We start from the raw sequence: 57,671 nt of genomic DNA on the forward strand, positions 1-57,671 counted from the left end.
AGAACGATTTGTATTTTTTCATCAGCTGTAAATTTAGCCATAGAAAAACTGCACCTCCAATTGTTAGACTGTGTCTAACAATTGGGGTGCAGTTCAGGAAGGAGGGCTCTTTTTTCTACTATATAAAATTACTAAACTTGAACAGAAATACTCTCTTCTTGTTCTTCAGGTTTAACTAGTGCGTAACGTTCCCAAGCTCTACTTTTCCAGCGGAAGAACATAATAATGGCACGTGTCCATTCGTCGATGGCAATCGCTAGCCAAATACCCACGAGCCCCATATCTAAATGAAAGGCGAAAAAGTAACCTAGTGGTAAACTCATTAACACCATAGAAAATGCACCGATTAAAACAGGATATTTTGCATCACCAGCTGCACGAAGCGAATTAATGATGACGATGTTCATCGTACGTCCCGTTTCAAGTAGTACACTTAGTAAAAGAACACTTGCGCCTAACCCGATAATGTGCGGATTATCTGTAAACAGTCCCATTAATTGTGTACGGAATGTAATAACGAGAGCGACCATACATAAAGTTACACCAATCGCCCATTTTACACTTTTCCACAAACGTTCGTATGCTTCATCCTTTTCGCCACCACCAACAAGGCGGCCAATAATAATGGCTGTTCCCATACCAATCGCAATTGCAAATAAATAAGTGAACATGGAAATGTTAGTAGCGTATTGTCTAGCAGCTAATGATTCCGTTCCTAAGTACGTTGCGTAATAAAGGAAGACGATTTGACAAGCTTGATACATCACTTGTTCAAATGCAGATGGAATGCCGATTTTTAAAATTTTTCCAATGTATTCTTTGGATAAAGTGAAGTAATATTGTAATTTCACACGATATTCCATAACGCGATATAGTAACCAGAAGAAAACAATAAGTGCGATCAATCGACTGATAGCGGAAGAAATTGCAGCCCCTTGTACACCGAGCTCAGGGAAACCAAATTTCCCGAAAATGAGTACGTAGTTTCCAGCGATATGAATAATATTCATTCCGAGTGAAATAAACATCGCTTGCTTTGTAAAACCGTGTACACGGATAATTGCGGCTAATGAGTTAATGATAGCTTGCAGGAAGATTGCCCCTCCGACGATAGATAAGTAGTTTTGCGCATACGTTAGTACATCGCCTTGTAAGTTCATTGCGAGCATCATATGTTTCGAAAATAAAAGAAAACCAGCGCTTATAACGAGCCCAACTATTAAATTTAATGTGACGGCTAATGCTGATATTTTAGATGCTTCCATAAAGCGTCTGGAACCGAGGTATTGAGATACAACGATAGCAGCGCCGTTCCCGATGACTTCTAATACCAAAATCGCAATATGGAGATATTGATTCGCTGCACCAACCCCAGATACAGCATCGTCTGATAATGCACTTAACATGAAAGTATCAGCGATCCCCATCAACATAAAAAGAAAAACTTCTAGAAAAATAGGCCATGTTAATAAGAATAAACTTAATTTCTCTGTCGGCCCATTTTTTGCCTGAATTGCTGTCATGTCCGTCCCCTCTTTACCGATATCTATTTTTAGCAAAATGTATCGTAACATACTTTCTTATCCTTTGCACTCATTTTAGCCTATATATTTTTAATATGAAGGGCCTGCTATTTTATGTTGAAAAGGGTGGGATAATTATACATAAAATATAAAATTTATTTTTCTCTGATAATTTAGAAAAATATAAAAATAATTATTTTTGGCACTTTAGTAAGGAAAATAGACAATATAAAACGTTTACAAAGATATATTTTTTAACACAAAATTTTAATGAAATAGAAATATAAATATACAAAAAATATATTTGTGTGTATAATATGAATTATTAGAACATATATATATTTCTTTCTGTTTGAAAATGAAAGGGCTAACATTTTTTGGAGGGTGGAAGTATGAAAAAAAAGATACCAGTTTTTGTAGTATCAACAGTAGCAATGAGCATGATATTAGGGGCATGTAGCTACCAAAAAGATGAACCGCAAGCAAACGCAAAAGGGGATAGCGGGAAAAGCGGTGCGAAGCAAGTTCTTAATTTAATTGAAACACAAGAAATTCCAACGATGGACCCAGCATTATCAGCTGACGCAGTTTCTTCAAAAGTAATGAACAACACGATGGAAGGTCTATACCGCCTTGGAAAAGATGATAAGTTAGTTCCAGGTGTAGCAAAAGAATTTAAAAAGTCAGAAGACGGTAAAAAATATACATTTAAATTACGTGAAGACGCGAAATGGTCAAACGGTGAGCCTTTAACGGCGAAAGATTTTGTATACGCATGGCAAAGAGCAATCAACCCAGACACAGCTGCGAAATCAGCATACATTATGTATGATATAAAAAATGCAGAGAAAATTAATAAAAAAGAGATGAGTCCTGATCAATTAGGTGTAAAAGCAATTGATGATTACACATTAGAAGTAGAATTAGACAATTCTATTCCATATCTTGTAGATTTAATGGTATATCCAATCTTTTATCCTGTAAATGAGAAATTTGTGAAAGAGCAAGGTGCGAAGTTTGGTTTGGAAGCGAACACAACGCTTTACAACGGACCATTTACATTAAGTGATTGGCAACATGAACGCAGTTTTAAAATGACAAAGAGCTCATCATATTGGGACAATAAAGAAGTGAAGCTTGAAGAAGTAAACTTTAATATTGTAAAAGATACATCTACGCCAATTAACTTATATGAAACAAATGCAATCGATCGAGCGACGTTATTAGCAGAGTTCATCGATAAATATAAAGGAAAACCAGATTTCAAAACAGTAGAAGAGACATCTGTATTTTTCCTACGCTTAAATCAAAAAGATTCAGCTTTAGCAAATAAAAATATTCGTAAAGCAATTTCCCTTGCTTTTGATCGTAAGCCGTTCGTTGATACATTATTAAATAACGGTTCTAAGCCAGCAACAGGATTAATTCCTGATAACTTCATTAAAGGTCCGGATAAAAAGGATTTCCGTGCTGAAAATGGTGATATTGTAAAACCAAATGTGAAAGAAGCAAAAAAATATTGGGAAGCTGGTACAAAAGAGCTTGGAAAAAATGAAATTGAATTAGAGTTATTAAATGAAGATGTTGAATTATCTAAGAAAACTGGTGAATATTTAAAAGGTGAACTGGAAAAGAATTTACCAGGCTTAACAGTGAAAATTAAACAACAACCATTCGCACAAAAGTTGAAATTAGAAGATGCGGGTGATTATGTCATGTCATTCTCTGGATGGGGGGCAGACTTCCCAGATCCGATCACATATCTTGATATGTTTGTAACAGATGGGTCACAAAATAAGATGAAGTACTCTAATCCGAAATACGATGAAATCATTATGAAAGCGAAAAAAGATGGAAGCGATGTAAATGCTCGCTGGAAAAACTTACTTGAGGCAGAAAAAATGTTACTTGATGACGCTGCGATTGTTCCAGTATACCAACGTGGTAGAGCATACTTACAAAGAGAAACAATTAAAGATATGTACAACCATAAATATGGCCCTGATGTGAGCTTCAAATGGGCATCCGTAGGGAAATAAAAAAAGCAGGCTAACCACCTGCTTTTTTTAATACGTGCGTTTCTTATAAATGCCTTTTCCGCCAACTTGATTCCAGCCGGATTGTACATCCAAACTTTTGTTAACAAACTTCATTTTTTCTTTTCCGCCAAAGAGCTTTTCGCCAATGCTATTTGTAATGACACCAATCAATGCTGTTATTCCGATGATGAGGGCAGCAACCGTAATAAAATCAACAAAAAAAGCAATCATTTGCAAACTCCCCCTTTGCCTGTCTGTATGTTTATTGTATGAGATAAAAAATAAAAAAGAAAGAAATGTCAGAAAAAAATAATTTACTTTAGAAATCGTGTGGACAGGAGGGAGAATATTTGTTAAAATAAGAACAAATGTTCCTTTTCATTCTCATTTGTATAGTCTTACATTTCTTAATTGATTTATCAGGAAAAAGTAAGAAAACGTTCTCTTTTTCATAGGGAAGATTATAGATAAATAACTATATATTATATGAAAAATCTAGGGGAAATGAGTATTGAAAGGGTTGAAAGTTATTGTTCAAGTACAGATAAATTGAGCGTAATCATGTTACATAGCAGTGGAATACACGGAAGAGTTTTCTCAACTAGCAGGAAATTTACTGTATATTTCTTGCAAAATCTATTGTATAATGATTATAGAAGTTACTTATTAAAAGTAATTGTTGTTTATTATAAGTTGTTGCTTACATGAAATGCGATTTTTGTACTTTTCAATAAGACAAGTTATCGCGAAAAATTGCTGAAGTTAGAAATTAAAACTGTATTTAGTACAGAATTTGTACTCTTTAAGGAGAGTGAGCTTTGTATGGTAACATTATATAGTTCTCCAAGCTGTACGTCTTGTAGAAAGGCGAAATTATGGCTAGAGGAAAATCATATTCCCTATACAGAACGTAATATTTTCTCAGATCCATTAACAATTGAGGAAATTAAAGAGATTTTACGTATGACAGAAAGCGGAACGGATGAGATTATTTCTACTCGTTCGAAAGTTTTCCAAGAATTGAATGTAAACTTAGAATCTTTACCACTTCAAGATTTATATAAGATGATTCGTGACTATCCAGGGATTTTACGTCGTCCAATTATGATTGACGAGAAACGCCTTCAAGTTGGTTACAACGAAGACGAAATTCGCCGTTTCTTACCACGTACAGTAAGAACGTTCCAATTACGTGAAGCACAACGTCTTGTAAATTAATTATAATAATATGAAAACCTTCTACCTATTATATAGTAGAAGGTTTTTTTTAATGTTTCACATTGCGTAATCGAACTTGTTGTACGATAAAGCCGATGCATAAAATAGTGAAAATGAACAAATAAGGAATGCTTGCAGTGAAACTTGGGTTGTTATGAAAAAAGGTGGCAAGTCTGTCTTCATGTGTAACCATTTTTCCTGCAGTATAGGCAAGAATCGCTGCACCGCAATAAATGAGGAATGGAAATCGTTCCATAAGTATTAAAATAAGTTTGCTGCCCCAAATAATAATAGGGATAGAAATGAGTAAGCCAATTATGACGAGTAAAAATCTCCCGTGAGCTGCACCTGCAATGGCAATAACATTATCAAACCCCATAACGAGATCCGCGAAAACAATTGTCCGCACAGCTTGGAATAAAGTTGTTTTTCCTTGAATAGCAGAAAGATCGTTGTTATTATCAGTTAATAAATTGACTGCAATTAATGTAAGTAAAACCCCGCCAATCAGTTGTAGAAATGGAATGTCGAGTAAATAGACAGCTAATATAGTAAGGGCAATTCTTAGTACGATTGCTAAAAGAGTACCAATCAAAATAGCTTTATTTCGTTTCGATTCAGGTAAATTTCGGCTAGCTAGTGCGATGACAATTGCATTGTCACCACCTAATACAACATCGATACCGACAATCATTAGTACGGATGTTAAAAACTCTAAGTCCATTCGTCTGCCTCCATTTATGATGTTTTAATAAGCGAACTGTATGTATGTGATGAAGAAAGTTGTTGTTAAATAATCTCTTCCAATAGAAGTTTCACTTTATTAAAGTGTACGGGGGAATGTGGAAATGTATGTCCAAATTTTTTGTAAGTAAGAAATCGCTATAATAATATATTTATGTAGTTGATCGAGTAAAGATAGGCATATAACTATTTTTGTAAAATAAATCGATTTTATTTCCATTCTGGAGAATCTTATCATAAAATGAGAGTACAAGAATCTATTGATTTGTCATATGAGTGGGGAATCCCTTCATAACAATTCTAAGCAGGAAGGGAGAGTTGTATTTTGGATATTGAAAGAATTAATGATCATACGATGAAATTTTTTATTACGTACATTGATATAGAGGATAGAGGATTTAATCGTGAAGAAATTTGGTATGATCGCGAACGAAGTGAAGAGCTCTTTTGGGAGATGATGGACGAAGCTCGTGATCATGACGATTTCTTTATTGATGGGCCGTTATGGATTCAAGTGCAAGCAGTCGATAAAGGGATTGAAGTACTTGTCACGAAAGCAGAGCTTTCAAAGGACGGACAAAAGCTGGAACTACCGATAGGGGTAGACAAAATTATAGATATTCCTCTAGATGAAGGCATCGAATCATTATTCCAACAAGAGTTAGTCGAAGAGGTAGAAGAACAAACAGGAACAAACTTTAATGAAGATGGTACGTTTGGCTTTTTAATTAAATTTAATGATTTTGAAGATGTCATTTCATTAAGTCATCGTCTTATCTTTGAAGATATAAAAGATGAGCTGTATTCATTTGAGAACCGCTATTATGTATATGTGGAATTCGATGAAGTGCTACATGATGAAGAAGAAATCGATCGTATTTTAAGTATTATTTTAGAATATGGGGAAGAATCAACTTTAACAATTCATCGTGTAAGTGAGTATGGAAAACAAATTGTGAAAGAGCATGCGCTTGAAACGATTCGCAATAATTTTCCTGCTAAAACGTAGGCCGATTTCTGTAGTATGAAATCGGCTTTTTATATGAAGAATAGGAAAGCTTTCTTAGTTAGGAGGTAAGAGATGAAAAATACGTTAAAGCTGATTTTCTTTATCCTGCTATTGTTCGCATTATTTGTTTCGTTACGTATGTTTATTGATGTAGCATTTTATTCAGATGTGATTGGGATAAAAGATGTTTCGATTTTAGGTATTATTAGTATTTTATTTACAGTATCTGCGTTTTTAATTGGTTGCGTTATTTTCTTAGAAAATCGCCATCCATCTAAAACACTTACATGGTTAATTGTGTTAGGGATTTTTCCGGTATTTGGCTTCTTTGCTTATTTATTATTTGGACAAAATTTTCGGAGAAAAAGAATGTTTCAAAAGAAGGCGTTACTTGATGAACAGGCGTTTTTACAATATAAAGGGCATGAAGATTACGAAGAAAGAATTTTACGCAATCATAAGCATCAAGAGCTGTTATTTCGTTTAGCGGATCGCTTAGGCGCTTTAAATATTTCATTTCAAACTGAAACGAGGACATTAACAAATGGAGATGAAACGTTTCAGGCCATTTTAGATGGATTAAAACGAGCAAAACATCACATTCATATGGAATATTACATTGTGCGTGATGATAAATTAGGAACAGAAATTAAAGATATTTTAATACAAAAATCAAAAGAAGGCGTTGTTGTTCGTTTTTTATATGATGCGGTTGGAAGTTTTAAGTTATCAAAATCGTATATTGAAGAATTAAACGATGCAGGTGTTGAAATGATTCCGTTTTTTCCTGTGCGCTTTCCGATTTTAAACGATAAGATTAATTATCGAAATCATAGGAAAATTGTTGTGATTGATGGGAACGAAGGGTTTGTAGGCGGATTAAATATCGGTGATGAGTATTTAGGGAAAAGTAAATATTTTGGCTTTTGGCGAGACACGCATTTGTATTTACGTGGTGAAGCGGTTCAAAGTTTACAGCTTATTTTCCTTCAAGATTGGTTTTATATGACTGGAGAGGCTGTGCTAGCTCCTGAATATTTACAAGCAAAAGCAGTTGAGGGTGATCATTGGGGAGGCGTGCAGCTCGTTGCAGGCGGCCCTGATAATAAGTGGGAAACGATTAAGCATTTATATTTCGCAATGATCGCTTCTGCTCGGAAATCTATTTGGATTGCAACGCCGTATTTCATTCCGGATGATGATATTTTATCCGCATTAAAGGTAGCTGCGCTTGCTGGTATTGATGTTCGTTTGTTAATGCCGAGTAAGCCTGATAAGCGTACTGTCTTTTACGCATCGAGATCGTACTTCCCAGAGCTTTTAGATGCAGGGGTAAAGATATATGAGTATGAAAAAGGTTTTCTCCATAGTAAAGTTGTCATTGTCGATTCTGATTTAGCTTCAATTGGGACAGCTAATATGGATATGAGAAGTTTTCATTTGAATTTTGAAGTAAATGCCTTTTTATATGATACAGATAGCATTAAAAGACTTGTTCAAGACTTTAAAGATGATTTAGAAGAATCAAGTGAAATTCATGTCGATCATTTTCATAAAAGGCGTCTTCATAGACGAATTGTTGAATCAACGTACCGGTTATTATCCCCTTTATTATAAAAAGAGATGTCCGAAATTGGGACATCTCTTTTTTTAAAGGAATTTGTAATAAATTGTAGAATGTAAAGAGCTGAAAGGATGTGATTACGATATTTATAGCTAAAAGAGAAAACGGAGAAAAAATTCATTTACTCTACAATTGTAATGAAGAGCTTTTGCGCCGTATGCGTCAACAGGAACGATTCTTTTGTGTAGCTTGTGGAAAGGAAGTACAAATGAAATTAGGGAAACAAAAAAGTTGGCATTTTGCTCATAAAAAAGTGGATTCATGTCTTGCCTTTTATGAAGCGGAATCTATGTATCATAGGTACGGTAAAGAATTGTTATATAGATGGTTCGAACGTCAAAACTTTCATGTAGATATAGAGCATTATCTGCCCCAGATTCAGCAACGACCAGATATTTTTATAGAGAGAGCAGGGAGAAAAATTGCGATTGAATACCAATGCGCAAATCTTTCTATAGAGCAGCTGTACAAACGAACCTATTCGTATTGGCGAGCGGGTATACAGGTCATTTGGATCATTGGTGGAAATCAATTGAAAAAGCAATCTGCATATTGGATGAAATTTTCCTCACTTATGGCTTTCTCCTTACAATCTTATCCTCAACCATTTCTTATTTTCTTCTGTTCCAAACAAAAAGCATTTATGAAATGCGCGTTTCTCACTTCTTTTTCTACAAGCGTCTCTTTCTCACATACTATATATTTACCAACTGAAACTACTACTTTTGAATTACTCTTTTCCCCTGTTCCTTTCCAAAAAGAAATATTAGACCGAGAATGGAAGCAACGAAAGGACTATTTTCGAAAAAATGCTTTGCCTATTTGGAATTATAATTATAAGTCACTATTACGCCTCTTATATCAATTTAAATGTACCCCAGCGAGCTTTCCTTCTGAAATTGGTGTTCCACTCCCTTCTGGATTTGCTTTTCAAACAAACCCATTTATATGGCAAGCTTTTCTATATATGAAGTGTATAGGGGAGCTTGCAGTAGGAGAGTGTATTTCTCTTCAATATGTGTGTAGTTATGTAAAAAAGTATACGAAAAGGCGTATGCTCCCGTACTTTTCAAAGCATATATGGAAAGTAGCAGTTACTGAATATATGACATTCTTATGTTATACAGGTGTATTACGTAAAGTGGAGACTTATAAGTACCGGAAAATAAGGGGAATCGTTATGTTAAAAACAGAGGAGGAAGTTATGAAATATGATGAAACTTGTTTAGCGTATGCCTTATCTTTATTTGAGGCAAAGTACAACATGAGAGAAGGAAAAGGGGATATAATAAAGACTGATTGTGAAGGAATTACATAAGAAAAAAACGAATTGTACTTAAGTAGAGATAATTAAAGGAGGGCTTAAAGAATGTCTGAACAAAACAAAGCGAAAACATTACCAGATCGCAATGAGATTGAAGAAGCAAGTACGTGGCGATTAGAAGATATTTTCCAAACAGATGCAGAATGGGAAAAAGAATTCCAAGCTATTAAAGAGCTATTACCGAAGTTAACTGAATTTAAAGGGAAACTTGGTGACTCTGCGGACAATTTACTTGAGGCATTGCAATATGAAGACGAAATTTCAATGCGATTAGGTAAGCTATATACATATGCTCATATGCGTTACGATCAAGATACAACAAACTCTGTATATCAAGCATTAAATGATCGCGCAACAAATTTATATTCACAAGTATCTAGTAGCACAGCGTATATTGTACCTGAAATTTTGTCGGTTTCAGAAGATACACTGCAAACATTCTTGAAGGAAAATAGAGATTTAAGTGTATATGAACATGCATTAGAAGAAATTACACGTCAACGCCCGCACGTATTATCAGAAGCTGAGGAGGCTTTATTAGCGGAAGCATCTGAAGTAATGAGTTCATCAAGCAATACATTTGGTATGTTGAATAACGCGGATTTAAAATTCCCATCTATTAAAGGTGAAGACGGAGAAGAAATAGAAATTACACATGGTCGTTACATTCAGTTTTTAGAAAGTGATGATGGCCGTGTTCGCGAAGATGCATTTAAAGCTGTATATGAAACGTACGGGAAATTTAAAAATACATTCGCAAGTACGTTAAGCGGAGCAGTAAAACGTAATAATTTCAATGCGCGTGTTCGTAAATATGATTCTGCTCGCCAAGCTGCACTAAGCAATAATAATATTCCAGAAGCAGTATATGATCAACTTGTTGAAACGGTAAATGACAACTTACATTTATTACACCGTTACATCGATATTCGTAAGCGTGCATTAGGACTTGATGAGCTTCATATGTATGATTTATATACACCACTTGTACCAGAAGTGAAAATGAATGTGAAATACGAAGAAGCGCAAGACCTTTTATTAAAATCTTTAAACGTACTTGGTGATGAATATGTTGATATTTTGAAAGAAGCATATGAAAATCGCTGGGTAGATGTGTATGAGAATAAAGGAAAACGAAGCGGGGCATATTCATCTGGTGCATATGGAACAAATCCGTATATTTTAATGAACTGGCATGATAATGTAAATAATTTATTTACACTTGCTCATGAATTTGGTCATTCGGTGCATAGTTACTATACAAGAAAAACACAACCGCACGTATATGGTGATTATTCCATCTTCGTAGCAGAAGTGGCATCAACTTGTAATGAAGCGCTTCTAAATGATTATTTATTAAAAACGACAGAAGATAAGAAAGAGCGTCTATATTTATTAAATCATTATTTAGAAGGATTCCGTGGTACTGTATTCCGTCAAACGATGTTTGCAGAGTTTGAACATATTATTCATAAGAAAGTACAAGAAGGACATGCTGTTACGCCAGACATGCTAACGGAAATCTACTACGATTTAAATAAGAAATATTTCGGTGACGCTTTAGTAATCGACGAAGAGATTGGTTTAGAATGGTCTCGTATTCCGCACTTCTACTACAACTATTACGTATATCAATACGCAACAGGATTTAGTGCAGCGACAGCTCTATCTAAACAGATTTTAGAAGAAGGACAACCAGCAGTAGAACGTTATATTAACGAGTTCTTAAAAGCAGGAAGCTCTGATTATCCAATTGAAGTGCTGAAAAAAGCAGGAGTAGATATGGCATCTCCTGAACCAGTAAAAGAGGCACTACAAGTATTTGAAGAGAAATTAAATGAATTAGAAGCATTATTATTTGAAGAAAAGTAATGAAAAAAGACGAGAGATTGTATCCTCGTCTTTTTTGTTGAATAAATTCAATGTCGATATTTGTCGAAAAAATAAGGTGAATTTCTTTGTTTTTCTAACTGAAAGGATAGTTTTACAGCTGATTTTTGAAATTAAAACCCTTTGAATCTTTTTTTATGATTGAAATAAGAGAGAGTGATAACGATGATTCCAAATAAAAGAGGTAAGGCAATAATTTTAGGAAAAGCTTGTAGTAGAGAGAGGATGTACAAGAAAAAAGAAACGATGACAGCTAGAAAGAGAAGAGCAATATAAGATTTTTTCATAAATAACCCCCCTAAATGACCTTTTTTATAGCTTATTCAAAAATGAAAACGTTTAGAATGTGACAAAAGTGTGAATTTCGACAAAAGGGGTTGTCATCTGGCGTCGAATCTTGTAATATAATAAGCGTGAACGAATTCACATACAAACATATACCCCTTTGTTTGAACGTGAAAATTTCTCCCATCCCCTTTAATATTTTTATAAGCCGTAAAGAAAAAGACCTGGTGTTTACACCAGGTCTTTTTCTTTTGCTATCCATTTCCAATAACGTTCGCATTTTACTTCAATCATTTGTACTTTTCGTTTCAGTTGTAATTTTTTAAGTTCGCGCTCAATTTCTTGCTGCGGACAGTCATAAATAAATGCTACTTCTTTTGAAGATATAAATTGTGTTGCTTCTAGTAATGCTTCTAAAGGTGGTAATGGTTCTGGCTCAATTTCACATTTTACAAGTTCTTTCAATAATTGTACGTATACATCGTAGGAATAATTTCCAGCGATTTTAATACCTTCTTCATCTGAGTTCGCATGAAAAAAGACGAGGGAGGGTATTTCTGTAATATGCATCTCATTCGTGAATTTCAAGTCACATTGGAAAGCTTTTTTTGCACTAGCAGAATGTAGATCTTTTTTAAATTCTTCTACATCAATATTGCTATCTTTCGCACATGCAAGTAATAGTTCGCAGTCAGGGTTTGATACATTTTCAAGGAAAATGTATTCTTGGAGTTTTCGCAAAAACTTCGAACCTGCTTTTCGGCCTTGCAACTCCGCCGCCTTAATTGCCATCGAAACTAAATATGGTGTTGACGATGCTTCTTGCATATGTACCTTTCCATCACATGAAAAACCTTGTAAACTTGTTGTCTTTTCCCACACAAATCGAATATTAGCAGGTTTATTCCATTTGTGTGAGGAAGCGTTCGTTCCATCCACTTTTCCTGTTACGATATGACGAATAGAGAAGTATTTCCCGTATTCAAGCCATAGTTTAATAATAAAAGGCTCAATTTCCCAGCAATCTTTACAAAGTGGATCAATAAATAAATATGCTTCTACAGACTTATGCTCGCATGCGGAAGGAGATGGCATATTTATATGCTTTGCTTCCTGCTTATCCATTACACTTCACCTGTTTCGTTTGGAGTATTAACCATATGCTGAGCGGTTAATGCTAAACGTTCAAAAACAAACTCTCTTATATGACCATGCACTCCAGTATCATCCATTGCTTGCTCCATACATGATAGCCAAGCCTCTGCTCGTTTTGGAGTAATCTCAAACGGAAGATGGCGTGCCCTTAACATAGGATGACCATGTTCTTCAGTGTACAAATTAGGACCACCTAAATATTGTGTTAGAAATTGCTTCTGCTTCCTAGCGGTTTCTGTTAAATCTTCCGGGAAGATGGGAGATAAGTCAGGGTGTTTACTGACATAGGAATAAAATGTATCTACTAATATTGCAATGCATTGTTCACCGCCAATTGCTTCAAATGGTGTCATCGGTTGCTTGCTCATCCTTTATAAACTCCTTTTTCCATGAAATGTATATCTATTGTAGCAATGGAATGTTCGAGAGGGCAAATAAACAGCCTTCTCAAACATTCTTTGCTTATTCTACGGGTGTAAACTTTTTTAGTAAGATGTATCCACTAGTGAAACATATTCACTAGTGGAATTTTCACTTTAGCGTGCTTTGTTTTGTTTGGCAAGGAAAAAGCGTTTTACTTTGTTATTTGTATGACGAACAGGTATGTTATGTTGCGTTAATAAATGAATAAATGCAGCTTTTCCTGTTTCTTCATCTTGCACTTCAAATTCAATTTCATAATCATCGTGATTGTAATAGAAACTATGATCAAAGACAAGCGTTCCGCCTTTAAATAATGCTTCGGCTCTTTCAGTTGTTAAACTACCCATATAAGTTAAAGTGGAAACAGGAATTTGTAATTTGTGTAGTTGATCCATTACAGCCCCTGGAATGATTACGTTTGTTTCCATCATCATTCTTGCTTCGTCTTCTGTTACGACTTGATGCGTTTCTAACAAGCCGACTTCTGCAGGTTGTTTCAATGTTAATGTATAAATTTCTCCTTTATGACGAATACGAAGTGCAGAGCCGGCTTCTTTTAACGAGAAGCCCGGTGTTTCAAAGTAGTGATTCACCTGTTTCGTAAATGCTTCAATAGAGAATGATTTACATAATGTATCGAATTCTTCTTCTGTAACAATATTTTTAAATTCAATTTCAATTTCTTGTGTCATTGTATGCGCGCTCCTTTTAAAAAATAATTCTTTACACATTATCGCTTTTTCATAAATTTGGTTCAATGTTTTATTTGTTTGCGTCCATGTTATGATACAATAATACTGTTAAGTAAGACAGGAAGTTGAGATGGAGGAGTTAGAGCATGCAAAATAAAATTCAAGTTAAGAGCGTAGAAAAGAGAGAGAATGCGCTTATTTTTTGTGCGGAAAATAATGAAATAGAGGTAAAGGAGTTAAGTGCGCGTAATCACGTACTTGTAGACTCAGACAATTTATCATTTTTATATATTTTAGAAAACGAATCATCTTTCATTTATGTAAGTATTCCGCACACATGCTGGGAAGCAATGCATGAAGCGATGAATAACGATATAGTAATGTTCGTTCGTGTGAATGACGTTGAAATGGAATTAGAAAATTTAAAAGAAGAAGTAGAATATTTAGTTGAAAATATTGAAGGTAATGCAAATTACGGAGAAGAACTAGTAACTGCTGTAGAAAAAGTATTTCTATAAGCAAATGGATTGATTTTGGTGGTGGTTGAAATGAATCGAAATTGGGAAGAATTTTTAGCACCTTACCATCAAGCGGTGGCAGAGCTGAAAGTGAAACTAAAAGGAATGCGTACTCAATTTGCAATGTTGACAGAGCATTCTCCAATTGAGTTTGTAACAGGAAGGGTAAAGTCGGTTGCTAGTATTATTGATAAAGCGGAGAAGAGAAATGTACCGCTAGATCGGCTGAGAGAAGATATGCAAGACATCGCGGGCCTTCGAATGATGTGTCAATTTGTTGATGAGATTAAGCCTGTTGTAGAATATCTTCGAAAACGAAATGACTTTGAAATCGTGGAAGAACGTGATTATGTCACGCAAAAGAAAGATAGCGGCTATCGCTCTTATCACGTTGTCATTAGTTACCCCGTTCAAACGATTCAGGGAGAAAAAAAAGTATTGGTAGAAATCCAAATACGCACGTTAGCAATGAACTTTTGGGCAACAATTGAGCATTCTTTAAATTATAAATATAGTGGACGTTTTCCTGAAGATATTAAAATACGCTTGCAACGTGCAGCGGAAGCGGCGTTTTTATTAGATGAAGAAATGTCTTCTATTCGTCTTGAGATTCAAGAAGCGCAGAAGGCTTTTTCAAGAAAGCAAGAAACGAAAGATTCCGAATCATAAACTAAAGGGTGTTGGGCGATGAAATTTACAATTATGTCAAAGGGAGATCAATCATCAGATACACTGGCAAGCACGATGAAAGAGTACTTGTTAGATTTTGGATTTACAATGGATGAAAAGGAACCCGATATTGTAATTTCTGTTGGGGGAGATGGAACGCTTTTATATGCGTTTCATCGTTATTATAATCGATTGGATGAAACAGCATTTGTTGGTGTACATACAGGACATTTAGGTTTCTATGCAGATTGGTTACCGACAGAAGTAGAGAAATTAGTAATTGCGATTGCGAAAACACCATTCCAAGTGGTGGAATATCCGCTTTTAGAAGTGATTATTCGCTATGTGAATGGAAGTAAAGAGTCACAGTATTTGGCGATGAATGAGGCGACTGTAAAAAGTGCAGAAGGTACATTAGTAACAGAAGTAGAAATACGCGGAGAATATTTTGAAACATTCCGCGGGGACGGCCTTTGTATTTCTACTCCTTCAGGAAGTACTGCATATAATAAAGCGCTTGGCGGAGCAATTATTCACCCTTCTATTGAAGCGATTCAAATTGCAGAAATGGCGTCCATTAACAATCGTGTGTTTCGTACTGTGGGATCGCCACTCGTATTGCCGAAGCACCATACATGTGTGTTAAAGCCAGCTGCAGGAATGAACTTACAAATTACAGTGGATCATTTAACGATGGTTCATCAAGATGTGAAATCAATCCAGTATCGCGTCGCAAACGAGAAAGTACGATTTGTTCGTTTCCGCCCGTTCCCGTTCTGGAAACGAGTTCGTGACTCGTTTGTTGCAGATAAATAGAAAGGGTTATAAATTTGAACAGATTTACATTGAAATGGGATATAGGACTGGCTGAAGAGAGTACTTTAGTTAGGGAATTTTTGAAAACGAAAGGTATTTCTAAAGCCGCTTTAACGGATATAAAGTTTCACGGCGGGGCAATTGAAGTAAATGGTCAACATGCGAGTGTTCGTCATCAGTTGCGCGCTAGTGAAGAATTACGCATCTTTTTTCCAGTGGAGGAAAGAAGTGAAGGGATGATTGCAGAAGATATCCCTTTATGCATTGTATATGAAGATGATGCGGTTCTTATCATTAATAAAGAGGCGAACATGTCAACGATTCCATCTAGGGAACATCCGACAGGGAGTGTTGCCAATGCGCTTTTATCTCATTATGATAAGCAGCATCTTGCAAGTACAGTACACATTGTAACACGGTTAGATCGTGATACTTCAGGGCTTATGCTTATTGCAAAAAATCGTTTCGTGCATCATCTTTTATCGAAGCAGCATCAACAAAAAGCTGTGAAACGAACGTATGAAGCAATTGTTCACGGTGAGATGGTAGAACGAGAAGGAATGATTGATGCACCAATTGGTCGGAAATCTGATAGCGTTATTGAGCGAACGGTTTGTGAGGATGGACAAAGGGCAGTTACTCATTTTAAAGTAATTGATAGTACATATCATAAGACACATGTAGCGCTGGAGCTTGAGACAGGAAGAACGCATCAAATTCGTGTGCATATGGCTCATATAGGACATCCATTACTTGGTGATAACTTATATGGAGGAAGAAGGGATGAAATGAAACGGCAAGCACTTCATAGTAAATCTTTGACGTTTTATCATCCTATTTTAGAGAAAGAAATGTCTTTCACTATAAAGATTCCAAGCGATATGCAAGAGTTACTTAGGAATGCTTAAAAAGGGAACAAAATTCTTATGTTATAAAGAATTTTGTTCCCTTTTTTCTTAGCGGAATAATATTAAAATTTGGTTTTCACGCGTACGCTTTATAACGAAAAATCCACTTTCGGCTTTTGTAGCAATGCCATTGTCATTTGGACGACAATATCCATGCGTTTCGCAAGTGCCGTCATCACGTACTAACATTTGCCCAATTAATCCGACAGGAAGCCACTCGGCGCGATCTTTTCTTGCTACATATTTGCAAGCTGGATCCCATTCTGTATTTAAAAGAGGTTGTATTTCTTCTGATTCCGTCCATACATATTGGCGTTTTCCAAAGTTGTCTGTTTTATAGCGTTTTTGCCAACTTAAAGCCCCGCTATTTCCTATAAGTGCAGGGGTTGCACTAGATATTCCTAAAATGAACGAATCGTGTGAAGTAGCTATCCGAATTTTTTCTTCGCTACTAAATGTAACGAAATAACCGACATCAATAGGTTTATGACCTTCTGTTTCAAACATTTGTGCAAAATCCGTTCCGCTTGCATTGTAAGACGCGCCCTCAATATACATTTCTCCATTATGGGCAAGCCATTTAGCACCGATATTATGGTCGGTGTCGTTTGCACCATTTGCAATAAACCAGGAATAAGCTTCTTCTGCAGTGCCGAAGCGCCCCATAATATGGCTACCTGCAAAATGAGCTGTTGATGTATGATGACCTTCCGCATGAGAAGAGAAGCCGTTAGCGATAGTTGCGGTTCCTTCTGCGTGTGCTGCTTCGCCTAAAGCAGTCGTCTGTTTACCCTCCGCATGAGAATAAGCACCGCCTGCTGTCGTTTCACTTCCCTCACTATGCGAACTATGTCCAGTTGCTTTTGAGTTGGATCCTTCTGCATGAGAGAAAGAACCTTTTGCGTGTGTTAATAAGCCTTCCGCATGTGCTGCCATGCCCTCCGCATGAGAGTGAAGCCCCTCCGCATATGCATATCGGCCGCCCCTTTTAACTTTTGTATTTTCAGGTGTAGGTGTCTCAATTATGAGTGGTTTTTCAGTTTGTATATCATTCGATGAAGCTAATGCTTCTTTTATTTTTTTTACTTTGTTTATAATAGCAGCTGGAATTTCTGGTTCCACTTTTTTATTTATTGCTACAGAATTATTTTCTTCCGCCGTTTCTTCTGTTTGGTTAGAACGTAGTACCTGTTCATCTTGATTTGAGAGCTGTTTATTTTTTTGTTGCATCTTTATTTTTCTGCGATCGATTATGTGGTTCATCACAGCATTTTCTAAAGAGACATATGTTGGTTTTACTTTGCTTTTTTTTGATGACTCTTGTTCTTCTAGTTCTTCTATGGCTGCAGCCCGAATGCTACACCAGTTGTTAATTCCGTACATGGGCAGATATAAAGGGGGAAATTTTCTTTTTTGTTTAGAAGATTTTTTCTTCATTCTGTCACCTCCTGCGACATTATATGTAAAGTAATTAAAAAAAGATGCACTTTATTGCATCTTTTTTTAATTACTTTACCTAGTTTTATATGAGATTTGCCTAAATAATACGGTAATCTCTCGCTAAGTAAGGTAGTTATGAAATTGGACGGAACTTCTCAGCGACAAAAGGTAAAGAAGAAGGGACAGAGATAGTCTCCATTTCAGGATAACGTAATCCGGTTAATTTGCCACCAAATACAGCACCAGTATCAATATTGACTGTCTGATTGACGAATCGAGGTTCTTTTACTGGTGTATGTCCATATACAATCCAAGCTTGCCCCTTGTATTCTTGCGCCCAATCGCGACGGACAGGTGAGCCATCGGCATGCTTTTCTCCTGTAATATCACCATATAATACAAAGGTTTGTACTTTTTTATCTCGTCTTCCTATGTAATCTTGCCGAATCCCAGCGTGACATACGATTACTTTTTTTTCATCTAGTATGTGGTAGAGTGGTGATTGTTCATAAAGAGTGATAAACTTTTCTTTTATAATGTTTTGCTTATGAGAAGGAAGTGCCTCATATTCAGCGACAGTTGTTTCAAGTCCGTGAGCGATTGTTACATTACGTTCAAGGAAAAATCGATATAGTTTATTACAGTGATTTCCAGGAGCGTAATAAGCTTCTTTTTTATGTATGACAAGTTCCCATACAATTTCGATCATACGTAATGAATGAGGACCACGGTCTGTAATATCACCAACGAATGCAAGTTTACGTTGTTCAGGGTGGATCGGTAGACCGCTACTCCAGTTATACCCTAGCTTCTCTGTTAAATTTTGAAACTCTTGGAAGCATCCATGAATATCTCCTATAATGTCATATTTCATATTTAAACCTCCATCGTATTTTTCATTAGTATATCTAAAAAAGGATAGAGATAAAAATATAGCGTTTTTGTGTTGTTCATTTAAACATAAAGCTTTTCGTTCTTGAGCGAATATTTAAAATGAATCCAATCGCAATCATGTATGTAAGCAGTGAACTTCCTCCGTAGCTCATAAGAGGTAATGTTATCCCTGTAATGGGAAGTAATCCGATTGTCATCCCGATATTTTGGAATACTTGGAAAGTAAACATTCCGATTGTACCAGCGCAAATGTAACTACCGAAAGGGTCATTACTTTCTAAAGCGATATGAATCATTCGAAAAATGAGTAAGAAAAAAAGTGAAATAATGACACTTGCACCTAGAAATCCAAATTGTTCAGCGACATTAGTGAAAATAAAATCTGTATGTGGTTCTGGAAAATATACTTGTCCATTTTCCCACCCCTTTCCTTGCATTTCTCCGGATCCAGTCGCTAAGAATGCTTGTCTTAATTGATAGCCTTGCGCATCATATTTGTAAGGTGCCAACCATCCGTAGAAGCGATTTAATTGATATTCTTTTAAAATGTGTGCTTTAAAGAAATCTGTGTGAGTAAAAAAAATATATATTAATGTAGATCCAGCCACGAAAGTACCTGAAACTAATCCGAAAATAAAACGCCATCGTATGCCAGAAACTAGTATCATTGCTGCAAGCATCGCTGAAATGACCATTGTGTTTCCTAAATCTGGTTCTTTTGCAATAAGTAGTAGTGGTGGCAAGCTTGTCGCAAATATTTTTCCAAGTAATAAAAAATCGTCACGCATTGTTTGGGAAAAATATTTCTCATTATGATTTGCTATAATTCGTCCAATGACGATAATTAAAAACAATTTCATAATTTCAGAAGGCTGAAAATTTCCGATGCCTGGGAGCCTGTACCAAGCGGTAGCGCCTTTAATTGTAACGGCACCTGGTACTTGAAGTTCTAGTCCAATAAGTAGTACCATTGCAAAGCTATACAAATACCAAGCAATTTTTTGATAACGATCGAAATCGATAATCATAATAACACCAATGGCTATAAATCCAATGAAGTACCATTGGATTTGCTTGAGTACAAAATTGACGTTTTGTAAAAATGGCGGTAAGGAGGCTTGCGCACTTGCAATAGCACAACAACTAACAATCCCAATGGCAAATAAAATAAATAGTAATACGTAGTCTATTTGATATTGAGAATTTGAATCTTTCAATGTAGGTATTCCTTTCTACTGCTCTTTATAGTAATGGATTTTATAGTATGAGAAAGAATGTATGAACTATACGAATGATTCACATATAGTCCATACACTTTTGATTTTGCAGAGTAGTTTAATTGTTTAACTCTTTAATAATTATATCCAAACAATGGGCAAGACGTACATGTGCGTCAGGAAAAATATCTAGTTGATGAAGGTAGTATTTTAAGGAACTTTTACACCATTTGTAAGCACTAAGTAGAGCTGTTCTATAGTCTATAGTATTTTGTAAAAATCCATATTCTTTTGATGTTATAACGAGGTGTGTGAAATCTTCGCAACCTTGAAGTAGTTTATTGTGTATTTGTTGTCCAGCATGGTAGCGAAATTGACTTAAAGGCTCAGAAATGTATATTGCATTTCCTTTAGAAAGTAAAGAAATCCATGAGGCCATATCAACACTACAAGAATATTGTCGCTCTTTAAGGGTGCCAAAAGGTTCAGTGAGCAAGTTCTTTCGAAACAAAGTAGTTGTAGGTTCGCCGATAATGTTGTGGCCGGCCTTTAGCATCCAGTCGCCTAAAAATATTCCGTTTAATGGGGTATCTTCGCTATATAACTTTTGTGTTGGATGGGCATCGCCGATTAGATTTCCATGATCATCAATACGTACTCGATAAGAAGTAACAAGAGCAAGATCTTTATTGGAATCTTGCTCAAAATAGGCCATCATTTTTTGTATTTTATGCTTATAAAACACGTCATCGTCCATTAAAAAATTTATATACTCACCATTTGATTTTTCTATGAGCATAAGGTCATTGTGAAATTGTCCTAGAGTAGAGATATTTCGAATGTATGTTATATTTTTATAATTTGGTAAGTATTGTTCATGGATTAGAGTTGCTGTTTCATCATTTGTACTATCATCTCCGATGATGATTTCAATATTTGAATAAGTTTGTGCCAATGCACTTTCTAGAGCGATTTTGAAATAATGGGGTCGATTATAAGTGGGAATAAGGATAGAAACGAGAGGTAGATTTTTTTCACTCGCCATACATAACTTCCTTTCAGAAGCTTTTTTTTGTAAGAACAATATCTTGGTAACTTGTATATTCTGGTCTGCCGCACCATAAACCATAATGTGGCTTATTGATTATTTCTAGACCATACTTATTCAATAGATTGCAAATATCTGTCTCAGGATAAGCAACTGCAAAATTGGGAATATCTTTATTTACAACGTAGCAATTTTCAATTCGATGATAAAAACCTAATGTACTTTGTCCTGCATTTAAATAATAGGACGATTCAGGATTTATTAGAAAGAATGTAATGAAACATCTCCCGTCTTTTTTTAATACACGTACAATTTCAGATACGTAATGTTCTAATTCTTTTGGAAGAAGATGTGTAAATACAGAAGTTAAAAAGATAAAATCGAATGTTCCGTCTTCATAGGGAAAACGATATTGAGAGGCATCTTCTTTTCCTTCTGGATTATAGAATTGATTGTATATGTCAACATGTTCAAAGTGAAAATTATTACGCATAGTTGAAATGTTATTTTGACACCAAGTAATTCCATCTTTAAACAAATCAAATCCATAATATGCTCCATCATCATTTAAGTAATTCATTAATGGTACAGCCATTCGGCCGACGCCGCAGCCTACATCTAATACTTTTTCATTTGATTTTAAAGCGCCAATTTGAATAAAATGCTTTAGGAACTCTTTTCCCACCTTTTTGAAGTCGCCACCTACATATTGGACGAGTTCAGGAGGGGGGAGTAAAGTCATTTCTTTGTTAAGTTCGCTCATGAGTATACCCCTTTCTTGTGTGAGAATATGCAGTCACTCTATTAATAAAATTTTCAATTTGTAGTGAGAGAACAAAGGAAAACAATTGTTATATGTAAGGAGATTCCACAAAAGAAATACTTAATTGGATTAGAAGTAAGAGAAGAATGAGTGAAAATGGAATCTCCTATAGATTAAATCTTGTTTATTCTTTTCTCCAATAAACGCCAAATACATCAATTTTAGTAATAGGGGCTTTTAAATTTCGTTGCTTTCTAAAGTCTGTCACAGCCTCAGCGCATGGCGGTAGCCCGTAGTCATCGATAATTATATAGCCACCTTTAGAAACTTTATCATATAAGTTCATGAGACCATCCATGGTGGATTCGTACATATCACCATCAAGCCGTGCAATTGCTATTTTTTCAATTGGTGCTGTTGGTAAAGTATCTTTAAACCAACCTTTTAAAAATTTCACTTGATCATTTAGTAAATCATATTTTTTAAAATTCTCTTGTACTTGTTCTAAAGAGACGCGTAAGTAATCGAATGTGTGTAAATAATCACCGTAATCTTTTGGATATTGTTCTAGATTCGGTGCTGGCAAACCTTCAAATGAATCTGCGACCCACACAGTACGATTCGTAATGTTGTTTGCTTGTAAAAAACCATTCATAAAAATGCATGATCCTCCGCGCCATACACCTGTTTCAATAAAATCTCCCTCTATATTTTCACGAACAACGGTTTCCATTGCCTCTTGTAATTGGTTCATACGTTCTCGACCAATCATGCTATGTGCTGCTCTTGGCCAATCCATTCCATCATGACGTTCACTTTTTGAAACATTTGGTTTTACAATTTTTAAGTTATGGTTTTCGGCATATTGCTTAATGAATAAAGGGAGGGGGACTGTAACGGGTTCGAATTCTAGTTCTTTCGAAATATGTAGAGATGCGGGTAAGTATGCCTCATATTCCAACCATATTTCAAATAAAATTGTTTTCTTTAGCAATTCGAGATAAAGCTGAACAGCAGATTTACTTTCCATATTTGTGCCTCCTGCAAAATGTCATACAACAATATGATTATGTAGCTAACGAATGTTTCATGATTGAATTTGAAATTGAAAAAGCAGTAAAACTGATATCAGTTTTACTGCTAAGTAAAAAATTAAGCAACTTTTTCAATAATAATGGATGCACTCGTACCAAGAGCTAATGATAGCCCAAGTCCTGTAACAATTACTTCAACCAATGATGGAGTTGTCGTAATTTGCGTAATTGCTTGAATAACGATAGGTGCTCCAAGTGAGATTAAACTTGATCCAGTACCTGGTACAGGTACTCCATTCACTTGGATTGTAAGACCTCCTAATAAGCTTACTGTTGCAGTATTAGCGATAACAGTAATTTTATAGAATCCAGTTTCACTAATTACGAAAGTGTCAGCATCTAATTGAGAAATTGCTGTACCAAACTGAGATCCAACAGTATTAAATGGTACTGGATCATTAATTCCTAGATCTAAAGAAATCCCACCGGAGTTAAATGCATATAATCCTGCTGGAAGTCCTAATCCGGATGGTCCAGTCGGTCCAGTAGCCCCCGTAGGTCCAGTAGCCCCAGTGTCACCAGTAGGCCCGGTAGGTCCAGTAGCCCCAGTGTCACCAGTAGGCCCCGTAAGTCCAGTAGCCCCAGTGTCACCAGTAGGCCCGGTAGGTCCAGTAGCCCCAGTGTCACCAGTAGGCCCGGTAGGTCCAGTTATTCCAGTTCCTCCGCCAGTAGGCCCGGTAGGTCCAGTAGGCCCGGTAGGCCCAGTTGGAAGGGTAAACGGTGGTATCGGTGGTAATGTTGGTCCTACAAGATTAGGGTCAAATGCACTAGCTGATAAAGATTCATCGGGATTTAATCCATTTGAATAATTATTATTTGACATAAATTCACCTCCATAAAGCGTTCATTATATAGTAGATGCAAAACCGAAAGAAAATGACACGGACATTTGAATTATTGAAAAGAAATCTTAAACTACTTGAACAATTTAAAAAAATGGAAAGTTTAGTATATGTATAACATATGATTGATTTGGAAGAGGGTGATTATGTTGAACAAGCAAGGAATTACAATTAGTTTATGTATGATTGTTCGAGATGAGGAGGAGACAATAGCCCGTTGTTTAGAGACAGTTGAGAAAATTGTGGATGAAATTATAGTAGTGGATACAGGTTCCGTCGATCGAACGAAAGAAATCGTAGAGAAATACACTTCTAACATATATGATTTCCAGTGGATTGATGATTTTGCGGCAGCAAGAAATTTTTCTTTTTCAAAAGCGACGCAAGAGTATATATTGTGGCTAGATGCAGATGACGTATTATTAGAAGATGCTCAAGAAGCATTGAAACTCTTAAAAATAGAATTAGATCCTAAATTTGATGCTGTTTCGATGCCTTATCATCTTGCGATGGATTCTAACGGGAAACCTTTATATTGTACAAAAAGAAATCGACTTGTAAAGCGTGAAAAACAATTTCAATGGTTTGGAAAGGTTCATGAGTATTTAGCTATTGCTGGTGAGACTTTTAGTAGTAAAGTTGCTATTACACATAAAAAAGAAAAAAAAGTAACAAATCGTAATTTGAAAATTTTTCAAAATACTGTAGCTGCAGGGGAAGAATTGAGTTCGAGGGATTTATTTTATTACGCAAATGAATCTATGGATAACCAAAAATATGATGATGCAGTTCTTCTTTATGAAACATTTCTTAATCAAGACGAAGGATGGTATGAAGAGAAAATTTATGCATGTGGTAAGTTAGGAGATTGCTATGCGAAGCTCGGAATGTGGGAGAAGGCAATCGAATCTTGTGTGAAGTCGTTTCGGTATGACGTCCCTAGAGGAGAGAATTGTACAAGAATAGGATATATATATATGGAACAAGAAAAATATAATGAAGCGATATTTTGGTTTAAACTTGCAACGGAAGTACCAATGGCAACGGAAAGTCCTTTTCATAGTCCAGCTAGCTACACATGGCTACCCTATTTACAAATGTGTATTTGTTATAGCAGGTTAGGGGAGCAGGATAAAGCGTATTATTACAATGAATTAGCAGCTTCTTATGTTCCGAATAATGCTGCAATTGAATATAACCGTAAATATTTTCGGGGAGTTTTTGATAAACCATATAAAGCGTAATAGGTTTCGTTTTTTAGAAATGATTTATCGTTATTCTAACTCTAATAGATTGGTTATATATTAGAGTATCAGTAACGAAACCAATATAGATAAAAAATTTTATAAAGCTATTTGCGGGCTAATAATCAGTGGGGGATGAACAAAATCTGCACTTTATAGAATTCATATGAGATTTATATTTCTAATTCAATTTGCATAAGGAGTGTGTGAAATGAATCGCGAAAAAAGTTCTTTATATGAAGAAAAATCCGAGCATTATTATAATGCAGCGAATCCGAATTTATTAAAGCATATAAAAAAGGAATGGAAAGAAGTTCTTGATATTGGTTGCTCGAGCGGTACATTGGGAGCAGCTATTAAAGAAAATGGTACACGTGTATCAGGAATCGAGGCATTTCCAGAGGCTGCAGAAAAAGCGAAAGAAAGACTAGATCATGTTATTTTAGGGGATATAGAAAAAATAGATCTTCCTTATGAGGAGGGGCAATTTGATTGCATCCTATTTGGAGATGTATTAGAGCATTTATTTGATCCATGGGCTGTGATTGAAAAGGTTAAGCCATATATAAAGCAAAATGGTGTGATTTTAGCAAGTATACCAAACGTTGCTCATATTTCAGTATTAGCTCCCTTACTTGCCGGAAATTGGACGTATACAGAATATGGTTTATTAGATAAAACACATATTCGTTTCTTTACATTTAATGAAATGCTAAGAATGTTTTTAAAAGCAGGATATGTTATTAGTAAAGTAGATCGTGTATATGTTGATCATAAAATGTATGAGCCACTTATTGAGGAGTTATATGGAATTTGTAAAAAATATCGTCTTGGAAGTGGCTTCATGGCTGAGACAGTTGTATTTCAGTATATTATTGAAGCTGAAAAATCACAATTATGAGTGCTGCAGACAAAACAATATTATTTGTTACATGTATAAATGATCGGAAATTGTATGCAAACTGCGTGCGACATATATTGCAATTGTTAGTACCACCAGGGTATATTGTCCAATTTATGCCGATTCGAAATGCGAAAAGTATGACGAGTGGATACAATCAAGCCATTTCGCATCCAGCGAAGTATAAAGTGTATTTACATCAAGATGTTTTTATTATAAATAGAGCTTTTTTATACGGATTACTTCAATTATTTGAGGAACATGAACACCTTGGTATGATTGGGATGGTTGGAGCGCAATATGTTCCTCCAACTGGTGTATGGAACGAAGGGCGTGGAATTGTAGGAAAGGTCATTGGTTATATGAATGATTTGTTTTATATGGCAAGTTTAGAACAACCGTATCACGAATCAAAAACATTTATTCCTGTAGAATGTATTGACGGTTTATTAATGGCGACACAATATGATGTTCCGTGGCGAGAAGACTTATTTGACGGATTTGACTTTTATGATGTATCTCAATCATTTGAATTTAAAAAAGCAGGATATACAGTCGGTGTACCTGTACAGCGCGATGCTTGGTGTATCCATTATCATTTTGATGTGAATATGACGAACTATGAGAAGTATCGGGAAATATTTGTGGAACACTATATGTCAGAGGTAAATAAGGAAGAATAAAAGGGGGGACAAAAATGAAAGATCATACAATATTAGTTGTTGTTTGTGTAAATAATGAAGAGCTTTTCAAACAATGTGAGAGCCAAATCAGAAACATTTTTGTTCCCCCTGGCTATGTCGTACAAATTTTTCCGATACGAGATGCACAAAGTATGGCAAGTGCATACAACCGAGCCCTTTCATATCCAGCGAAATACAAAGTGTATATACATCAAGATACATATCTTATTAATCGAGACATGTTTTCTACACTTATATCTCTTTTTAAAGAAAATGAAAAGCTTGGTTTAATAGGAGTCGCTGGGGCTCAGTTTTTACCGAATAACGGGATATGGTGGGAAGGAAAAAATTTAGTAGGGAAAGTGATTGAATACAGAAGACAGAATTATCAATTATTAAATTTAGATCAGGTTTTTTATGGTAATCAACCATTTTTGTCAGTTCAGGCAATTGATGGTTTATTCATGGCAACGCAGTATGATATTCCGTGGCGAGAAGATTTGTTTCAAGGGTTTCACTTTTATGATGTGTCACAGTCTTTAGAGTTTCAAAGGGCTGGTTATTTAATCGGTATCCCAAATCAAGCAAATTTATGGTGTATTCATTACAACGGGGATGAGTTTGATGCGGATACATATGAGAAGTACCGGCAAGTGTTTATAGAACATTACAAAGATATATTATCTCCATCATAAAGGAGAGATGCAGAGTGAAAGGAATTATTTTAGCAGGTGGTACTGGATCGAGATTATATCCAATAACGAAAGTAACGAATAAACATTTACTTCCTGTTGGTCGGTATCCGATGATTTATCATGCGGTATATAAGCTAAAACAATGCGATATTACAGACATTATGATTATTACAGGTAAAGAGCATATGGGGGATGTTGTTAGCTTCTTAGGGAGTGGTCATGAATTTAGCGTGTCCTTTACGTATCGTGTGCAAGATAAAGCGGGCGGTATCGCACAGGCGTTAGGGCTTTGTGAAGATTTCGTCGGGAATGATCGTATGGTAGTTATATTGGGGGATAATATTTTTTCAGATGATATTCTTCCGTATGTTGAAGAGTTTGCAAATCAAAAAGAAGGTGCGAAAGTGCTCTTGCAATCTGTAGAAGATCCCGAAAGATTTGGCGTAGCACATATTCAAAACCGAAAAATAGTTGAAATTGAAGAAAAGCCGAAAGAGCCGAAAAGTTCTTATGCTGTTACGGGAATTTATTTGTATGATTCGAAAGTTTTTTCTTATATTAAAGAATTAAAACCTTCTGCACGGGGAGAACTTGAAATTACAGATATAAATAATTGGTATTTAAAACGAGGGGTACTTACTTATAATGAAATGAGCGGCTGGTGGACTGATGCGGGAACTCATGCTTCTCTTCAAAAGGCGAATACGTTAGCACGGGATATTGATTTTGGGAAACAGTTTAACGGAGAATAGGTGAGAATATGAAAGTCGTAGAAACAAATTTTATCGATGCAAAATTGTTAGAACCGAGGTTGTTTGGAGACGAGCGTGGCTTTTTTTCAGAAAGCTATAATAAGCAGGTGCTAGAAACATTAGGGATTACGTATTCATTTGTACAGGATAACGTATCTTATTCGGCTAAGGCAGGAACGATTCGGGGACTACACTTTCAAAAAAAACCGAAAGCACAAACGAAACTCATTCAAGTTATGCAAGGGGCAATTTATGATGTTATCGTTGATTTACGAAAAAAATCACCAACATTTAAACAATGGAAAGGGTATATTTTAAGTGCAGATAACCATCGACAATTACTAGTGCCAAAAGGGTTTGCGCATGGATTTTGCACCCTTGTTCCGCATACTATCGTTATGTATAAAGTAGATGAATATTATAGCGCAGAGCATGACTCAGGATTACTTTGGGAAGATAAAGATTTAGCAATTCCTTGGCCAGTAACCGATCCTATATTGTCCGATAAGGATCAGATATTACCATTACTAGAGGAATATGAAGATAGTTTTTAAGTAGGAGCGTTGTTTATGAATATATTAGTAACAGGTGGGGCTGGATTTATTGGAAGTAATTTCGTTCATTATATGCTACAAAGTTATGAAACATATAAAATTATTAATTACGATGCATTAACATATAGCGGGAATTTAAATAACGTAAAATCTCTTCAGAATCACCCGAATTACTCTTTTGTAAAAGGAGAAATTCAAAATGGAGAGCTATTAGAACATATTATAAAAGAGCGAGACGTACAAGTGATTGTAAATTTTGCAGCTGAATCACATGTGGACCGTAGTATTGAAAATCCGATTCCTTTTTATGATACAAATGTAATTGGGACGGTCACTTTATTAGAACTAGTTAAAAAATATTCGCATATAAAACTTGTGCAAGTATCAACGGATGAAGTGTATGGCTCTTTAGGGAAAATAGGGAAATTCACAGAGAAAACGCCGTTAGCTCCAAATAGTCCATATTCTTCAAGTAAGGCGAGCGCGGACCTGATAGCTCTATCTTACTATAAAACATATCACTTACCGGTTATAGTAACGCGTTGTTCTAACAATTATGGGCCGTACCAGTATCCCGAGAAATTAATTCCGTTAATGGTTACGAATGCACTGGAAGGAAAAAAACTACCGTTATATGGTGATGGTTTAAATGTAAGAGATTGGTTACATGTAACGGATCATTGTAGTGCGATTGACGTTGTTCTGCATAAGGGACGTGTAGGAGAAGTATATAATATAGGTGGAAATAATGAAAAAACAAATGTAGAAGTTGTGGAACAAATTATTACTCTTTTAGGAAAAACAAAAAAAGATATCGAATATGTTACAGATCGTTTAGGGCACGATCGTCGTTATGCGATTGATGCAGAGAAAATGAAGAATGAATTTGATTGGGAACCGAAATATACGTTTGAACAAGGATTACAAGAGACGGTGAAATGGTATGAAAAGAATAAGGAATGGTGGAAACTACTAAAAGACCAGTAAGGGGCATGTTAAATGAAAGAGAGGGTTATCATAACAGGAGCAAACGGCCAATTAGGAAAGCAACTATTTGAAGAGTTAAACTCTGAAGAATATGATATATATCCATTTGATAAAAAGTTATTAGATGTGACAAATATATCCCGAATTCAACAAGTGGTACAAGAAATAAAACCACATATAATTATTCATTGTGCTGCCTATACGAAAGTAGATCATGCTGAGAAAGAACAGGATCTTGCATATAGAATAAATGCAATCGGAGCTCGAAATGTAGCGGTCGCTTCACAATTAGTAGGAGCGAAACTAGTTTATATTAGTACTGATTATGTATTTCAAGGCGCTAGACCAGAGGGATACGATGAATTTCATAGTCCAGCGCCGATAAATATATATGGAGCCTCTAAGTATGCTGGGGAGCAGTTCGTCAAAGAGTTACATAATAAATATTTTATCGTTCGCACATCGTGGCTATATGGTAAATATGGAAATAATTTTGTGAAAACGATGATGCGATTAGGAAAAGAAAGAGATGAAATATCTGTTGTAGCGGATCAAGTTGGCTCTCCTACGTATGTGGCGGATTTAAATATAGTTATTAATAAGCTCATTCATACTTCTTTATACGGTACATACCACGTATCAAACAGAGGCTCATGCTCTTGGTTTGAATTTGCAAAAAAGATATTTTCGTATACAAATATGAAAGTGAATGTGTTACCTGTTTCAACGGAAGAATTCGGGGCTGCGGCTGCGAGGCCCAAATATTCTATCTTTCAACATAACATGCTACGATTAAATGGTTTTTTACAAATGCCGTCTTGGGAAGAAGGATTAGAGCGCTTTTTTATAGAAACCAAAAGTCATTAACAAATTTCTGTTAATGACTTTTTTGTTTGCCTTTAAGCGGTTTTATGGTACTATAATTATAGTATCAGGTACTAATAACAAGTATAAGTATTTCTGGGAGGATATATCATGGAACTATTACAAGGGAAAACATTTGTTGTTATGGGCGTTGCGAACCAAAGAAGTATTGCGTGGGGAATTGCTCGCTCTTTGCATAATGCAGGTGCAAAATTAATCTTCACATATGCAGGAGAACGTTTAGAAAGAAATGTTCGTGAATTAGCGGATACATTAGAAGGACAAGAATCACTTGTATTACCTTGTGATGTAACAAATGATGAGGAACTTACAGCTTGCTTTGAAACAATTAAACAAGAAGTAGGTACTATTCACGGTGTAGCACATTGTATTGCTTTTGCAAATCGCGATGACTTAAAAGGCGAATTTGTAGATACTTCTCGCGATGGATTTTTACTTGCACAAAATATTAGTGCATTCTCTTTAACAGCTGTAGCCAGAGAAGCGAAGAAAGTTATGACAGAAGGCGGAAATATTTTAACGTTAACATACCTTGGCGGCGAGCGTGTTGTGAAAAATTATAACGTTATGGGTGTTGCAAAAGCTTCATTAGAAGCGAGCGTGAAATATTTAGCAAACGATTTAGGTCAACATGGTATTCGTGTCAATGCTATTTCTGCAGGACCAATTCGTACGTTATCTGCAAAAGGTGTAGGCGATTTCAACTCAATCTTAAGAGAAATTGAGGAGCGCGCACCACTTCGTCGTACAACAACTCCAGAAGAAGTTGGCGATACAGCAGTATTCCTATTCAGTGATTTAGCTCGCGGTGTAACAGGAGAAAACATTCATGTTGATTCAGGGTATCATATCCTAGGATAAATATAATATTAATTTTTAAAGGACAATCTCTAAATGCTGAGATTGTCCTTTTTATTTGTTCTGAGAAAGAACGATTTTTAACGAAAGTTCTTACCACGTGATGAATATAACTATAATAGTACACAATTTATTCAGCTACGTATGGAAGTGGGAGGGACGAGTGTGAAGAATAAAAATAAAAGTTCAACAGTTGGAAAACCGTTGTTATATATTGCGCAAGTAAGTTTAGAACTTACTGCACCGAAAATAAAAAGGATTATCCTGACAAACTTTGAAAATGAAGATCAAAAAGAGCAAAGTAATAGAAATGAAAATATTGTAAGTAGTGCTGTGGAAGAGGTAACAGAACAAGAGCAACAAGAAGAGCAGCAAGTGGAAGAAAAAATAGAAGAAGAGGAAAAAGAAGCACACGCAGAACAAGAACAACAAGAACAAGTAAGAACTGTTCCGTATAATAAATCATTTAAGGATATGAATAATGATGAAAAAATTCATTTTTTATTAAACCGCCCTCATTACATTCCGAAAGTAAGGTGCAGAATAAAAACAGCTACAGTTTCTTATGTTGGATCGATCATATCGTATCGTAATGGTATTGTATCTATTATGCCGCAAAATAGCATGAGAGATATTAGGTTGTCTATAGATGATATCCAATCGATTAGTATGGCCGGTTTTTAAATATGTAAAGGTGGTAGAAAGCTTCTACCACCCCAATAGTTTTTTAGTTTACTTTACGATAGAAACGTCGCGTAAGCATTGAATCGCACAGAAACAGCTTAAATCAACAGTAATGCAAGTAGTTGTAGATATTAATCTTGCATTTGGTACAGCTAAAAACGTACAAATTGGATCGTCACCAGGTGGTACCGGAGTACCGTCACCTAATACTACAGTTAATACACGTAGCACAGCACAGCTATCATCATCTACGCTTTCCACACGGAAAATTGGAGATCGGCAGCTAGTAAGGCTTGATGATGGTGCAAATGCTTCAAAAGGTTCTCCAGTTTTTGTGTATAAAATAAAAGGGCGTGTATTTGCTACTGATGCAGTGTTATGTGCACCTAAAAATGGGATTTCACAACCAGATCCACACGTTGTTGTAGAACAATCTTGTAATTCATTGATGAATTTTACAACGTCAACTACACAATGAGAAGAGCCATGGTGTTTATTTTCGTTACAACTCATTAATGTCACTCCTTATCTTCTTGTTTGTATTTACATTAATAAGATATTGGAGTCGAGGAGATTTGGTCACAATCTCAAGACCTTTTTTTTTAAATAGGCGAAAGAAGATAAGGGAAGGTGGAATTATGCTATTTACAAGCTGGCTTTTATTTTTTATTTTCGCGTTAGCAGCCTTTAGGCTCACTCGTTTAATTGTTTATGATAAAATTACAGCCTTTTTGCGAAGACCATTTATTGATGAATTAGAGATTACGGAGCCAGATGGAAGTGTATCAACGTTTACAAAAGTGAAAGGTAAAGGATTAAGAAAGTGGATTGGCGAATTATTAAGCTGTTATTGGTGTACAGGTGTATGGGTTAGTGCTTTTTTATTAGTTTTATATAATTGGATTCCTATCGTTGCGGAGCCGTTACTTGCATTATTAGCTATTGCAGGAGCAGCAGCAATCATTGAAACGATTACAGGATATTTTATGGGAGAATAATATATTTTCATAATAAGAGAAAAAGCGGAGTTTAAAAGAATGAGGGAACGGAAATAAAGAGTTGTTCATATAGTAAATAGACAGAATTGACAGTAGAGGAGATGTTTGCTGTGAGCAATAATCCTAGGCAAAATTCATATGACCTGCAGCAGTGGTATCAAATACAGCAACAGCACCATGCACAACAACAGGCATATCAAGAACAATTACAACAACAAGGATTTGTGAAGAAAAAGGGATGCAATTGTGGGAAAAAGAAGAACACAATAAAACACTATGAAGAATGAAACACTCATGTTACTGTGAGTGTTTTTTATTATACATATAAAAAGCGGTATTTCTGTATTAGAAATACCGCTTTTTACTAGCTAATTTGTGCAACTGTTAATGCTGCTGCACGGATGTCTACAGTTCCAATTAACTCAACTGGTACAATTTGAATTAAGTCACCAGGATTTAAGTTAATAAGAATAACACCGCTGGATACGTCTACTTCACCAGTACCAATAACGTTAGAACGAACCGCTGTACCTGATCCAGGAATAATGTTAGCTGGCGTACCTAATGATAAGAAGAAACGACCAGCTTCTGGTGCAACAGGTGCATTATCAAGACTAATTGTTAATGTATAACTGATTTGATAAATACCAGCTCGTAGAATTCGAATACCATCTCCAACACTTACTGTATCATTTATTACAGGAACAGTAATATTTGGGTTTGGACTTACACTAGGTAATAGTAGTGGTGTAAATAGTGAAGCGAACTGAGGTGCAGACGCGTTGAAAGCAAAACCGAAGGCAGGTAGTGTACTAGCTGGTTTTGCCTCGCAATCAATTTTAGTAAATTCGCAATCAGAAGAGAACATGTTTTTCACTCCTTTATCTGTTTCTACTTTCAGTTAATGAAAAGGACAGGTTCTATGTTCTAGACAAGTTCCCAATTTTAAGAAATTTACATAATAATACTCGTTAAGCATGGATTGGGTGGCAGAATTATCTGCCACCCAATCCATACTTAACGCATTATTTAGTTTTAAATTGTAACATCGCGTAAGCATTGAATCGCACAGAAGCAACTTAAATCAACAGTAATGCAAGTAGAGGTTGATACTAATCTTGCATTTGGTACAGCTAAAAACGTACAGATGGGATCGTCAGTAGGTGGTACAGGGGAGTTATCACCTAATACTACAGTTAATACACGTAATACAGCACAATCATCATCATCTATACTTTCTACGCGGAAAATTGGAGATCGGCAGCTAGTAAGACTTGCTGATGGTGCAAATGCTTCAAAAGGTGCTCCGGCTTTTGTGTATAAAATAAAAGGACGTGTATTAGCTACTGATGCAGTGTTATGTGCACCTAAAAATGGAACTTCGCAACCAGATCCACATGTTGTTGTTGCACAGTCTTGCAGTTCATGTATAAAGCGAACGACATTCGATACACAGTTGAAATCACAATCATGTTCATGATGGTCTTCGTTACAATTGCAGCTCATTATGTTCACTCCTTATCGTGAGTTCTGACATACACTATTACAATATGAGTGGGATATGGCTGATATTACGTTAATTCTCACGATAAAAACAAGGAATTTATATAGGAGGGATGTACATAATGTGATATAAAAAAAGACATCCTTATTTAGTGGATGTCTTTTCAGGTAAATCTTTTCGCACAGTATATAAAAAACGAGATATATCTAATTTCTTTCCTCTGAAAAATTGCGGAGAAGAAATGTAAAGCTCTTCTTTCGCACGTGTAATGGCGACATACAGTAATCGGCGTTCTTCTTCTAACGCTTCAGAAGTTTCCGTAATACGATCATTTGCATCTTTTAAAGAAGAAGTATGGGGCAGGATTCCATCACTCGCTCCAAGTAAAAAGACACATGGAAATTCAAGGCCTTTTGCGTTATGAATTGACATAAGTGAAACGGCATCTTTTTGCGGCATTGTTTTTAATGCTTCCATTTCTTTTTGACCTTGAATCGCCTCGTCGATAAATTGTAAATAAGCTGGAATATCGGTGAAACGAGTTGCAGACTCCATTAATTCTTCCAACATTTCTTCTTGTATGTCTTTATGCATCGTAAAGGAAGAACGATAGTTACTTTGTAAGTACTCTAAATATTTTCCTTTACCATGTATGATTTCTTTTAATGCTTTTTTCGGTTCTAATTCTTTAATAAATTTAATAAAATCGATGCGCTCATTTACCTTTTTCACTTGAAAAGGTTTTAAGCTCGGATTTAATAATAAGAAATGAAGAAGAGAAGGAAAACGGCCTTCACCATATTTCCATTGTTCACGTTCAATAAATGAAATACAATCATCACGTCCGATATACATCGTCGGCAATATGTTTGAAAGTGATTCTAGTCGAAACGGCTCAATCACGAGTCTTAAATGATCTAATACAGGCTTAATTAAAGAATGTTCATAAAATGATTGGCTCGCCCCGTGTTTAATAAACGGAATTTTATGAATGGTAAGCTGATCAAGTAACGAACGGCTTACAGAATGTGTGCGATACAGTAAACAAAAATCTTTATAGTTTCGGTCACCGCTATCTACTTTTTCTTGAATGAGCTGCAAAATTTGATTTGCTTCATCAAGAGTTGTAGCAGGTCTTGCATAAAAAGGTTGTACACCTTCCTCACGAACGGAGTATAGCTCTTTATCAAAACGTTCTTGATTTAATTTTATAACTTCATTTCCAAGCCCGACGATAAAGGGATTGGATCGATAATTCGTATTTAGTGCAATGATTGTTGTGTTATCAAATTCTTTTGGAAAAGATAAAATAATTTGGTGACTTGCCCCTCGCCAGCCATAAATTGCTTGATCATCATCACCTGCGATGAACAAATTATTTCTTGGCGTGGCTAACAATTTTACAATTTCATATTGTGCATAGGATGTATCTTGAAACTCATCTACTTCAATGTAGTGAAAACGTTGTTGTAATTGAGTTAGTAAAGGAGCATTATTTTCTAACATATAATATGTTTCCAATAAGATGTCATCGAAATCAATATAATTGTATCGTTGTTTTACCTCTTCAAAACGTTCATATACTTCTTTAAATTCTTGTTCGACTGGCGTTTTCGCCTTTACATCTTTCGGACGATTTAATTTGTTTTTCTCAAGTGAAATCATCGCGAGGATCGTTTCCGAATCATAATCGTCTTTTAAACGCAATTCTTTTAAGATTTTCTTTATCATAATTTGTTTATGTTTTTCATTTGCTAAAATTTGCTGATTATACCCTTGACTACGAAGCAATTTTAAGAAAACAGAGTGGAATGTACCAGCAACAACGTAGCTACTTGCTGCATGATTCATACCTGGTAACTTTGCAACACGACTTCGGATTTCTTCAGCTGCTTTTTGTGTAAATGTAAGTAATAAAATATTTCTTGGATGAACTTGTTTTACATTTACTAAATAACCAACGCGAGTTGTTAAAACAGATGTTTTCCCGCTTCCAGCACCAGCTAGTGTAAGAACAGGACCTTCTGTTGTGCGCACGGCTTCTAATTGTTTTTCGTTTAAAAAAACATTTTGTTGTTCGAGAGCGCGGAAATAAGCCGCATCTACATCTTCTTCCATAATTAAATGGGTAGATGTTTTCGGAGTATGATATGTCGCACGCGGAATATCAGCGTGTGTTAACGATTTTTGTGAAAATTTTTCTTGTGTCATATATTCACCTTCAAAACTATAGCATCAACATTTAACTTTAGCGGAAGAAAAAGAAAATAGCAATGTAAAAAAACAGGAGGGGTCACCTCCTGCTTTCAAATCACAATTCTTTTATCATTACGACGTGCGGGATATTTGCTTCCATAAATACATCAGAACTCGTTACATATCCAAGTTTTTTATAGAAATCTTCAGCATGTGTTTGAGCATGAAGTTTCAATTTTGGTAGCGAATTTTCCTTTGCATACGCTTCAAGCGCATCCATAACAATTTTTCCGATGCCTTTTTTTCGATGGGAACCTAGCACGCAAATGCGTTCCACTTTTCCTATACCATCAAGGGTGCGAAAACGTCCAGCACCAACTGGAACATCATTGTCATATATAACAACGTGTGTTGAAGTTTCTTCAAACTCATCGTACTCTTCTTCAGCAGAGACACGTTGTTCATTTACAAACACTTGTTTACGTACAGAGAATGCATCTCTTAGTTGTTCGTCCGTTTGTACAATCTGTGCGTGCAAATTAGTTGTTCCCCTTTCCAAGATGGAATGTTTCGTGTACAGTCCATGTTCCATTTTCTAATTGATATAGAAGATGGAAACGATCAATTGGTTGTTCATAATAGAAATCTTTCATACGTAATCGCCCCAATACATCAGCATGCTCTGCATCTGATAAGCCTTGTCCGATTGTTAAGTGAGGTACGAAAGCATATTCGCGTTCTTGCGTGAATAACCCGCCATGCATTTCTTCATTTAAGAAAGTAAGTTCAGGTGTTTTTTCTACTTTAAAATAAAGGACGTTATTAACAGGTGCGAATGAACCGACTTTCCCAACATGAAGGGTGAAAGGGTTCGTTTTACCTGCGATTGTATGTAGCTCGTTTACAATCGATTCTAATTGTTCATCTTGCGTCTCAAAGGGTGTTTTCAATGTAATATGTGGCGGAACTAATGCGTAGTGTGGGTCATAACGCTTACGCAATCCGTTCGCTTTATCTTGAATCATTTTAGATGGAAAAATTACAATGCCTAATTTCATGTTCCAATTCCTCCCTTTGTAAGTCTAGTTAGATTTTGAGATAAATAGATCTCTTCGTCTATTATATCAAATTATTCTGAATACTGCTCTCTATTATTTCATTGATAGAATATGAGAGAAGGCTTTTGGTAAATCAGTTTGCCAATATTTCCAAGTATGATTACCTTCAAACTCTTCGTAATGCGTAATGAAATTTCTATCTGTAAGAAGTGTATTTAACTCACGGTTCGGTTCTACGAAATCAGATACTTGTCCATCAGTACGCTTTACAGCCGTTTCTTCTGTGCCGATGACGTGATACAGTTCTAATGCTTGTGGATCTTTGAAGTCTTTTGCTAAGTTCATTACTGTCTCATCCACAAATGGTGATTGCATAACGACTTTACCGAATGTATGCGGATACATAAGTGCAGTCATAAAGGAAACTGTTCCGCCAAGAGAATCACCAATTAAAACACGACCTTTTCCCATTTGGTACGTTGGATAATTTTCATCAATATATGGTGCAAGTTCATGAGCAAGGAAACGTATATATGCAGCATTTTTTACTTCATTTGGGAAATATTTTTCTTTACGATCATGTACATTTTTATATGGAATACCGACAATAATTGTACGGTCAATTTCTTCAGTTTCACGAAGGCGCTCAATTACACGATGCGCTTTACCGAGCTGAAAATAATCTCTACCATCTTGTGCAATTACAACTGTATGTTTGTGCAGTGGTGTGTAATTTACTGGTAAATAAACGAGAAGTGTAACGTCTTCTTGAAGTGATGCGCTATAAAATGAAATTTCTTCAATTCTCCCTATTGTTTGACTCATGTAGATCCCCCTAAATAAAAATTTACTGTAACGATTGTAAGAGCGACGCTTGTAGTGAAAAAGGAAATAAATATTCACTAATTGGTGCCTTAATTTCTATTTTACCATAATGGTACGAAGAATCTAAAAAATTAGTATTTAAGTCACGAAAGAAAACGGATATAATGAAGTGGGATTTTTGACAGGTGAGAGGGGAGACAGGATTTGAAACAAGAAAAGTCAATCGCACTACCATTAGCTATTTCTATAATTGCCATTTCTTTTGCAGCAGTTTTTGTAAAGATGTCCTCAGCACCATCTTCTATTTTAAGTATGTACCGCTTATGGATTATCGTACTTATTATGCTGCCTATCGTATGGAAAAAACGGGAAGAGTTTAGTAAGATTCAAATAAAAGATTGGGGATTTTTAATTGGATCTGGTTTCTTTTTAGCACTTCATTTTCTATTATGGTTTGAATCTTTAAAGCATACGACAGTTGCGAGTTCGACGATTATTTTAGCGCTTCAACCAATCGTATCTTTAATTGGAGGTTTTTTCTTATTTAAAGAAAGAACAACATACTCAGCTATTGCAACGATGGGAATTGCGATATTAGGCGTAATGTGTATTGGTTGGGGAGATTTAGGGCTAAGTGAACAAGCAATTTATGGAGATATATTATCCTTTTTAAGTGTAATAGCGGTTGTCGGTTATTTATTTATCGGGCAAACGACAGTAAAGAAAGTATCACACTGGATTTACAGCTTTACAGTTTTTGCATTCGCAGGTATTTTTATGGGAATTTATAATATAGTATTGCAAGTGCCTTTTACAGGTTATACGAAGTGGGATTGGACCGTTTTTCTTTTACTTGCGGTTGTCCCGACAGTGTCACACGTCATTAATAATTGGTTATTAAACTACGTAAATGCAACAACAATTTCAATGAGTATTTTAGGAGAACCCGTTGGAGCATCTATACTAGCGTTCTTCTTACTCGGTGAAAGACTAAATGCCATGCAAATTATCGGTAGCATGCTCGTATTATTTGGTGTATCTGTTTTCTTACTACAGCAACAAAAACGAACAGCAAAAAATGTAGTAAACGAGCCGGCGTATACACAGGAATTATAATGTTAGAGGAGAAAAGAGAAGTTGTGATACTTCTCTTTTTGTTTTATATAAATACGGGTGTGGAAGGGGGAAGGAAATGGAATTCCCATCAAAAAAAGATGTATGGCTATATCCGATTTTTTTCGTTGTCATTGGAGCGTGTTTTGCTCCCCTATTTGCAGGTAGAGAATATTTTCTTTTATTTTTTACAATTTCATTAGCGATATTATTTATTTGGAGTTGGTTTTCGACAAAATACATCGTCGGAGAAGAAACAATTACAATTAGATCAGGTTTCGTTAAAAAGCGCATATTTATACGAGATATAAAACAAGTTTTAAATACAAAAAATCCAATAGCAGCCCATGCATTGTCATTTGATCGAATTGAAATTGTTTATGGTGCACATCAAACAGAAATTATTTCTCCTAAAGATAAAGAGCAATTCATCAATCTTGTTAAAAGTAAAAATCCACACATTGAAATAAAGTAAAAGAGTGGCTTCGTAGCCACTCTTTTACTTTGGATTTGTCATATAAGGTTGTACGTGAATGATACATAGGTCACGGAACTTTCCTTCAGCAGTTGTGACAATTACGACTGCTCTACCTGCACTTTTTCCAGTAATCGTTACCGTGTCCCCCTTTGGATACAGTGTGATAACATCAGCATTCATATTCGTCCAAAGAAGTTCTTTATTTGTTGCCTGCATTGGCAAAACGGAAGCTGATAACTCAGTGCTTTGGCCAGTTCTTACTTTTAACTTATTTTTTTCCATATGAACACCGATGACTGAAATAACAGAAGGAGCAATTGTAATTTTAGGTGGATTAGGTTGTATGTTCAAACAAGACGCAGAAGTATTGGTGATAGGTGAAAATTTTCGTGTTTGTTGTTGCTGGAAAGCTGCTAACATATTGGAGTCCCCTTTCTGTATAAGTGCTGATAGTAATACTATAAAGGAGTAGTGTTACGTTTAATTTAACGAAACATAAAGAAATTGTTAAATTCGAGCAGAAGATCGTCGAACTTTGATATAAAGAAAGCTCTGCTGATACGATAACAGCAGAGCTTTCCCTTTATAGATTATGACTATGTTGTTTTTCGAAATTCTCAAATTGCTCTTCAACTTCTTTTGAAGGTTGTGTTAGTAAACTAACAATTACGATAGCTAGTAAACTAATAGCGAAACCTGGAATCATTTCATATAAGAAATCTTTTAAGAATTTGAATTGAGTCCATATAATAACAGTAGCGGCACCAGAAACCATACCAGCAAGCGCGCCCCATTTCGTCATACGTTTCCAATATAAGCTTAATAAAATAGCAGGTCCGAATGAAGAACCGAACCCAGCCCAAGCATATCCAACAAGAGCTAAAATCGTATCATTTTGTTTAAGTGCTAATGCACATCCAATTAAAGCAATAACAAGAACAGCCATACGACCGACAAATACAAGTTCTTTATCAGAAGCATCACGCTTAAAGAATGTTCTATATAAGTCTTCTGTTACTGCACTCGAAGTAACGAGAAGTTGAGAAGAAATTGTACTCATAATAGCTGCTAAAATAGCTGCTAATAAAAATCCAGTAATAAGTGGATGGAATAAAATAGTGCCAAGTTCAACGAAAATCGTTTCTGGATCAGAAAGTTTTAAACCTGCTTTTGAATAGTATGCAATACCGATAAGGCCAGTAAACATAGCTCCAGCAACAGAGAAAATCATCCAGCTCATACCAATACGTCGTGCACTTTTAATTTCTTTTACAGAAGAAATCGCCATAAAGCGTACAATAATATGTGGTTGTCCAACATAACCAAGGCCCCATGCGAATAATGAAATAATTCCTAATACAGAAGTACCTTTAAAAATATCTAATAATGCCGGATCGATAGATTTAATTGTTTCAAATGCTGGACCAAGTCCATTTACGTGCATAATTGTTACGACTGGAACAAGAATAAGAGCGACTACCATAATGATTCCTTGCACGAAGTCTGTCCAACTTACAGCTAAAAATCCACCAAATAATGTGTAAGCTACGACAACTCCACCAACGATAAGAAGACCAACATGGTAATTGAGTCCAAATGAATTTTCGAATAATACAGCACCAGAGACAAATCCTGAAGCTACATAAAACGTGAAAAATATCATAATAACAAGTCCAGATACTAAACGTAGCATATGGGATTTGTCGTGGAAACGGTGTTCCAAAAATTCTGGGATAGTAATAGAGTTATTTGCAATTTCAGAGTAGGTACGTAAGCGAGGAGCGACATAAAGCCAGTTTGCATATGCGCCTAATGTTAGGCCAATCGCAATCCAGCTACTACTTAATCCAACGCTAAACATTGCACCGGGTAAGCCCATTAAAAGCCAACCACTCATATCAGCTGCTCCAGCACTTAATGCTGTTACTGCGGGGCCTAGTGTACGCCCGCCAAGCATATAATCTGTTAAGTTGGATGTTTGCTTATAAGCGAAATAGCCGATAATTAGCATCCCGAGCATGTAAATAGAGATAGAAGTTAAAATTAACATCTGCGTACTCATGTAGTTCCCCTTTCTTTTGTCAGGTCTTTTGATGCGTTATGCATATTTATCCCGCATGAACGGGCAGTAAAACTCCCACCTTAAAATTGGATGGGCAAGGAAGTTAGGTGGGAGATCAACTGCCCGTAAATGCCCGATTAGTTCAACTAATAATAAGTGGGGGATGAACAAAACCCCCACTTATTAAAGTTTCACTTTATAATCTATCATGATTATTCTGAAAAATCCATATAGAAATATGAATTTTCAGAAATGTAAGCGTTTTTTGATGTGATTTTACTTTTTTAATATATAATATTCATACAAAAAACCTTATTTTTAATAGAGTATTTATTATATTTACATAAAAAGAGGTTGTTTTGTCAATATAATATTGAAAGGAAAGAAAAATAAAATTTTTAAAAAAGTATTGACTTGTGAAAAAAGTCAGGTCTATAATGAGTGCAACTTAAAAAAATGCAAGCGTTGATGAAGAAGAGTACACATGATGAACATGTCAGAGAGCTGATGGTTGGTGCGAATCAGTATGGAATTGATGTGGAATGGGCTTCGGAGCTTCCAAACCGAAACGAAAGAAGTAGGCTTTGGCGACATGATCTCATCGATACAAGAGACACGTATTGTTTTTGATACGGTAAAGTGCGTTACATTTGTAACGAATTAAGGTGGCACCACGGGAGTACCCGTCCTTTCTATAGGATGAGTACTCCCTTTTTGTGTATAAAAAATTAAATAAATGAAATCGTCTAAGTAAGAAGAGTACGTATATTGGAGACGTTACAGAGAGCCGGGAATAGGTGGGAGCCCGGTACGGTGCCATATACGGAATGGGCTTACGAGAGGTATGCTGAACAATTATTTTCAGTAGGCAACCCGGGTTCCGCCGTTACAAGGATAAGGTATAAATTTTGTACCTGAACAAAGCGGGATGCTTTTGCATCCAACACGAGGTGGTACCGCGGTATATTTATCGTCCTCTACATATTTTCGATATGTAGGGGACTTTTTTATTTTTCAGAGTGAGGTGAAGGACATGATGACGAAAGAAGAATTTATAAAACAAAAAAGAGAGAGAAAGACATTTTTAGTAATCACTGAAGAAGAAGGAGATAGCATTACGCCAATTTCTTTATATAGACGTATGAAAGGGAAGAAGAAATTTTTATTAGAAAGTTCACAGCTTCATCAAGATAAAGGGCGTTATTCTTACTTAGGATGTAATTCTTATGGAGAGGTGACAAGCGTTGGTACGGAAGTAGAAAGAATGATATATGGGCAAACAGAAAAGTTAAAAGGTAACGTACTACAAGTGTTAGAAGAAGTAATCGCATCATCACAAGTAGATAGCCCATTTCCATTTTGCGGAGGAGCAGTTGGTTATATTGGATATGATGTCATTCGGCAGTATGAAAACATTGGAGCGGATTTACACGACCCATTAAATATTCCGGAAGTACACCTTTTACTATATCGTGAGTTTATCGTTTACGATCATTTACGCCAAAAGTTGTCGTTTGTATATGTATGCAGGGAAGATGATTCAGCAGATTATGAGGAAGTATACGAAAGGCTACGAGTATACAAAGAGGAAGTGCTACAAGGAGAAGAAGCTGAAGTAAATGCAATACAATCCACATTATCATTCACTTCTTCTATAACGGAAAAAGAGTTTTGTGAGATGGTAGAAATGGCGAAAGAACATATAAGAGCTGGGGACATATTCCAAGTCGTACTGTCACAGCGTTTGCAAAGTGAATGTATTGGTGATCCATTCGCGTTATACCGAAAACTTCGAATTGCAAATCCATCACCATATATGTTCTATATCGATTTTCAAGATTATGTTGTACTCGGTTCTTCACCGGAAAGTTTGCTATCAGTAAGGGAGAATAAAGTGATGACGAATCCAATTGCTGGTACGAGGCCGAGGGGGAAAACAAAGAGGGAAGATGAGGAAATCGAAAAAGAACTGTTGGAAGATGAGAAAGAACGAGCGGAGCATATGATGCTTGTAGATCTTGGGCGAAATGATATTGGCAGAGTGAGTGAAATTGGATCCGTGACGATAGATAAATATATGAAAGTAGAAAAATATTCTCACGTTATGCACATTGTATCTGAAGTTTACGGAACATTGCGAAAACAAACGAGCGGATTTGATGCGTTAGCGTATTGCTTACCAGCAGGGACAGTTTCTGGAGCTCCGAAAATTAGAGCGATGGAAATTATAAATGAGCTAGAGAATGAAAAAAGAAACGTATACGCCGGAGCAGTTGGATACGTTAGTTTTTCAGGGAATCTTGATATGGCACTTGCCATTCGAACGATGGTCGTAAAGGATGAAAAAGCATACGTTCAGGCCGGAGCAGGAGTCGTTTACGATTCAGATCCAGTAGCTGAATATGAAGAAACATTAAATAAAGCGAGAGCGCTATTGGAGGTAATGAAATGATTGTACTAATTGATAATTATGATTCATTTACTTATAACTTGTATCAACTGTTAGGTGAATACGAAGAAGATATTGTAGTCGTAAGAAATGATCAAATAACGATAGAACAGCTAGAAGAGATGAATCCAACAGGAATTGTGCTTTCACCAGGACCAGGAAAACCAGAGGATGCTGGTATTTGTATCGAAGTGATTCGTCATTTTTATAAGAACGTTCCCATATTAGGGATTTGTCTTGGCCACCAAGCGATCATAGCCGCATTTGGAGGAGACATTGTTAGAGCAGAACGTATTAAACACGGAAAAACATCGCGTGTGAAACATAACGGAACGTCAATCTTTTCATACGTTACACAGCCGCTGACGGCGATGCGCTATCATTCCCTTGTTGCAGAGCAAACGAGCTTGCCAGATTGTTTTGACATATTAGCGACAGCGATGGACGACGGAGAAATAATGGCAGTCTGTCACAATTATTATCCGCTCTTCGGATTACAGTTTCATCCGGAATCAATCGCAACAGAAGAAGGCGGAAAGTTAATACGTGCCTTTTTAACAGAAGTAAAAGAGGAGGAAAGAGTATGAATAACTATCTTCGTAAATTAGTGGAGGGTCAACATTTAACAGAAGAGGAAATGTATAAAGCAGGACTACTTTTATTAAGTGAAAACATATTAGAAAGTGAAATTGCAGCTTTCTTAGTCTTACTGAAAGCGAAAGGTGAAACTGCAGAAGAAATATACGGTCTCGTTCGAGCTCTTCGCGAAAAGGCATTGCCGTTTTCGAACCATATACAAGGAGCAATGGACAATTGCGGGACGGGTGGTGACGGTGCTCAAACGTTTAATATTAGCACAACATCAGCATTCGTACTGGCAGGAGCAGGTGTAAAGGTTGCAAAACATGGTAATCGTGCCGTTTCTAGTAAAACAGGAAGTGCAGACTTATTAGAAGAACTAGGTGTAAATATTAGTAGTACGCCAAACGAGATTGATTATTTACTAGAGCATGTGGGCATTGCCTTCTTATTTGCACCAGCAATGCATCCAGCACTAAGGCGCATTATGAAAATAAGAAAAGAGTTAAACGTACCGACAATCTTTAATTTAATTGGTCCTTTAACAAATCCAGTGAATTTAGAAACACAATTTGTCGGTATTTATAAACGAGATATGTTATTACCAGTTGCACAAGTATTACAAAAGTTAGGCCGGAAACAAGCGCTTGTCGTAAATGGAAGTGGTTTTTTAGATGAAGCGTCATTACAAGGGGAAAATCAAGTAGTCCTTTTAAAAGATAATGAAATAGTAGAAATGAATATTGATCCAGAAAATTATGGTTTTTCAAGAGTGAAAAATGAAGAAATTAGAGGGGGGAATTCACAAGAAAATGCAAAGATTACAGTCGGCGTATTGAGTGGAGAAAAGAGTGTTTACCGCGATACAGTGTTATTAAATGCAGGTCTAGCCCTTTTTGCAAATGGAAAAAAAGAAACGATTGAAGAAGGAATTAAACTAGCAACACATAGCATTGACTCTGGAAAAGCATTAACCAAATTAAACTTATTAATTGCAGCAAGCAACGAAAAATTAGAAAGGGTGAACTAAAGTGGGGACGATTTTAGATAAAATTGTAGAACAGAAGAAAAAGGAAGTTGCGGAGTTATATGAAACGTATACACCAGTCAAAACAAAAAGAAAGACACATTCACTTGTAGAAGCGTTACAGCAGTTTACTGTCATTGCAGAAGTAAAGCGAGCATCACCATCAAAAGGAGATATCAATTTACACGTTGACGTACGAAAACAAGTGGGAACATATGAAGACTGCGGGGCAGGAGCAGTATCTGTTTTAACAGATGGTCAATTTTTTAAAGGATCGTTTCACGATTTACAAACAGCAAGAGAAGAAAGTAACATTCCGCTTTTATGTAAAGATTTCATAATCGATAAGATTCAAATCGATAGAGCGTATGAAACGGGAGCAGATATTATTTTACTAATCGTAGCAGCGTTAACGAAAGAAAAGTTAAAAGAGTTGTATAGCTACGTGTTAGAAAAAGGATTGGAAGCGATTGTTGAAGTTCATGATGAACAGGAATTAGAAACTGCGATCCAACTAAATCCACATGTTATTGGCATTAATAATCGTAATTTAAAAACGTTCGAAGTAGATTTAAGCCAAACTGAAAAGTTAGGAAAACGATTGAATGAGGAGAAATTACTTTGGATTAGTGAAAGTGGCATTCATTCAAAAGAAGATATTACCCGCGTTAAAAGAGCTGGAGCAAAAGGTGTATTAGTTGGAGAGGCACTTATGACATCATCTTCTATTAGTAGCTTTTTTGAAGATTGTAAGGTGAATATATGAAAGTGAAAATTTGTGGTATTACTGATGTTGAAACAGCAAAATGTGCTTGCGAATACGGAGCAGATGCAATCGGATTTGTTTTTGCAGAAAGTAAGCGGAAAATTACTCTGGGGCTAGCGAAAGAAATTATTGGGGAGCTTCCAGCACACGTATTAAAAATCGGGGTTTTCGTAAATGAATCAGTTGAAGTGATTCAGAAGATTGCAGATGAGTGCGGGTTAACGCATGTGCAACTACATGGGGATGAAGAGAATCATCAAATTAGAAGATTGAATATTCCGTCTATAAAATCGCTAGGAGTAACTTCAGAGAGTGATATGAAAAGCGCTCAAGCATATGAAACGGATTATATATTGTTTGATAGCCCGAAAGAAAAGTTTCATGGAGGAAATGGAAAGACATTTTCATGGGAATTACTTGAGCATATGCCAAAAGAGTTGCGAAAGAAAACGATATTAGCTGGTGGATTAAACATCCTTAACATAGAAGAAGCAATTCGAACTGTTCGGCCATATATGGTCGATGTAAGTAGCGGAGTAGAGACAGAAGGAAAGAAAGATCTAAAGAAAATAAAACAATTTATTATAAAATCGAAGGAGTGTTCCAAATGAACTACGCATATCCAGATGAAAAAGGTCACTACGGTATATACGGAGGACGATACGTTCCAGAAACGTTAATGCAATCTGTATTAGAACTAGAAGAAGCATATAAAGAAGCGATGCAAGATGAAGCGTTTCAAAAGGAATTAAATCATTATTTAAAAACGTACGTTGGAAGGGAAACACCGCTTTATTTCGCTGAAAATATGACGAAGTATTGCGGTGGTGCAAAGATTTATTTAAAACGTGAAGATTTGAACCATACAGGAGCTCATAAAATTAACAATACAATCGGTCAGGCACTACTTGCAGTACGAATGGGCAAGAAAAAAGTTGTCGCTGAAACAGGAGCAGGACAACACGGAGTGGCAACTGCTACTGTATGTGCCCTACTCGGATTAGAATGCGTCATCTTTATGGGAGAGGAAGATGTGAGACGTCAAAAATTAAATGTGTTCCGAATGGAATTACTCGGAGCGAAAGTAGAAAGTGTAGCGGCAGGTAGCGGCACATTAAAAGATGCAGTGAACGAGGCGCTTCGCTACTGGGTTTCACACGTGCACGATACACACTACATTATGGGATCCGTTCTCGGGCCACATCCATTCCCGCAAATTGTCCGTGATTTCCAAAGTGTAATTGGAAATGAAACGAAAAAACAATATGAGGCGTTAGAAGGAAAGTTACCAGAAGCAGTCGTTGCTTGTATTGGCGGTGGTAGTAATGCGATGGGCATGTTTTATCCGTTCGTACACGATGAAGAGGTCGCTCTTTACGGCGTAGAAGCAGCAGGGAAAGGCGTTCATACAGAAAAGCATGCAGCAACTTTAACGAAAGGAAGCGTCGGTGTTTTACACGGATCAATGATGTATCTTCTGCAAAACGAAGAAGGGCAAATTCAAGAAGCGCACTCTATTTCAGCAGGACTCGATTATCCAGGTGTTGGTCCAGAACATAGCTTGCTAAAAGATATTGGCCGCGTTTCTTATCATTCAATTACTGATGATGAAGCGTTAGAAGCATTTCAATTATTAACGAAAAAAGAAGGAATTATTCCGGCTTTAGAAAGCTCACATGCTGTCGCATATGCATTAAAATTAGCGCCGCAAATGAAGAAAGACGAAGGACTTGTCATTTGCTTATCAGGCCGCGGTGATAAAGATGTAGAGAGTATAAAACGTTATATGGAAGAGGTGTGAAAAATGGGAGTAGAAAAAATTAAAGCAGCGTTTGAAAATGGTAAGAAAGCATTTATTCCGTACGTAATGGGCGGAGATGGTGGACTTGAGAAATTAAAAGAAAGAATTCGTTTTCTAGACGAAGCAGGAGCAAGCATCGTTGAAATTGGTATCCCGTTTTCAGATCCAGTTGCAGATGGCCCAACGATTCAAAGAGCAGGGAAGCGAGCGCTAGATAGCGGTGTAACAGTAAAAGGTATTTTTCAAGCATTAATAGAGGTAAGGAAAGAAGTGCAAATTCCGTTTGTACTCATGACATATTTAAATCCAGTACTCGCATTCGGAAAAGAACGATTTGTAGAGAAGTGCTTAGAGGCCGGTGTGGATGGTATTATCGTTCCAGACTTACCGTATGAAGAACAAAATATTATTGCGCCGTTACTTCGAGAGGCAAACATTGCGCTTATTCCACTCGTTACCGTAACGAGCCCTATTGAAAGAATTGAAAAAATCACGAGTGAATCAGAAGGGTTCGTTTATGCTGTTACAGTAGCGGGCGTAACGGGAGTACGTCAAAACTTTAAAGAGGAGATTCATAGTTACTTAGAAAAAGTAAAATTACACGTCAACTTACCAGTAGTCGCTGGATTTGGCATTTCAACAAAAGAACATGTAGAAGAAATGGTTACAATATGTGACGGAGTTGTTGTTGGAAGTAAGATCATTGAGCTTTTAGAAAATGAAAAACGAGAAGAAATATGTGAATTAATATATGCAACAAAACAAAAAGAAGAGGCGTAAGTCTCTTCTTTTTGTTTTGCGTAATAAATGTTAAAATATACAGAAAATACATTTAATTCAGAGGTGAGAAGGCATGCTAAGACGCAAATTACTGTATCTTCTTTTAACTATACCACTATACGCTTGGCTCATTAGCATGACGAAAATAGAGTTGATGGCTCTATTTTTAGGATATGTATTTATCTTTTCCAACTTAAATCGCATTCAAGAACAGTCTATTTTAGAAATATGTCTATTTTCGATTAGTATAGAATTATTTAGTATCGTTTCGATTGTATTATTAAACGAATTATTTCTACGGATTCATTCATTTACATTAATGAAATTTTGGAATATTGCATTGCAAGCAATATGTACTTACATTGTGTTTGTTGTGTTGAAAAAAATAATCGGACAGCAGACAGTTTTTCAGGATAATAGAAAATGGGAGTGAATGAAAAGGGGCCGTTTGGCTCCTTTTTTAAATCTGTCTTAAAAACAATTGAAAATTACAACATCTGTTATATAATAGTTAAAAATTGTATTTTAAACGAAATGAGATGATAACATGGCCATATTGTTGGCACTTATCCCAATTATGATGATTTTCATTTGTTTATTTTTATTTAAACAAACGTCATTAAGGTCCTCGTTAATTTCTTATGCTGTGTCTGTCGGAATCGTTTTACTCTCGCCAACGTTTCGATTAGGGATAAGTGAAACTGTGCACGCAACGATTAAAGGATGGTTAATTTGTTTTATTGTCGGATACGTTTTATTTTTCGGTATTTTTTTATTTCACCTCATGAACAAAATGGGATACATCGATCAAGTAGCACGTTTTTTAGAAGAAATCACACATGATCGCTTATTACAAATGCTGCTTATGTGTTTTGGCATTTGTCCGCTTATTGAATCAGTAAGTGGATTTGGTATTGGATTCATGGTTGCAGCACCTATTTTTCTTTCGCTAGGCTATAAACCATTTCAAGCTGTACTGCTCTCATTCATCGGCTTACTAGCTAGTTCATGGGGCGCAATGGCAACGGGTACGATTATCGGTTCGCAGCTAATAAATATGCCTCTTACAACACTTGGTACAAATACAGCGCTATTAAGTATTCCGATGTTTGCTTACTTCGTTATTCTTTCTTTACACGTTGTTGGCGGCTGGCAAGCGGTTATAGAAAAGTGGAAAGAAGGAGTAGGGTTCTTTCTATTATTTTCTCTCGGAATCTATCTTTCTAATGCATACGTAAGTGTTGAACTAGCCGGGATATTAAGTTCTATCGTTACGATTACATTTGGCTTTCTTATCATTAAATTAAAAGGAAAAAGTGGGCAAAATCTTATAACAGAACATGCCGCTGCAACGGAGAGAGAAGTATCCATTATAAAAATTATTAGCCCTTATATATTTCTAACAGTTTGTATTTTACTTTCTCGCCTCGTTCCAGCATTACATGATTTGTTCAGATCATATGCGGTTCTTGATTTGAAATCATACTCTTATAAACTAGAGTTACTATATTCACCAGGATTTTGGCTCGGTATGACTTGCTTATTTACTATTATTTTCTTCCGCATCCCGTCTAATATTATTAAACAATCATTCTCACAAACGATCAAACAATGGATTCCATTTGCTATTACGACGACAATGTTTATCGCCATTTCAGAACTAATGGGTGCATCTGGCATGCATTCATTACTTGCAAAAACAGCTGGTGAAACATTTGGAACCTTTTTCGTTTTTGTTGCTCCGTTTATTGGCGCTATTGGTGGATTTTTAACAGGTAGTAACGCAGGATCAAATGCAATGTTTATAAAACTACAAATGCAAACCGCACAAAACGTAGCACTCCCGTGGCAATATGTCACAACACTTCAAAACACCGCATCATCAGTAGCGACAATCGCTTGTCCATCACGGATTACATTAGGTGCTTACTTATGTAATATCCCTTACCGTGAAAATGAACTATTAAAGAAGACGACGTTAATGATCTTTGGTGCGGTTTTGCTTGTAGTGGTAGAGGTTATTGTTTGGTATATGTTGAGAAATTAAAAATCCTCCTAACATAGGAGGATTTTTTTTATGAATGGATAATGTTTTAAATATGAAAAGCTTCTACTAAGTCAACAACCCGCCACTTAACACCCTTACGGGTCGTTTGAAGTGGGGGCTTGCGTCTGTCGGAGTTCGACAGTGCTTCTACCCTCATAGAGAGCAACTACGCTTATTCCTACCCAGTAGTACGAACGAGAAATGCTCTCCTACCTTAGTATGGTGGAGCATAAGGACGGTTGACTTCGCCCCTACCACAAGAGCTATACTCCTGTGGTAACTACACTGATATGCTTAATTCCCTTACGGTGTAGATTCATCGCACCAATACGGTCATCATTTGATTGGTATTGGCAATTTTTACACTTAAAAGTGTGTAGCTTTTTATTACGATTCGCTTTTTCAATGTTTCCGCACTTAGGGCAAGTTTGGGAAGTATATTTGGGGTCTACCACAATTACCTTTTGTCCATTCAATTCAGCTTTATACTCAAGCATTTGACGGAACTGATAGAAAGCCCAAGATACAGAAACATAGCGGTTTTTCACTCGTACTTTCTCTGTCGCAGAACGAACCCCTGTTAAGTCTTCTAAAACAAACATAGTACCTCTAGGGTATGCCTCAACGAGTGCCTTTGTAATTTGATGGTTTACATCAGTTACATAACGGTTTTCTCTTGAGCCAATTTGTTTTATTTTCTTACGAGAAGATGGTGTTTGTCGTGTTTGTAATTGCTTACGAGTAGCTTTAAATTTACCACGCTTATGTTTAACAATATTTCCGTTGTAGAAGGTTGTTTTGCCCTGACTATCATAAGTGGTTGCAAGGAAGTTGATTCCTAAATCAACACCAACGATGTTGTTTACATCTGCGAAATCTAATGTTTGGTACTCTTTTGTCATCGGGATATGTAAGAACCACTTTTTGTACTTATGCACTAATTTAGCAGTACCAAATTTCCAAGTGCTGTTGAAGTATTTCTTCATAGCCTTACGCTCATAATTTAGTTTTAGGCGACCTTCAAGCGTGTTTACACTAAATTGGTTTTTGGTTAGTGAATAATCTCGATTCCAGACTAAATCATATTCTGCAAGTTTGAAGTCAATCAAAGACCATTCATGTCCATTTGATTTAGCCGACTTGTAACGAGCAATTACAGTTTTCATCACAGATTGAGCCATTTGACTTTTTAACCTAAATTGATTTCGCAAATCAGAATAATATAAGTTATTGAGATTTACTTGATTAAGGTTCTTTGTTTCAAATATGTGTTTTGATAACCAATTACAAGCCTTGCGGTAAGCGTTCGTTGTTATCTTTAGACTTTCAGCTTGATTATCGGAAACATGGATTTGTATTTTTGCAGTAATTGTAGGCATTATTTTCACCGCCTTTCACTAATTAAATTGTAACAGATTTTTAGTGAAAGCAAACAACTTAAGTAGAGGAAGTAGGAGGCAAGGTGGAAGTTTCAGATACTTGATATGGTACAGAATCTTAGGATTTTTAACGTACCATACCGTATCTGCCGGCAATTCCTCCCCCACTTATCGTTGGGCTATCGCCCTTCACACGATTGAAGTAGGGGGTATCCTTGCCGATTTTAGATGAATAGGAGATGAAATGTATGCCCCTAAAAAACTACGGTGTGTTAAAAGGTACAGTTATACAATCAAAGATTGGAAAAGGGAAGACACCTCATTATCAAGTTCATTTACAGGGCGAGACTGGAGTAGATTATCGTATTGCTATTAACGTAAAGTCGCAAAGTTATCCGTCAGAAGTTTTATATTTTGCGAATAACAATATTAGGTCAGAGGCGATTCATATTTTACCGACATTACCATTTGGTTTTACGGAAGTAAAAAATAATGAACCGAAAGTAGCTTTAGATTATGTAAGAGGAAATCTATTTGACTCAAAACAAATGATTCCTTTGCCTCCCGAAAAAGCAGGAGCAGATAATGATTTAAACGAAAAAATAGAACGTTATATAAAGCGAGCGATAGAAGAAAAAGCGATTATTTACGCGTTTGGTGAAAGATGGGGACCAGAAGAAAACACACCAGATTCCTATTTTCATTTCAAACCAGGAAACGGTATACATGATATTCACATGAATCAAGGGAATGTAGAGAAATGGAAAGGTGATAATGGCATATGGCAAGACGGAGGGATACTCATTCACTTTGAAAAGGAAGAAGAATGGATTGGTATCTTTCTTGCATTCCAATCACAGTCATGGTGTACCGATGAAGAAGGGCATGCTCGTGTGCCTGTTGAGCATTGTGATTATAAGGGGAATAATTAATAAGAAGAGGGCGTTCAAAAAGAACGCCCTCTTCTTATTTTATAAAACGAAAAACTAACGAGTGTAGAAAGACAAGAGAAAAGCAGTGCTACACTAGAAAACGCAATGAGATACATATTATATTTCATAACCTGTCCAATTAGCTGGTTACTGTCGTATTGAAACAGTCCCGCTATGATGTTGAATAAAAATAAAACGATAAACATGACGATAACTCCGTCTATTGATCCTTTAATGTCTGGTTTACTTAAAGCGATATGTGCGGAAATACAAATGGCGATAAATAAAAATAACCAAAAGGAAGGATTCAATAAATTGCCGATTGTAAATAAGCTTTTCAATAATACAAACGTCGACAAGAGCATGTTTTGAATCATTTCTACATTAATAGAAGTAGAAGCGATCGTTTTTTCGAGAGTTGTATTAAATAAAAAATATGATTCTGGTACGAAATAGCGCATTAAAAGGATTAATGCAGTAATACCAGAAATAATAGGCCCGATGCCGATGAAGAAATTCCCAATTCGTTGATACACACTTTTTTGATTGTATTGATGTTGTACGTAACCTAATGCTCCTTGACTTGTATCTGTTGGGAAAAACTGCGTTGCTACAATTTTATGACGGAACAGTACGCACATAATGGTATGTCCAAGTTCGTGGATCGGAACACCAATCCACGCCGTTAAAAGGAATCCTTTTCTTCCGAAAGCCCTCGACCAATACATTCGTGTTAGTGATTCTAAATAACCTAATAGAAATCCAATTACAATGATAACGCCAATTAAGGAAAATAATTGGATTACGCTTGTAAGGAGTATTTGAAAAATTGAGTTTACCAATTCCATTGTCTTTCATCCAATCTGTTAAAAATGTTATTTGTTCTGTTTCATAATAGCATTATTTTTCAAGATTGCTAGCATATATAATTTCTTTTGAAAGAAGGATTTCAGAATCTTTTTCTTGTAGTCATGTTTTATGTACAAAGTCATATATTGAATTTGTAACACCCTATATGGTATATGCTTAAGGAGGGATGAGAGAATGAAATGTCCGTCATGTCATACAGAAAATGCAGCAGAGGCAAAGTTTTGCGGGAATTGTGGACATTCGTTAACGGAAGAAGTAGTGGCAAGTAGTGGTCAAGAAGAAGGGCCGGAACAAGCACGCGCGGCACAAGTAAAGGAAACTCGGCCAAATGAAACGGTAGAGCAAGCGAAGCGGTTTGCGAGCGGCTATTTTCAATTTTTTAAACATGCATTACAAGCACCGACAGCGATTATGAAAAGCGGCACGATTGAAGTAAGAAATGGAATTGTAAGTCTTGTTCTTATTTGTTTTTTAGGAGCATGTATTTTTTATAGAATGATGAGTGCAGCATCAGCAGTTACGAGAACATTTGCACCAGATATATCTACTCCCACATTTTTTGTAGAATCTATAACGGTCTTTTTCTTTTTATTAATTTTAACTTTATTTGTCGGATTTATTATTTTTGTAAGTGGTAAGATGATGAAATCATCTTTTTCGTTTCTTGAAGTATTCGGTATATGGGGAACGCTAGCGACGCCGGCTATTGCTATATTAGTCCTTTCTTTTCTTTTTAGTTTCTTATTAATCTTTTTCTTACCGATATTATTATCGGTAGCTGCAACTTATATAGGGATTAGTATAACTGTAGCCATATTAAAGCTAGACAATGGCGGATTAGATCTCGTGTACACACTTATTATTGCAAATGTTTTAATTGGAATTGCAACATTTATTGTACTTTGGTCTTACATTAGCACGATAATTCAAGCCTTAACACAGGGAATAACTGGCTTCTAATGAAAAGGTGGTTGACTGGATGAATGTATGTACAAAGTGCGGAATTCAGTTTGAAGATGGTGTGCAATTTTGTCAAAACTGCGGGACGAAGAGGGGAAGTCCTGTAGTAAAGAAGAACATGAGCGGTGGTGCAAAGGTTGGCATTACACTGTTAGCACTATTTGTTATAGCGATTATTGGATTATATTTGTACGGATCATCGTATTATACGCAGGTGGCACAAGTAGATCGGATGATTACGATTTTACAAGAGAGGGACGGAGAGAAATTAGCTGAGATCATTACGGCAGATGATCAATCGGTTATGATAACAAAAGAGAGTTTAACGCCTCTATTTTCATATATAAAAGAAAATCCATCGTATGTGAATGAATTAAAAGAATATTTGAGACAAGGTGAAAAACAACGGGACGGAATAGAAAGAGCTGATTTTTCGTTAACGAAAGACGGAAAGTATTTCTTTATATTTGATCGGTATAAATTGAAAGTGAAGACGTACTATACCACTTTGCTTACAAATGAAAAAGGCGTATCGTTAAAAATGAACGGAAAAGAAATTGATAAGACAGATGACAAAAAGTTTGAGAAGCAATATGGGCCGTTTCTTCCGGGCAATCAAGTGTTTCAATCAGAATATAAAAATGATTATGTAAAACTATCGCGTGAGGAAAAGGTTGTACTTATGAAACAAAGCCAAAATAACGTAATGATAGATTTAACGTTGCAAGGTCAATATATTACAGTTCAAACGAACGCGCCTGGTGCAACATTGTACGTAAATCAAAAACCAGTTACAGCACTGGCAGGAGAAGAAATTACATGGGGGCCTATAGCGACTGATGGAAGTACGACGATTTATTTAGAACGAAATGGAGAAAATGGAAGGGAAACGACGAAGGTAGAAACGGTAACGGCACTTCCGTCTTATAATCTTCCATTTCAAAAGAAAAGTACAGAAAAAACAGTTGTTTATAATGTTACTCCGCCATCTACCACTCCGTATGTATATAATGGTTTCATTTTCCCAGATAGTGATATTCGAAAATTAACGAGTACAGATTTAGCATATTTATCGAAAGAACAGTTGAAAATTGCTAGAAATGAAATATATGCAAGGCATGGACATATTTTTCAGACGAAAGATATGCAAACGTATTTTTCAAAACAATCTTGGTATAGAGAAAATCCATATTTTACAGGAAAGCTAACAGATATTGAAACTTATAATGTTGAACTCATCAAATCAAGAGAATAAACATGTGAAAAAGGTACAGTGCATAACTGTACCTTTTTTATGGTTATTTATCTGAACCAGGATCCCTTGAGAAAAAGATGTGAAAGAGAAATGTGACTTTACTTGATCCTCCTGATGTACTAGCTTGTATATGTGATAAAGGACCAGATGTTAGGGCTGCCTCGGAATGGGGAGGGACGACTATTTTGAGCGCATGATCTGATTCTGGTGAAGC

The 57,671-nt window shown here is 36.0% G+C and carries 62 protein-coding genes and 2 other annotated features (1 of these 64 running past the window's edge); of the genes, 36 read left to right on the top strand and 26 right to left on the bottom strand.

Translation table 11 applies throughout. The features are described 5' to 3' along the window. Positions 1-131 precede the first annotated feature (131 nt). Positions 132-1,574 carry an MATE family efflux transporter gene (locus ACLBXA_RS14130; protein ID WP_003309213.1) on the bottom strand — a complete coding sequence of 481 codons (1,443 nt, stop codon included), beginning with the start codon at positions 1,572-1,574 and terminating at the stop codon, positions 132-134. Positions 1,575-1,915: 341 nt separating this feature from the next. Between ACLBXA_RS14130 and ACLBXA_RS14135 the strand changes: the two genes are divergently transcribed. After that, positions 1,916-3,562 (top strand): peptide ABC transporter substrate-binding protein, encoded by a 1,647-nt coding sequence (locus ACLBXA_RS14135; RefSeq protein ID WP_447617261.1) that lies wholly within the window; start codon positions 1,916-1,918, stop codon positions 3,560-3,562. 27 nt (positions 3,563-3,589) lie between these two features. Here the strand turns inward: ACLBXA_RS14135 and ACLBXA_RS14140 are convergent, their stop codons facing one another. Beyond that, on the bottom strand, positions 3,590-3,793 hold the full coding sequence (locus tag ACLBXA_RS14140; protein ID WP_000559983.1) for a hypothetical protein: 204 nt from the start codon (positions 3,791-3,793) through the stop codon (positions 3,590-3,592). 591 nt (positions 3,794-4,384) lie between these two features. On the opposite strand from ACLBXA_RS14140, the gene spx reads away from it, so the two are divergent. Then, a complete protein-coding gene (spx, locus tag ACLBXA_RS14145; RefSeq protein ID WP_000258267.1) occupies positions 4,385-4,780 on the top strand; it encodes a transcriptional regulator Spx in 396 nt (131 codons plus the stop codon). A gap of 49 nt (positions 4,781-4,829) precedes the next feature. Here the strand turns inward: spx and ACLBXA_RS14150 are convergent, their stop codons facing one another. Further along, positions 4,830-5,504, bottom strand: coding sequence for a TerC family protein (locus ACLBXA_RS14150; RefSeq protein ID WP_000362600.1), 675 nt, complete (start codon positions 5,502-5,504; stop codon positions 4,830-4,832). 345 nt (positions 5,505-5,849) lie between these two features. Between ACLBXA_RS14150 and mecA the strand changes: the two genes are divergently transcribed. The 4 genes from mecA (at position 5,850) to pepF (ending at position 11,353) form a co-directional block, all read left to right on the top strand. After that, positions 5,850-6,533 (top strand): adaptor protein MecA, encoded by a 684-nt coding sequence (gene mecA / locus ACLBXA_RS14155; protein ID WP_000350716.1) that lies wholly within the window; start codon positions 5,850-5,852, stop codon positions 6,531-6,533. A 72-nt stretch (positions 6,534-6,605) separates the two neighbouring features. Continuing rightward, positions 6,606-8,150 carry a cardiolipin synthase gene (locus ACLBXA_RS14160; RefSeq protein ID WP_000799189.1) on the top strand — a complete coding sequence of 515 codons (1,545 nt, stop codon included), beginning with the start codon at positions 6,606-6,608 and terminating at the stop codon, positions 8,148-8,150. Positions 8,151-8,230: 80 nt separating this feature from the next. After that, positions 8,231-9,475 (top strand): competence protein CoiA, encoded by a 1,245-nt coding sequence (locus tag ACLBXA_RS14165; RefSeq protein WP_097825785.1) that lies wholly within the window; start codon positions 8,231-8,233, stop codon positions 9,473-9,475. A gap of 51 nt (positions 9,476-9,526) precedes the next feature. Beyond that, on the top strand, positions 9,527-11,353 hold the full coding sequence (pepF, locus tag ACLBXA_RS14170) for an oligoendopeptidase F (protein ID WP_000003356.1): 1,827 nt from the start codon (positions 9,527-9,529) through the stop codon (positions 11,351-11,353). Positions 11,354-11,484: 131 nt separating this feature from the next. On the opposite strand, the gene ACLBXA_RS14175 is transcribed toward pepF, so the two are convergent. The 4 genes from ACLBXA_RS14175 to ACLBXA_RS14190 form a co-directional block, all read right to left on the bottom strand. Then, positions 11,485-11,658 (bottom strand): hypothetical protein, encoded by a 174-nt coding sequence (locus tag ACLBXA_RS14175; RefSeq protein WP_000750354.1) that lies wholly within the window; start codon positions 11,656-11,658, stop codon positions 11,485-11,487. Between the two features lie 229 nt (positions 11,659-11,887). Beyond that, positions 11,888-12,781, bottom strand: a complete 894-nt coding sequence (locus tag ACLBXA_RS14180) for a ClpXP adapter SpxH family protein (RefSeq protein WP_000360643.1) — start codon at positions 12,779-12,781, stop codon at positions 11,888-11,890. After that, entirely contained in the window at positions 12,781-13,179 is a 399-nt protein-coding gene (locus ACLBXA_RS14185) for a globin domain-containing protein (protein ID WP_000043386.1), read from the bottom strand. The genes ACLBXA_RS14180 and ACLBXA_RS14185 overlap by 1 nt, the downstream gene beginning before the upstream one ends. Positions 13,180-13,347: 168 nt before the next feature. Next, positions 13,348-13,926, bottom strand: a complete 579-nt coding sequence (locus ACLBXA_RS14190) for a CYTH domain-containing protein (RefSeq protein WP_000191102.1) — start codon at positions 13,924-13,926, stop codon at positions 13,348-13,350. A 146-nt stretch (positions 13,927-14,072) separates the two neighbouring features. On the opposite strand from ACLBXA_RS14190, the gene ACLBXA_RS14195 reads away from it, so the two are divergent. From ACLBXA_RS14195 to ACLBXA_RS14210, 4 genes are read left to right on the top strand one after another with little or no spacing between them, the layout of a single operon-like run. Then, entirely contained in the window at positions 14,073-14,444 is a 372-nt protein-coding gene (locus tag ACLBXA_RS14195; protein ID WP_001179996.1) for a UPF0738 family protein, read from the top strand. 30 nt (positions 14,445-14,474) lie between these two features. Continuing rightward, positions 14,475-15,113: a GTP pyrophosphokinase gene (locus tag ACLBXA_RS14200; protein WP_001081480.1), complete on the top strand. Its 639-nt coding sequence runs from the start codon at positions 14,475-14,477 to the stop codon at positions 15,111-15,113. 18 nt (positions 15,114-15,131) lie between these two features. After that, positions 15,132-15,929: an NAD kinase gene (locus ACLBXA_RS14205; protein WP_000673196.1), complete on the top strand. Its 798-nt coding sequence runs from the start codon at positions 15,132-15,134 to the stop codon at positions 15,927-15,929. A gap of 14 nt (positions 15,930-15,943) precedes the next feature. After that, positions 15,944-16,837 (top strand): RluA family pseudouridine synthase, encoded by an 894-nt coding sequence (locus ACLBXA_RS14210; protein ID WP_097825784.1) that lies wholly within the window; start codon positions 15,944-15,946, stop codon positions 16,835-16,837. Between the two features lie 48 nt (positions 16,838-16,885). Here ACLBXA_RS14210 and ACLBXA_RS14215 read toward each other — a convergent pair whose 3' ends face one another. From ACLBXA_RS14215 to ACLBXA_RS14245, 7 genes are all read right to left on the bottom strand, one after another. Continuing rightward, entirely contained in the window at positions 16,886-18,274 is a 1,389-nt protein-coding gene (locus ACLBXA_RS14215; protein WP_000730507.1) for a peptidase G2 autoproteolytic cleavage domain-containing protein, read from the bottom strand. A 136-nt stretch (positions 18,275-18,410) separates the two neighbouring features. Beyond that, positions 18,411-19,151, bottom strand: a complete 741-nt coding sequence (gene prpE, locus ACLBXA_RS14220; protein WP_447617262.1) for a bis(5'-nucleosyl)-tetraphosphatase PrpE — start codon at positions 19,149-19,151, stop codon at positions 18,411-18,413. A 76-nt stretch (positions 19,152-19,227) separates the two neighbouring features. Then, positions 19,228-20,388, bottom strand: coding sequence for an FtsW/RodA/SpoVE family cell cycle protein (locus ACLBXA_RS14225; protein WP_000655325.1), 1,161 nt, complete (start codon positions 20,386-20,388; stop codon positions 19,228-19,230). A gap of 118 nt (positions 20,389-20,506) precedes the next feature. Next, complete coding sequence (locus ACLBXA_RS14230; RefSeq protein WP_000135607.1) at positions 20,507-21,433, bottom strand: glycosyltransferase family 2 protein; 927 nt, start codon at positions 21,431-21,433, stop codon at positions 20,507-20,509. Between the two features lie 13 nt (positions 21,434-21,446). Continuing rightward, the gene (locus ACLBXA_RS14235; protein ID WP_001292844.1) at positions 21,447-22,199 is read right to left on the bottom strand and encodes a class I SAM-dependent methyltransferase; all 753 of its coding nucleotides are present in this window, start codon (positions 22,197-22,199) and stop codon (positions 21,447-21,449) included. Positions 22,200-22,383: 184 nt separating this feature from the next. Then, positions 22,384-23,229 carry a TylF/MycF family methyltransferase gene (locus ACLBXA_RS14240; protein WP_000444387.1) on the bottom strand — a complete coding sequence of 282 codons (846 nt, stop codon included), beginning with the start codon at positions 23,227-23,229 and terminating at the stop codon, positions 22,384-22,386. Positions 23,230-23,351: 122 nt separating this feature from the next. Then, positions 23,352-24,116, bottom strand: a complete 765-nt coding sequence (locus tag ACLBXA_RS14245) for a BclA C-terminal domain-containing protein (protein WP_447617263.1) — start codon at positions 24,114-24,116, stop codon at positions 23,352-23,354. A gap of 165 nt (positions 24,117-24,281) precedes the next feature. Between ACLBXA_RS14245 and ACLBXA_RS14250 the strand changes: the two genes are divergently transcribed. The 10 genes from ACLBXA_RS14250 to ACLBXA_RS14295 all read left to right on the top strand — a co-directional run bounded on the left by ACLBXA_RS14250 (position 24,282) and on the right by ACLBXA_RS14295 (position 32,378). Next, positions 24,282-25,379 (top strand): glycosyltransferase, encoded by a 1,098-nt coding sequence (locus ACLBXA_RS14250; RefSeq protein WP_000932911.1) that lies wholly within the window; start codon positions 24,282-24,284, stop codon positions 25,377-25,379. 211 nt (positions 25,380-25,590) lie between these two features. Beyond that, a complete protein-coding gene (locus ACLBXA_RS14255) occupies positions 25,591-26,280 on the top strand; it encodes a class I SAM-dependent methyltransferase (RefSeq protein ID WP_001078436.1) in 690 nt (229 codons plus the stop codon). Continuing rightward, on the top strand, positions 26,277-26,963 hold the full coding sequence (locus tag ACLBXA_RS14260; RefSeq protein ID WP_001271181.1) for a glycosyltransferase family protein: 687 nt from the start codon (positions 26,277-26,279) through the stop codon (positions 26,961-26,963). Before ACLBXA_RS14255 ends, ACLBXA_RS14260 begins: the two co-directional genes overlap by 4 nt. Positions 26,964-26,977: 14 nt before the next feature. Continuing rightward, on the top strand, positions 26,978-27,658 hold the full coding sequence (locus tag ACLBXA_RS14265; protein ID WP_000651525.1) for a glycosyltransferase family protein: 681 nt from the start codon (positions 26,978-26,980) through the stop codon (positions 27,656-27,658). Between the two features lie 14 nt (positions 27,659-27,672). Then, positions 27,673-28,410, top strand: coding sequence for a sugar phosphate nucleotidyltransferase (locus ACLBXA_RS14270; protein WP_447617265.1), 738 nt, complete (start codon positions 27,673-27,675; stop codon positions 28,408-28,410). A gap of 8 nt (positions 28,411-28,418) precedes the next feature. After that, complete coding sequence (gene rfbC, locus ACLBXA_RS14275; protein WP_000869412.1) at positions 28,419-28,964, top strand: dTDP-4-dehydrorhamnose 3,5-epimerase; 546 nt, start codon at positions 28,419-28,421, stop codon at positions 28,962-28,964. Positions 28,965-28,979: 15 nt separating this feature from the next. Next, on the top strand, positions 28,980-29,951 hold the full coding sequence (rfbB, locus tag ACLBXA_RS14280) for a dTDP-glucose 4,6-dehydratase (RefSeq protein ID WP_001024179.1): 972 nt from the start codon (positions 28,980-28,982) through the stop codon (positions 29,949-29,951). Between the two features lie 12 nt (positions 29,952-29,963). Further along, entirely contained in the window at positions 29,964-30,818 is an 855-nt protein-coding gene (rfbD, locus tag ACLBXA_RS14285; protein WP_000664661.1) for a dTDP-4-dehydrorhamnose reductase, read from the top strand. Between the two features lie 108 nt (positions 30,819-30,926). Further along, the gene (fabI, locus tag ACLBXA_RS14290; protein WP_000421885.1) at positions 30,927-31,697 is read left to right on the top strand and encodes an enoyl-ACP reductase FabI; all 771 of its coding nucleotides are present in this window, start codon (positions 30,927-30,929) and stop codon (positions 31,695-31,697) included. Positions 31,698-31,838: 141 nt separating this feature from the next. Further along, on the top strand, positions 31,839-32,378 hold the full coding sequence (locus ACLBXA_RS14295) for a spore coat CotO family protein (RefSeq protein ID WP_098832492.1): 540 nt from the start codon (positions 31,839-31,841) through the stop codon (positions 32,376-32,378). Positions 32,379-32,426: 48 nt separating this feature from the next. On the opposite strand, the gene exsY is transcribed toward ACLBXA_RS14295, so the two are convergent. Further along, positions 32,427-32,891, bottom strand: a complete 465-nt coding sequence (gene exsY / locus ACLBXA_RS14300) for an exosporium assembly protein ExsY (protein ID WP_001277743.1) — start codon at positions 32,889-32,891, stop codon at positions 32,427-32,429. 125 nt (positions 32,892-33,016) lie between these two features. Between exsY and ACLBXA_RS14305 the strand changes: the two genes are divergently transcribed. Then, positions 33,017-33,376, top strand: a complete 360-nt coding sequence (locus ACLBXA_RS14305) for a DUF1360 domain-containing protein (protein ID WP_000899662.1) — start codon at positions 33,017-33,019, stop codon at positions 33,374-33,376. A 101-nt stretch (positions 33,377-33,477) separates the two neighbouring features. Then, on the top strand, positions 33,478-33,663 hold the full coding sequence (locus ACLBXA_RS14310; protein ID WP_014894818.1) for a hypothetical protein: 186 nt from the start codon (positions 33,478-33,480) through the stop codon (positions 33,661-33,663). A gap of 77 nt (positions 33,664-33,740) precedes the next feature. Here ACLBXA_RS14310 and exsF read toward each other — a convergent pair whose 3' ends face one another. From exsF to ACLBXA_RS14340, 6 genes are all read right to left on the bottom strand, one after another. Continuing rightward, positions 33,741-34,244, bottom strand: a complete 504-nt coding sequence (gene exsF, locus ACLBXA_RS14315; RefSeq protein ID WP_000492933.1) for an exosporium protein ExsF — start codon at positions 34,242-34,244, stop codon at positions 33,741-33,743. A gap of 167 nt (positions 34,245-34,411) precedes the next feature. Further along, on the bottom strand, positions 34,412-34,882 hold the full coding sequence (cotY, locus tag ACLBXA_RS14320; RefSeq protein ID WP_001277697.1) for a spore coat protein CotY: 471 nt from the start codon (positions 34,880-34,882) through the stop codon (positions 34,412-34,414). A 142-nt stretch (positions 34,883-35,024) separates the two neighbouring features. Next, positions 35,025-37,091 carry an ATP-dependent helicase gene (locus tag ACLBXA_RS14325; protein ID WP_447617266.1) on the bottom strand — a complete coding sequence of 689 codons (2,067 nt, stop codon included), beginning with the start codon at positions 37,089-37,091 and terminating at the stop codon, positions 35,025-35,027. Positions 37,092-37,191: 100 nt separating this feature from the next. Next, positions 37,192-37,614, bottom strand: coding sequence for a GNAT family N-acetyltransferase (locus tag ACLBXA_RS14330; RefSeq protein ID WP_000543309.1), 423 nt, complete (start codon positions 37,612-37,614; stop codon positions 37,192-37,194). 1 nt (position 37,615) lies between these two features. Beyond that, complete coding sequence (locus ACLBXA_RS14335) at positions 37,616-38,134, bottom strand: YjcG family protein (RefSeq protein ID WP_000765871.1); 519 nt, start codon at positions 38,132-38,134, stop codon at positions 37,616-37,618. A gap of 93 nt (positions 38,135-38,227) precedes the next feature. Beyond that, positions 38,228-38,959: an alpha/beta hydrolase gene (locus ACLBXA_RS14340; protein ID WP_000084010.1), complete on the bottom strand. Its 732-nt coding sequence runs from the start codon at positions 38,957-38,959 to the stop codon at positions 38,228-38,230. A gap of 204 nt (positions 38,960-39,163) precedes the next feature. Here ACLBXA_RS14340 and ACLBXA_RS14345 point away from each other — a divergent pair, with 204 nt between their 5' ends. Continuing rightward, positions 39,164-40,075 carry a DMT family transporter gene (locus tag ACLBXA_RS14345; protein ID WP_000806947.1) on the top strand — a complete coding sequence of 304 codons (912 nt, stop codon included), beginning with the start codon at positions 39,164-39,166 and terminating at the stop codon, positions 40,073-40,075. A gap of 76 nt (positions 40,076-40,151) precedes the next feature. After that, positions 40,152-40,547 carry a PH domain-containing protein gene (locus ACLBXA_RS14350; RefSeq protein WP_097826428.1) on the top strand — a complete coding sequence of 132 codons (396 nt, stop codon included), beginning with the start codon at positions 40,152-40,154 and terminating at the stop codon, positions 40,545-40,547. Between the two features lie 24 nt (positions 40,548-40,571). Here the strand turns inward: ACLBXA_RS14350 and ACLBXA_RS14355 are convergent, their stop codons facing one another. Together ACLBXA_RS14355 and putP are read right to left on the bottom strand one after the other, a co-directional pair. Continuing rightward, positions 40,572-40,970 carry an Ig-like domain-containing protein gene (locus ACLBXA_RS14355; RefSeq protein WP_000878727.1) on the bottom strand — a complete coding sequence of 133 codons (399 nt, stop codon included), beginning with the start codon at positions 40,968-40,970 and terminating at the stop codon, positions 40,572-40,574. Between the two features lie 163 nt (positions 40,971-41,133). Then, a complete protein-coding gene (gene putP, locus ACLBXA_RS14360) occupies positions 41,134-42,612 on the bottom strand; it encodes a sodium/proline symporter PutP (RefSeq protein ID WP_000107191.1) in 1,479 nt (492 codons plus the stop codon). Between the two features lie 456 nt (positions 42,613-43,068). After that, positions 43,069-43,306: a binding site (T-box leader), on the top strand. A 42-nt stretch (positions 43,307-43,348) separates the two neighbouring features. Beyond that, positions 43,349-43,593: a binding site (T-box leader), on the top strand. Positions 43,594-43,645: 52 nt separating this feature from the next. Here putP and trpE point away from each other — a divergent pair. The 9 genes from trpE (at position 43,646) to ACLBXA_RS14405 (ending at position 52,061) form a co-directional block, all read left to right on the top strand. Next, positions 43,646-45,064, top strand: a complete 1,419-nt coding sequence (trpE, locus tag ACLBXA_RS14365) for an anthranilate synthase component I (protein WP_447617270.1) — start codon at positions 43,646-43,648, stop codon at positions 45,062-45,064. Beyond that, positions 45,061-45,648: an aminodeoxychorismate/anthranilate synthase component II gene (locus ACLBXA_RS14370; protein ID WP_063675109.1), complete on the top strand. Its 588-nt coding sequence runs from the start codon at positions 45,061-45,063 to the stop codon at positions 45,646-45,648. Before trpE ends, ACLBXA_RS14370 begins: the two co-directional genes overlap by 4 nt. Continuing rightward, entirely contained in the window at positions 45,645-46,670 is a 1,026-nt protein-coding gene (gene trpD / locus ACLBXA_RS14375; RefSeq protein ID WP_447617272.1) for an anthranilate phosphoribosyltransferase, read from the top strand. The genes ACLBXA_RS14370 and trpD overlap by 4 nt, the downstream gene beginning before the upstream one ends. 1 nt (position 46,671) lies before the next feature. Next, entirely contained in the window at positions 46,672-47,433 is a 762-nt protein-coding gene (gene trpC, locus ACLBXA_RS14380; RefSeq protein WP_000536711.1) for an indole-3-glycerol phosphate synthase TrpC, read from the top strand. Continuing rightward, complete coding sequence (locus ACLBXA_RS14385; protein WP_000865127.1) at positions 47,430-48,044, top strand: phosphoribosylanthranilate isomerase; 615 nt, start codon at positions 47,430-47,432, stop codon at positions 48,042-48,044. Before trpC ends, ACLBXA_RS14385 begins: the two co-directional genes overlap by 4 nt. Next, positions 48,041-49,234, top strand: a complete 1,194-nt coding sequence (gene trpB / locus ACLBXA_RS14390; protein ID WP_001105026.1) for a tryptophan synthase subunit beta — start codon at positions 48,041-48,043, stop codon at positions 49,232-49,234. Before ACLBXA_RS14385 ends, trpB begins: the two co-directional genes overlap by 4 nt. 3 nt (positions 49,235-49,237) lie before the next feature. Next, the gene (gene trpA / locus ACLBXA_RS14395) at positions 49,238-50,014 is read left to right on the top strand and encodes a tryptophan synthase subunit alpha (RefSeq protein ID WP_000537833.1); all 777 of its coding nucleotides are present in this window, start codon (positions 49,238-49,240) and stop codon (positions 50,012-50,014) included. Between the two features lie 73 nt (positions 50,015-50,087). Continuing rightward, the gene (locus tag ACLBXA_RS14400) at positions 50,088-50,447 is read left to right on the top strand and encodes a DUF4029 domain-containing protein (RefSeq protein ID WP_000946136.1); all 360 of its coding nucleotides are present in this window, start codon (positions 50,088-50,090) and stop codon (positions 50,445-50,447) included. Positions 50,448-50,561: 114 nt separating this feature from the next. Beyond that, positions 50,562-52,061, top strand: a complete 1,500-nt coding sequence (locus ACLBXA_RS14405) for an L-lactate permease (RefSeq protein WP_000996272.1) — start codon at positions 50,562-50,564, stop codon at positions 52,059-52,061. Positions 52,062-52,324: 263 nt separating this feature from the next. Here the strand turns inward: ACLBXA_RS14405 and ACLBXA_RS14410 are convergent, their stop codons facing one another. Beyond that, positions 52,325-53,440 (bottom strand): RNA-guided endonuclease InsQ/TnpB family protein, encoded by a 1,116-nt coding sequence (locus ACLBXA_RS14410; RefSeq protein ID WP_001142359.1) that lies wholly within the window; start codon positions 53,438-53,440, stop codon positions 52,325-52,327. Positions 53,441-53,688: 248 nt separating this feature from the next. Between ACLBXA_RS14410 and ACLBXA_RS14415 the strand changes: the two genes are divergently transcribed. Next, entirely contained in the window at positions 53,689-54,372 is a 684-nt protein-coding gene (locus tag ACLBXA_RS14415) for a DUF2278 family protein (RefSeq protein ID WP_016097962.1), read from the top strand. 14 nt (positions 54,373-54,386) lie between these two features. On the opposite strand, the gene ACLBXA_RS14420 is transcribed toward ACLBXA_RS14415, so the two are convergent. Beyond that, a complete protein-coding gene (locus tag ACLBXA_RS14420; protein WP_447617276.1) occupies positions 54,387-55,220 on the bottom strand; it encodes a hypothetical protein in 834 nt (277 codons plus the stop codon). Positions 55,221-55,416: 196 nt separating this feature from the next. Here ACLBXA_RS14420 and ACLBXA_RS14425 point away from each other — a divergent pair, with 196 nt between their 5' ends. Next, entirely contained in the window at positions 55,417-56,202 is a 786-nt protein-coding gene (locus ACLBXA_RS14425) for a zinc ribbon domain-containing protein (RefSeq protein ID WP_000650096.1), read from the top strand. A gap of 19 nt (positions 56,203-56,221) precedes the next feature. After that, positions 56,222-57,457: a TcaA 3rd/4th domain-containing protein gene (locus ACLBXA_RS14430; RefSeq protein WP_001099914.1), complete on the top strand. Its 1,236-nt coding sequence runs from the start codon at positions 56,222-56,224 to the stop codon at positions 57,455-57,457. A gap of 43 nt (positions 57,458-57,500) precedes the next feature. Here ACLBXA_RS14430 and ACLBXA_RS14435 read toward each other — a convergent pair whose 3' ends face one another. Beyond that, positions 57,501-57,671: the end of a hypothetical protein gene (locus tag ACLBXA_RS14435; protein WP_000332402.1), read on the bottom strand. It continues 261 nt past the right edge of the window; only the last 171 of its 432 coding nucleotides appear in the window; its start codon lies beyond the right edge, outside the window; it ends in the stop codon at positions 57,501-57,503.

It is taken from the genome of Bacillus sp. D48C, from assembly GCF_053345735.1.

Coding starts and splice junctions, on each gene's coding strand:
- ACLBXA_RS14180 (WP_000360643.1), bottom strand. CDS start 12,781: ATGGATAAGCAGGAAGCAAAGCATATAAATATGCCATCTCCTTCCGCA.
- ACLBXA_RS14355 (WP_000878727.1), bottom strand. CDS start 40,970: ATGTTAGCAGCTTTCCAGCAACAACAAACACGAAAATTTTCACCTATC.
- rfbB (WP_001024179.1), top strand. CDS start 28,980: ATGAATATATTAGTAACAGGTGGGGCTGGATTTATTGGAAGTAATTTC.
- ACLBXA_RS14215 (WP_000730507.1), bottom strand. CDS start 18,274: ATGAAGAAAAAATCTTCTAAACAAAAAAGAAAATTTCCCCCTTTATAT.
- ACLBXA_RS14200 (WP_001081480.1), top strand. CDS start 14,475: ATGAATCGAAATTGGGAAGAATTTTTAGCACCTTACCATCAAGCGGTG.
- ACLBXA_RS14205 (WP_000673196.1), top strand. CDS start 15,132: ATGAAATTTACAATTATGTCAAAGGGAGATCAATCATCAGATACACTG.
- ACLBXA_RS14150 (WP_000362600.1), bottom strand. CDS start 5,504: ATGGACTTAGAGTTTTTAACATCCGTACTAATGATTGTCGGTATCGAT.
- rfbC (WP_000869412.1), top strand. CDS start 28,419: ATGAAAGTCGTAGAAACAAATTTTATCGATGCAAAATTGTTAGAACCG.
- ACLBXA_RS14185 (WP_000043386.1), bottom strand. CDS start 13,179: ATGAGCAAGCAACCGATGACACCATTTGAAGCAATTGGCGGTGAACAA.
- ACLBXA_RS14405 (WP_000996272.1), top strand. CDS start 50,562: ATGGCCATATTGTTGGCACTTATCCCAATTATGATGATTTTCATTTGT.
- cotY (WP_001277697.1), bottom strand. CDS start 34,882: ATGAGCTGCAATTGTAACGAAGACCATCATGAACATGATTGTGATTTC.
- ACLBXA_RS14260 (WP_001271181.1), top strand. CDS start 26,277: ATGAGTGCTGCAGACAAAACAATATTATTTGTTACATGTATAAATGAT.
- ACLBXA_RS14325 (WP_447617266.1), bottom strand. CDS start 37,091: ATGACACAAGAAAAATTTTCACAAAAATCGTTAACACACGCTGATATT.
- ACLBXA_RS14195 (WP_001179996.1), top strand. CDS start 14,073: ATGCAAAATAAAATTCAAGTTAAGAGCGTAGAAAAGAGAGAGAATGCG.
- ACLBXA_RS14235 (WP_001292844.1), bottom strand. CDS start 22,199: ATGAGCGAACTTAACAAAGAAATGACTTTACTCCCCCCTCCTGAACTC.
- ACLBXA_RS14230 (WP_000135607.1), bottom strand. CDS start 21,433: ATGGCGAGTGAAAAAAATCTACCTCTCGTTTCTATCCTTATTCCCACT.
- ACLBXA_RS14250 (WP_000932911.1), top strand. CDS start 24,282: ATGTTGAACAAGCAAGGAATTACAATTAGTTTATGTATGATTGTTCGA.
- trpA (WP_000537833.1), top strand. CDS start 49,238: ATGGGAGTAGAAAAAATTAAAGCAGCGTTTGAAAATGGTAAGAAAGCA.
- exsY (WP_001277743.1), bottom strand. CDS start 32,891: ATGAGTTGTAACGAAAATAAACACCATGGCTCTTCTCATTGTGTAGTT.
- ACLBXA_RS14370 (WP_063675109.1), top strand. CDS start 45,061: ATGATTGTACTAATTGATAATTATGATTCATTTACTTATAACTTGTAT.
- spx (WP_000258267.1), top strand. CDS start 4,385: ATGGTAACATTATATAGTTCTCCAAGCTGTACGTCTTGTAGAAAGGCG.
- exsF (WP_000492933.1), bottom strand. CDS start 34,244: ATGTTCTCTTCTGATTGCGAATTTACTAAAATTGATTGCGAGGCAAAA.
- ACLBXA_RS14385 (WP_000865127.1), top strand. CDS start 47,430: ATGAAAGTGAAAATTTGTGGTATTACTGATGTTGAAACAGCAAAATGT.
- ACLBXA_RS14190 (WP_000191102.1), bottom strand. CDS start 13,926: ATGACACAAGAAATTGAAATTGAATTTAAAAATATTGTTACAGAAGAA.
- rfbD (WP_000664661.1), top strand. CDS start 29,964: ATGAAAGAGAGGGTTATCATAACAGGAGCAAACGGCCAATTAGGAAAG.
- trpD (WP_447617272.1), top strand. CDS start 45,645: ATGAATAACTATCTTCGTAAATTAGTGGAGGGTCAACATTTAACAGAA.
- trpB (WP_001105026.1), top strand. CDS start 48,041: ATGAACTACGCATATCCAGATGAAAAAGGTCACTACGGTATATACGGA.
- ACLBXA_RS14335 (WP_000765871.1), bottom strand. CDS start 38,134: ATGAAATTAGGCATTGTAATTTTTCCATCTAAAATGATTCAAGATAAA.
- ACLBXA_RS14265 (WP_000651525.1), top strand. CDS start 26,978: ATGAAAGATCATACAATATTAGTTGTTGTTTGTGTAAATAATGAAGAG.
- ACLBXA_RS14305 (WP_000899662.1), top strand. CDS start 33,017: ATGCTATTTACAAGCTGGCTTTTATTTTTTATTTTCGCGTTAGCAGCC.
- ACLBXA_RS14255 (WP_001078436.1), top strand. CDS start 25,591: ATGAATCGCGAAAAAAGTTCTTTATATGAAGAAAAATCCGAGCATTAT.
- putP (WP_000107191.1), bottom strand. CDS start 42,612: ATGAGTACGCAGATGTTAATTTTAACTTCTATCTCTATTTACATGCTC.
- ACLBXA_RS14430 (WP_001099914.1), top strand. CDS start 56,222: ATGAATGTATGTACAAAGTGCGGAATTCAGTTTGAAGATGGTGTGCAA.
- ACLBXA_RS14140 (WP_000559983.1), bottom strand. CDS start 3,793: ATGATTGCTTTTTTTGTTGATTTTATTACGGTTGCTGCCCTCATCATC.
- ACLBXA_RS14410 (WP_001142359.1), bottom strand. CDS start 53,440: ATGCCTACAATTACTGCAAAAATACAAATCCATGTTTCCGATAATCAA.
- ACLBXA_RS14420 (WP_447617276.1), bottom strand. CDS start 55,220: ATGGAATTGGTAAACTCAATTTTTCAAATACTCCTTACAAGCGTAATC.
- ACLBXA_RS14350 (WP_097826428.1), top strand. CDS start 40,152: ATGGAATTCCCATCAAAAAAAGATGTATGGCTATATCCGATTTTTTTC.
- ACLBXA_RS14245 (WP_447617263.1), bottom strand. CDS start 24,116: ATGTCAAATAATAATTATTCAAATGGATTAAATCCCGATGAATCTTTA.
- trpE (WP_447617270.1), top strand. CDS start 43,646: ATGATGACGAAAGAAGAATTTATAAAACAAAAAAGAGAGAGAAAGACA.
- ACLBXA_RS14130 (WP_003309213.1), bottom strand. CDS start 1,574: ATGTTACGATACATTTTGCTAAAAATAGATATCGGTAAAGAGGGGACG.
- pepF (WP_000003356.1), top strand. CDS start 9,527: ATGTCTGAACAAAACAAAGCGAAAACATTACCAGATCGCAATGAGATT.
- ACLBXA_RS14135 (WP_447617261.1), top strand. CDS start 1,916: ATGAAAAAAAAGATACCAGTTTTTGTAGTATCAACAGTAGCAATGAGC.
- ACLBXA_RS14310 (WP_014894818.1), top strand. CDS start 33,478: ATGTTTGCTGTGAGCAATAATCCTAGGCAAAATTCATATGACCTGCAG.
- ACLBXA_RS14340 (WP_000084010.1), bottom strand. CDS start 38,959: ATGAGTCAAACAATAGGGAGAATTGAAGAAATTTCATTTTATAGCGCA.
- ACLBXA_RS14400 (WP_000946136.1), top strand. CDS start 50,088: ATGCTAAGACGCAAATTACTGTATCTTCTTTTAACTATACCACTATAC.
- prpE (WP_447617262.1), bottom strand. CDS start 19,151: ATGAAATATGACATTATAGGAGATATTCATGGATGCTTCCAAGAGTTT.
- fabI (WP_000421885.1), top strand. CDS start 30,927: ATGGAACTATTACAAGGGAAAACATTTGTTGTTATGGGCGTTGCGAAC.
- ACLBXA_RS14160 (WP_000799189.1), top strand. CDS start 6,606: ATGAAAAATACGTTAAAGCTGATTTTCTTTATCCTGCTATTGTTCGCA.
- ACLBXA_RS14415 (WP_016097962.1), top strand. CDS start 53,689: ATGCCCCTAAAAAACTACGGTGTGTTAAAAGGTACAGTTATACAATCA.
- ACLBXA_RS14240 (WP_000444387.1), bottom strand. CDS start 23,229: ATGGAAAGTAAATCTGCTGTTCAGCTTTATCTCGAATTGCTAAAGAAA.
- ACLBXA_RS14175 (WP_000750354.1), bottom strand. CDS start 11,658: ATGAAAAAATCTTATATTGCTCTTCTCTTTCTAGCTGTCATCGTTTCT.
- ACLBXA_RS14295 (WP_098832492.1), top strand. CDS start 31,839: ATGGAAGTGGGAGGGACGAGTGTGAAGAATAAAAATAAAAGTTCAACA.
- ACLBXA_RS14425 (WP_000650096.1), top strand. CDS start 55,417: ATGAAATGTCCGTCATGTCATACAGAAAATGCAGCAGAGGCAAAGTTT.